Source organism: Occallatibacter riparius (genome assembly GCF_025264625.1).
GTDB classification, from domain to species: domain Bacteria; phylum Acidobacteriota; class Terriglobia; order Terriglobales; family Acidobacteriaceae; genus Telmatobacter; species Telmatobacter riparius.
In genome coordinates, this window is record NZ_CP093313.1 from 6735943 (window position 1) to 6792370 (window position 56428).

At 62.5% G+C, this 56428-nt stretch carries 55 protein-coding genes (2 of these 55 running past the window's edge); 24 read left to right on the top strand and 31 right to left on the bottom strand.

Going from position 1 to position 56428, the window contains the following annotated elements:
• Positions 1 to 610: the 5' portion of a VWA domain-containing protein gene (locus MOP44_RS27560; RefSeq protein ID WP_260793782.1), read on the bottom strand. 458 nt of this gene lie to the left of the window's left edge; 610 of the gene's 1068 nt are visible here — the first part of the coding sequence; it begins with the start codon at positions 608 to 610; its stop codon lies off the left edge, out of view.
• Between the two features lie 340 nt (positions 611 to 950).
• Between MOP44_RS27560 and MOP44_RS27565 the strand changes: the two genes are divergently transcribed.
• The gene (locus tag MOP44_RS27565) at positions 951 to 2282 is read left to right on the top strand and encodes a VWA domain-containing protein (protein WP_260793783.1); all 1332 of its coding nucleotides are present in this window, start codon (positions 951 to 953) and stop codon (positions 2280 to 2282) included.
• Positions 2283 to 2498: 216 nt separating this feature from the next.
• On the opposite strand, the gene tatA is transcribed toward MOP44_RS27565, so the two are convergent.
• Both tatA and MOP44_RS27575 read right to left on the bottom strand, forming a co-directional pair.
• Entirely contained in the window at positions 2499 to 2717 is a 219-nt protein-coding gene (gene tatA, locus MOP44_RS27570; RefSeq protein ID WP_260793784.1) for a twin-arginine translocase TatA/TatE family subunit, read from the bottom strand.
• Between the two features lie 254 nt (positions 2718 to 2971).
• Positions 2972 to 3412, bottom strand: coding sequence for a hypothetical protein (locus tag MOP44_RS27575; protein ID WP_260793785.1), 441 nt, complete (start codon positions 3410 to 3412; stop codon positions 2972 to 2974).
• A gap of 94 nt (positions 3413 to 3506) precedes the next feature.
• On the opposite strand from MOP44_RS27575, the gene MOP44_RS27580 reads away from it, so the two are divergent.
• Complete coding sequence (locus MOP44_RS27580) at positions 3507 to 4004, top strand: thioredoxin family protein (RefSeq protein WP_260793786.1); 498 nt, start codon at positions 3507 to 3509, stop codon at positions 4002 to 4004.
• A gap of 89 nt (positions 4005 to 4093) precedes the next feature.
• On the opposite strand, the gene MOP44_RS27585 is transcribed toward MOP44_RS27580, so the two are convergent.
• The 5 genes from MOP44_RS27585 to ruvX all read right to left on the bottom strand — a co-directional run bounded on the left by MOP44_RS27585 (position 4094) and on the right by ruvX (position 8170).
• A complete protein-coding gene (locus MOP44_RS27585; RefSeq protein ID WP_260793787.1) occupies positions 4094 to 4801 on the bottom strand; it encodes a CDP-alcohol phosphatidyltransferase family protein in 708 nt (235 codons plus the stop codon).
• 57 nt (positions 4802 to 4858) lie between these two features.
• Entirely contained in the window at positions 4859 to 5362 is a 504-nt protein-coding gene (locus MOP44_RS27590) for a GreA/GreB family elongation factor (protein WP_260793788.1), read from the bottom strand.
• A gap of 182 nt (positions 5363 to 5544) precedes the next feature.
• Positions 5545 to 6672, bottom strand: a complete 1128-nt coding sequence (gene buk / locus MOP44_RS27595; RefSeq protein WP_260793789.1) for a butyrate kinase — start codon at positions 6670 to 6672, stop codon at positions 5545 to 5547.
• Positions 6659 to 7606 carry a phosphate acyltransferase gene (locus MOP44_RS27600; protein WP_260793790.1) on the bottom strand — a complete coding sequence of 316 codons (948 nt, stop codon included), beginning with the start codon at positions 7604 to 7606 and terminating at the stop codon, positions 6659 to 6661. The genes buk and MOP44_RS27600 overlap by 14 nt, the downstream gene beginning before the upstream one ends.
• A gap of 78 nt (positions 7607 to 7684) precedes the next feature.
• Positions 7685 to 8170: a Holliday junction resolvase RuvX gene (gene ruvX, locus MOP44_RS27605; RefSeq protein ID WP_260793791.1), complete on the bottom strand. Its 486-nt coding sequence runs from the start codon at positions 8168 to 8170 to the stop codon at positions 7685 to 7687.
• Positions 8171 to 8330: 160 nt separating this feature from the next.
• Here ruvX and mltG point away from each other — a divergent pair, with 160 nt between their 5' ends.
• Positions 8331 to 9371, top strand: coding sequence for an endolytic transglycosylase MltG (gene mltG / locus MOP44_RS27610; RefSeq protein ID WP_260793792.1), 1041 nt, complete (start codon positions 8331 to 8333; stop codon positions 9369 to 9371).
• Positions 9368 to 10324 carry a LolA-like protein gene (locus MOP44_RS27615; RefSeq protein ID WP_260793793.1) on the top strand — a complete coding sequence of 319 codons (957 nt, stop codon included), beginning with the start codon at positions 9368 to 9370 and terminating at the stop codon, positions 10322 to 10324. The genes mltG and MOP44_RS27615 overlap by 4 nt, the downstream gene beginning before the upstream one ends.
• Before the next feature lie 193 nt (positions 10325 to 10517).
• Here MOP44_RS27615 and MOP44_RS27620 read toward each other — a convergent pair whose 3' ends face one another.
• Positions 10518 to 10973, bottom strand: coding sequence for a DUF5818 domain-containing protein (locus tag MOP44_RS27620; protein WP_260793794.1), 456 nt, complete (start codon positions 10971 to 10973; stop codon positions 10518 to 10520).
• A 273-nt stretch (positions 10974 to 11246) separates the two neighbouring features.
• Between MOP44_RS27620 and MOP44_RS27625 the strand changes: the two genes are divergently transcribed.
• From MOP44_RS27625 to MOP44_RS27665, 9 genes are all read left to right on the top strand, one after another.
• Positions 11247 to 12338, top strand: a complete 1092-nt coding sequence (locus MOP44_RS27625; RefSeq protein ID WP_260793795.1) for a glycerophosphoryl diester phosphodiesterase membrane domain-containing protein — start codon at positions 11247 to 11249, stop codon at positions 12336 to 12338.
• Positions 12331 to 13488, top strand: coding sequence for a procyclic acidic repetitive family protein (locus MOP44_RS27630; protein WP_260793796.1), 1158 nt, complete (start codon positions 12331 to 12333; stop codon positions 13486 to 13488). The genes MOP44_RS27625 and MOP44_RS27630 overlap by 8 nt, the downstream gene beginning before the upstream one ends.
• The gene (locus MOP44_RS27635) at positions 13485 to 14399 is read left to right on the top strand and encodes a hypothetical protein (RefSeq protein ID WP_260793797.1); all 915 of its coding nucleotides are present in this window, start codon (positions 13485 to 13487) and stop codon (positions 14397 to 14399) included. Before MOP44_RS27630 ends, MOP44_RS27635 begins: the two co-directional genes overlap by 4 nt.
• Positions 14396 to 14626, top strand: coding sequence for a hypothetical protein (locus MOP44_RS27640; protein WP_260793798.1), 231 nt, complete (start codon positions 14396 to 14398; stop codon positions 14624 to 14626). Before MOP44_RS27635 ends, MOP44_RS27640 begins: the two co-directional genes overlap by 4 nt.
• Positions 14626 to 15732: a DUF4129 domain-containing protein gene (locus tag MOP44_RS27645; protein WP_260793799.1), complete on the top strand. Its 1107-nt coding sequence runs from the start codon at positions 14626 to 14628 to the stop codon at positions 15730 to 15732. Before MOP44_RS27640 ends, MOP44_RS27645 begins: the two co-directional genes overlap by 1 nt.
• Complete coding sequence (locus MOP44_RS27650; protein ID WP_260793800.1) at positions 15729 to 15941, top strand: hypothetical protein; 213 nt, start codon at positions 15729 to 15731, stop codon at positions 15939 to 15941. The genes MOP44_RS27645 and MOP44_RS27650 overlap by 4 nt, the downstream gene beginning before the upstream one ends.
• Positions 15938 to 17173 (top strand): DUF4350 domain-containing protein, encoded by a 1236-nt coding sequence (locus MOP44_RS27655; RefSeq protein ID WP_260793801.1) that lies wholly within the window; start codon positions 15938 to 15940, stop codon positions 17171 to 17173. Before MOP44_RS27650 ends, MOP44_RS27655 begins: the two co-directional genes overlap by 4 nt.
• Before the next feature lie 135 nt (positions 17174 to 17308).
• Positions 17309 to 18286 carry an AAA family ATPase gene (locus MOP44_RS27660; protein ID WP_260793802.1) on the top strand — a complete coding sequence of 326 codons (978 nt, stop codon included), beginning with the start codon at positions 17309 to 17311 and terminating at the stop codon, positions 18284 to 18286.
• Positions 18283 to 19692, top strand: coding sequence for a DUF58 domain-containing protein (locus tag MOP44_RS27665; RefSeq protein ID WP_260793803.1), 1410 nt, complete (start codon positions 18283 to 18285; stop codon positions 19690 to 19692). Before MOP44_RS27660 ends, MOP44_RS27665 begins: the two co-directional genes overlap by 4 nt.
• Here MOP44_RS27665 and MOP44_RS27670 read toward each other — a convergent pair.
• The 4 genes from MOP44_RS27670 to MOP44_RS27685 form a co-directional block, all read right to left on the bottom strand.
• Positions 19637 to 20893 (bottom strand): GGDEF domain-containing protein, encoded by a 1257-nt coding sequence (locus MOP44_RS27670; RefSeq protein WP_260793804.1) that lies wholly within the window; start codon positions 20891 to 20893, stop codon positions 19637 to 19639. The genes MOP44_RS27665 and MOP44_RS27670 overlap by 56 nt on opposite strands.
• A gap of 342 nt (positions 20894 to 21235) precedes the next feature.
• Positions 21236 to 22576: an argininosuccinate synthase gene (gene argG / locus MOP44_RS27675; protein WP_260793805.1), complete on the bottom strand. Its 1341-nt coding sequence runs from the start codon at positions 22574 to 22576 to the stop codon at positions 21236 to 21238.
• 90 nt (positions 22577 to 22666) lie between these two features.
• On the bottom strand, positions 22667 to 23686 hold the full coding sequence (obgE, locus tag MOP44_RS27680) for a GTPase ObgE (protein WP_260793806.1): 1020 nt from the start codon (positions 23684 to 23686) through the stop codon (positions 22667 to 22669).
• Positions 23687 to 24087: 401 nt separating this feature from the next.
• Positions 24088 to 26541, bottom strand: coding sequence for an ADOP family duplicated permease (locus tag MOP44_RS27685; RefSeq protein WP_260793807.1), 2454 nt, complete (start codon positions 26539 to 26541; stop codon positions 24088 to 24090).
• Positions 26542 to 26963: 422 nt separating this feature from the next.
• On the opposite strand from MOP44_RS27685, the gene MOP44_RS27690 reads away from it, so the two are divergent.
• Positions 26964 to 27170: a hypothetical protein gene (locus tag MOP44_RS27690; RefSeq protein WP_260793808.1), complete on the top strand. Its 207-nt coding sequence runs from the start codon at positions 26964 to 26966 to the stop codon at positions 27168 to 27170.
• Positions 27171 to 27378: 208 nt separating this feature from the next.
• The gene (locus MOP44_RS27925; RefSeq protein WP_313901040.1) at positions 27379 to 31101 is read left to right on the top strand and encodes a carboxypeptidase-like regulatory domain-containing protein; all 3723 of its coding nucleotides are present in this window, start codon (positions 27379 to 27381) and stop codon (positions 31099 to 31101) included.
• Positions 31102 to 31261: 160 nt separating this feature from the next.
• On the opposite strand, the gene MOP44_RS28225 is transcribed toward MOP44_RS27925, so the two are convergent.
• The 3 genes from MOP44_RS28225 to MOP44_RS27705 all read right to left on the bottom strand — a co-directional run bounded on the left by MOP44_RS28225 (position 31262) and on the right by MOP44_RS27705 (position 32491).
• Entirely contained in the window at positions 31262 to 31618 is a 357-nt protein-coding gene (locus MOP44_RS28225; protein WP_449290005.1) for an immunity protein Imm33 domain-containing protein, read from the bottom strand.
• Positions 31618 to 32061, bottom strand: coding sequence for a DUF2203 domain-containing protein (locus MOP44_RS27700; RefSeq protein ID WP_260793809.1), 444 nt, complete (start codon positions 32059 to 32061; stop codon positions 31618 to 31620). The genes MOP44_RS28225 and MOP44_RS27700 overlap by 1 nt, the downstream gene beginning before the upstream one ends.
• Before the next feature lie 73 nt (positions 32062 to 32134).
• On the bottom strand, positions 32135 to 32491 hold the full coding sequence (locus MOP44_RS27705; protein WP_260793810.1) for a glyoxalase superfamily protein: 357 nt from the start codon (positions 32489 to 32491) through the stop codon (positions 32135 to 32137).
• A gap of 574 nt (positions 32492 to 33065) precedes the next feature.
• Here MOP44_RS27705 and MOP44_RS27710 point away from each other — a divergent pair.
• Positions 33066 to 33995 carry an ornithine cyclodeaminase family protein gene (locus tag MOP44_RS27710; protein WP_260793811.1) on the top strand — a complete coding sequence of 310 codons (930 nt, stop codon included), beginning with the start codon at positions 33066 to 33068 and terminating at the stop codon, positions 33993 to 33995.
• 108 nt (positions 33996 to 34103) lie between these two features.
• On the opposite strand, the gene MOP44_RS27715 is transcribed toward MOP44_RS27710, so the two are convergent.
• On the bottom strand, positions 34104 to 34484 hold the full coding sequence (locus MOP44_RS27715; protein WP_260793812.1) for a VOC family protein: 381 nt from the start codon (positions 34482 to 34484) through the stop codon (positions 34104 to 34106).
• A gap of 595 nt (positions 34485 to 35079) precedes the next feature.
• Here MOP44_RS27715 and MOP44_RS27720 point away from each other — a divergent pair.
• Both MOP44_RS27720 and MOP44_RS27725 read left to right on the top strand, forming a co-directional pair.
• Positions 35080 to 35622: a peroxiredoxin gene (locus MOP44_RS27720; protein WP_260793813.1), complete on the top strand. Its 543-nt coding sequence runs from the start codon at positions 35080 to 35082 to the stop codon at positions 35620 to 35622.
• Between the two features lie 146 nt (positions 35623 to 35768).
• The gene (locus MOP44_RS27725) at positions 35769 to 36332 is read left to right on the top strand and encodes a carboxymuconolactone decarboxylase family protein (RefSeq protein WP_260793814.1); all 564 of its coding nucleotides are present in this window, start codon (positions 35769 to 35771) and stop codon (positions 36330 to 36332) included.
• 226 nt (positions 36333 to 36558) lie between these two features.
• Here MOP44_RS27725 and MOP44_RS27730 read toward each other — a convergent pair whose 3' ends face one another.
• Genes MOP44_RS27730 through MOP44_RS27740 form a run of 3 tightly spaced genes read right to left on the bottom strand, consistent with a single transcriptional unit; the run spans position 36559 to position 39274 of the window.
• The gene (locus MOP44_RS27730; protein WP_260793815.1) at positions 36559 to 37143 is read right to left on the bottom strand and encodes a hypothetical protein; all 585 of its coding nucleotides are present in this window, start codon (positions 37141 to 37143) and stop codon (positions 36559 to 36561) included.
• A gap of 21 nt (positions 37144 to 37164) precedes the next feature.
• A complete protein-coding gene (locus MOP44_RS27735; protein WP_260793816.1) occupies positions 37165 to 38565 on the bottom strand; it encodes an excinuclease ABC subunit C in 1401 nt (466 codons plus the stop codon).
• Between the two features lie 52 nt (positions 38566 to 38617).
• A complete protein-coding gene (locus tag MOP44_RS27740; RefSeq protein WP_260793817.1) occupies positions 38618 to 39274 on the bottom strand; it encodes a hypothetical protein in 657 nt (218 codons plus the stop codon).
• Between the two features lie 179 nt (positions 39275 to 39453).
• On the opposite strand from MOP44_RS27740, the gene MOP44_RS27745 reads away from it, so the two are divergent.
• The 3 genes from MOP44_RS27745 (at position 39454) to MOP44_RS27755 (ending at position 42314) form a co-directional block, all read left to right on the top strand.
• Positions 39454 to 40335, top strand: a complete 882-nt coding sequence (locus tag MOP44_RS27745) for a tetratricopeptide repeat protein (RefSeq protein WP_260793818.1) — start codon at positions 39454 to 39456, stop codon at positions 40333 to 40335.
• A 211-nt stretch (positions 40336 to 40546) separates the two neighbouring features.
• Entirely contained in the window at positions 40547 to 41299 is a 753-nt protein-coding gene (locus MOP44_RS27750) for a glucose 1-dehydrogenase (RefSeq protein WP_260793819.1), read from the top strand.
• Between the two features lie 70 nt (positions 41300 to 41369).
• Entirely contained in the window at positions 41370 to 42314 is a 945-nt protein-coding gene (locus MOP44_RS27755) for a VWA domain-containing protein (RefSeq protein ID WP_260793820.1), read from the top strand.
• A 16-nt stretch (positions 42315 to 42330) separates the two neighbouring features.
• Here MOP44_RS27755 and MOP44_RS27760 read toward each other — a convergent pair whose 3' ends face one another.
• From MOP44_RS27760 to tldD, 5 genes are all read right to left on the bottom strand, one after another.
• Positions 42331 to 44187, bottom strand: coding sequence for a DUF3857 domain-containing protein (locus MOP44_RS27760; protein ID WP_260793821.1), 1857 nt, complete (start codon positions 44185 to 44187; stop codon positions 42331 to 42333).
• Positions 44188 to 44391: 204 nt separating this feature from the next.
• Positions 44392 to 45792: a TldD/PmbA family protein gene (locus MOP44_RS27765; RefSeq protein ID WP_260793822.1), complete on the bottom strand. Its 1401-nt coding sequence runs from the start codon at positions 45790 to 45792 to the stop codon at positions 44392 to 44394.
• A 32-nt stretch (positions 45793 to 45824) separates the two neighbouring features.
• On the bottom strand, positions 45825 to 46106 hold the full coding sequence (locus MOP44_RS27770) for a helix-turn-helix transcriptional regulator (RefSeq protein ID WP_260793823.1): 282 nt from the start codon (positions 46104 to 46106) through the stop codon (positions 45825 to 45827).
• Positions 46103 to 46426: a type II toxin-antitoxin system RelE/ParE family toxin gene (locus tag MOP44_RS27775; protein ID WP_260793824.1), complete on the bottom strand. Its 324-nt coding sequence runs from the start codon at positions 46424 to 46426 to the stop codon at positions 46103 to 46105. The genes MOP44_RS27770 and MOP44_RS27775 overlap by 4 nt, the downstream gene beginning before the upstream one ends.
• A 36-nt stretch (positions 46427 to 46462) precedes the next feature.
• Positions 46463 to 47917 carry a metalloprotease TldD gene (gene tldD, locus MOP44_RS27780; protein WP_260793825.1) on the bottom strand — a complete coding sequence of 485 codons (1455 nt, stop codon included), beginning with the start codon at positions 47915 to 47917 and terminating at the stop codon, positions 46463 to 46465.
• A 395-nt stretch (positions 47918 to 48312) separates the two neighbouring features.
• Here tldD and MOP44_RS27785 point away from each other — a divergent pair, with 395 nt between their 5' ends.
• Positions 48313 to 49689 carry a hypothetical protein gene (locus MOP44_RS27785; RefSeq protein ID WP_260793826.1) on the top strand — a complete coding sequence of 459 codons (1377 nt, stop codon included), beginning with the start codon at positions 48313 to 48315 and terminating at the stop codon, positions 49687 to 49689.
• Positions 49690 to 49940: 251 nt separating this feature from the next.
• On the opposite strand, the gene MOP44_RS27790 is transcribed toward MOP44_RS27785, so the two are convergent.
• Complete coding sequence (locus MOP44_RS27790; RefSeq protein WP_260793827.1) at positions 49941 to 50147, bottom strand: hypothetical protein; 207 nt, start codon at positions 50145 to 50147, stop codon at positions 49941 to 49943.
• Between the two features lie 35 nt (positions 50148 to 50182).
• On the opposite strand from MOP44_RS27790, the gene MOP44_RS27795 reads away from it, so the two are divergent.
• Positions 50183 to 50719, top strand: a complete 537-nt coding sequence (locus MOP44_RS27795) for a YfiT family bacillithiol transferase (RefSeq protein ID WP_260793828.1) — start codon at positions 50183 to 50185, stop codon at positions 50717 to 50719.
• A gap of 3 nt (positions 50720 to 50722) precedes the next feature.
• Positions 50723 to 52345 (top strand): hypothetical protein, encoded by a 1623-nt coding sequence (locus tag MOP44_RS27800; protein WP_260793829.1) that lies wholly within the window; start codon positions 50723 to 50725, stop codon positions 52343 to 52345.
• Positions 52346 to 52388: 43 nt separating this feature from the next.
• Here the strand turns inward: MOP44_RS27800 and MOP44_RS27805 are convergent, their stop codons facing one another.
• From MOP44_RS27805 to MOP44_RS27825, 5 genes are all read right to left on the bottom strand, one after another.
• On the bottom strand, positions 52389 to 53342 hold the full coding sequence (locus MOP44_RS27805; RefSeq protein WP_260793830.1) for a 3-keto-disaccharide hydrolase: 954 nt from the start codon (positions 53340 to 53342) through the stop codon (positions 52389 to 52391).
• A 59-nt stretch (positions 53343 to 53401) separates the two neighbouring features.
• The gene (locus MOP44_RS27810; RefSeq protein WP_260793831.1) at positions 53402 to 54217 is read right to left on the bottom strand and encodes a Gfo/Idh/MocA family oxidoreductase; all 816 of its coding nucleotides are present in this window, start codon (positions 54215 to 54217) and stop codon (positions 53402 to 53404) included.
• Positions 54214 to 54762 (bottom strand): Gfo/Idh/MocA family protein, encoded by a 549-nt coding sequence (locus MOP44_RS27815; protein WP_260793832.1) that lies wholly within the window; start codon positions 54760 to 54762, stop codon positions 54214 to 54216. Before MOP44_RS27815 ends, MOP44_RS27810 begins: the two co-directional genes overlap by 4 nt.
• A 207-nt stretch (positions 54763 to 54969) precedes the next feature.
• On the bottom strand, positions 54970 to 55977 hold the full coding sequence (locus MOP44_RS27820) for an alpha/beta fold hydrolase (protein ID WP_260793833.1): 1008 nt from the start codon (positions 55975 to 55977) through the stop codon (positions 54970 to 54972).
• Positions 55978 to 55995: 18 nt separating this feature from the next.
• Positions 55996 to 56428, bottom strand: partial view of an SDR family oxidoreductase gene (locus MOP44_RS27825; RefSeq protein ID WP_260793834.1) — the 3' portion only. 317 nt of this gene lie beyond the right edge of the window; only the last 433 of its 750 coding nucleotides appear in the window; its start codon lies beyond the right edge, outside the window — the gene reads right to left on this strand; its stop codon occupies positions 55996 to 55998.

The following is a 56428-nucleotide window of genomic DNA, read 5'->3' on the forward strand; positions in this document are numbered from 1 at the left end:
GATAGATGGCGTCGTAAAGCAGCGTGCCCTTGGGCTGGCCTACGGTCGGCACGGTGCCGCCTCCCAGCCCGGGAATGCCGCTCGACCCGTTCCCGCCCGCCGTATTGATCTGGGCCTTGCGCATCGCTCGGGCAAGCTGGTGGGCGTTGTTGGTGTAATCCTGCAACAAGTCCACGTCCACGTCGAACGAAAGCAGGAACGCTTCGTCCTTCTTGCGCAGCACCTCGCTCAGGAACTCCGCGCCGGCGTCCTCTTCGAGCGGCAGAACATACTCCTGGCTACCGGAGGTGTCCAGCATGATGCCCAGCGTCAGCGGCAGGTCGGTCTCTGCCGTGAAGTTACGCCACTTCTGCGGCGCCTTGTCTTCCTCCACGGTGCAGTTGTCCTTGTTAAGGTGCGGAACGAGCTGGCCCGACTTGTCCTTCACAGTAAAGAACAGGTCCACAAGGCTGCTCTCAAGCTTGAAAGTAGCGACAGGCTGGTCGTCTTCCGGCTGGGCGGGAGCATGGCTCACCGGGGGAGCATCGGGCGACGGAGCAAGCTGCGCCCACGCCCCGGCACCGGCAACAGGAAGGAACAACACGAAAGAGGCCAGACTGCGGAAATGCATGTCACACCATTAGACGCCGTTTCCAGTGTTGAAGAGAGCATAGTACGAAACAGTGTGAAGGGAATAGGGATTAGGGAGTAGGGAGTAGAAGGCAAGACAATCGATTTCCTTCGGCCGGGTTGTTCAAGTTCAGCCGCCGATCCCTCACGCGGCAGTCCTATTCCCTATTCCCTATTCCCTACTCCCTGCCTTTAAGGCAAACAAGTGCCCTCCCGGCGCGTCTGATAATCTGACGGATGAAACGCCCTTGACTTGACGACGTGATGAGCACAGAGTCGTGTAGTGTCGTCAGGGCTTTGCGCCAGCCTTTTTGTGGCGATTGACGGAGGAAAGACTACCGGTGAAGTTTGAGATCAAAGCAGCGGCGCTGAGTGCATTTCTGGGTGTAAGCCTGATTCCGGCGGGAGTGAGCCAGCAGCAACAGCAGCCTGCGCCGGCCTCTGTTCCCGATGCGCCCGCTCCCCAGGCCCCTGTACCGCTGACCGACGCCGCGGCCGGACCGATTCGCCCCGGCGGTGGAGCGGGAACCGAGTCGACCAGTATGACCTCGGGAACCGACAGCGAAGGCAACATCCAGCAGCAGCCCACCGCTCCCACTCAGCCAGCGGCCCAGCAGGAGCCGCAGGGTCCGCCCCCCAAGATCTCCGAGGGCGCCGACGCGGCCAAGGACTACGGCCAAATCATCCGGATTTACTCGAACTTCGTTCAGGTACCGGTCACCGTGAAGGACCCCAAGGGCAAGCTGGTCGCCGGCCTCACCTGGCGCGATTTCAAGGTTTACGAGAACAACAACTTTATGCCGCTGCGGTTCTTCTCCGTATCGGCGTTCCCCCTGTCCATTGCTTATGTCGTGGACCAGAGCCTGCCGCGCGACCAGATGGCGCAGGTCAATCAGTCCCTCGGCGCGGTGCAAGGCGGTCTGACGCCCTTCGATGAAATATCGGTATTCTCCTACGCGAACGGGCCCCACAATCTGTCGAACGGATTTACCGGCGCACAGAGCTCACGCACCCCGTTCGTCCTCGAAGCCGCCAAGGCTTCGGGAACCGAGCAGTTGAACGCGGTCGTCAGCGGACCTCTGGCGGGCTGCCCCATTCGCGTGAACGGCAATTGCGCCGACCCGAACATCCAACCGGGCCGCTCGACGGGCAACGATACTTTCATCACCCTGCCCAAGGAAATCCACACCCTCAATGACGCCATCCTGGCCGCCGCCAAGGAGCTCTCGACCCGGCCCAAGGAACGGCGCCGCGTGCTCTACGTGATCTCCGACGGAAAAGAGTACGGCAGCAAGGCCACCTACAAGGAAGTGCTCAAGTATCTCCAGACCAACAACATCGCGGTTTACGGCACGCTGGTGGGCGATGCGGCGCGCTTTGGCCTGGGCCGTCTGAGCCGGTTCCACCTGCCCTTCACCATGTATGACAACCTGCTGGTGAAGTACACGCTGGCGACGGGTGGCACGCTCGACTCCGAGAACGGCGTAAACAACATCGAATCCAGCTACGCAGCGCTGGCCTCGGAAGCCCGCAACCAGTACACGCTGGGCTACTACAGCCACGAGCCCCTCATCGACGGCAAGTACCGCAGGATCGATGTCCGCGTGAACCGGCCCGGCCTTGAGGTCTCCGCCAAGACCGGATACTGGCCCTCTGGTCAGGATCAGAAGTAAGAAATCAAAAACAGCAAAACAAAAGCCCCGCGATCAAGCGGGGCTTTTGTTTCAGGGCCGGCAGTCTTCAATGTTCTGGATGCCTCTGTCCCTTTGTCCCTGTCTCTCACCGTCCCTGTTTACGAGCAAAACAAAGGGCCTGCGCATCACGCAGGCCCTTCCCTGTGACTGAAACTATAGTTGGGAGCGCCCGCTCTGGACCGCTCCGCGAGCAGCTTACTTCTGCTCGGTCTGATTCGGAGCAGGCGGCGGGTTCACCGCGGCGCTCTGCTGAGTGGTCGAGGGCTGATCAGTGCCCGTCTTCAGGCCTTCCTTGAATCCCTTCAAGCCTTCGCCCAGGCCCTTGCCCAGTTCGGGGAGCCGCTTCGCGCCGAACAGCACGAGCAACACAACTGCAATGACTAACAAGTGAGTAGGCTGAAAGAGATCGCCCATGTTGATCCATCCTCCGCAAGCCGCAATTCAGCCGCTTGCCCTTTGTCATCTTTTATTGTCGCACAAGGACGGCTTCAGCGGGATGTGAGCTAGCTCACTCGTGAAGAGGACAGGGAGTAGGGAATAGGCAGTAGGGAGTAGGCTCCGAAAATTGATCGGCTCAAAGCAGGGCTCACGCTGCATCTCAGGACGCGAAATCCCGGTTGGAAGCGTCAGCCCGCTACTCCCTATTCCCTACTTCCTACTCCCTGCCTCTAGTTCACCTGCGCCGGGCGCCCCAACCGCTCCGTCACCATCGCATAAAAGCTGCGCAGGTCCTCTTCTTCCCCAATGGTGAGACGCCGATATACCTTCATCAGCGGAAACAGCCGCGACCCGCGCACGTCCACAGCCGGAACCGCCACCGTGCCGCCCGGATACTGCGTCATCTCCCACCCGCCCGCATAACGCTGCCGGATGATCTCGCCCAGGTAGCTGCCCCACAGGCGAACCTCGTAGTCGACGTCGTGGTCTGGCGTCTCGCTCACCAGCACCAGGATCTCGTCTAGCACGTCAATAGAAGCCGGGGTGAAATCGAGAGCAAGGCGATAATCATCGCGCGCCGCCTCGACAGCGCCCTTCGCATAGCCCTCCATCATGGCAGCCAGGTCGGGGAACGGGGTTGATTCCAGGCGTTTGCGCAGCTCGTCGCTCATGTGTACTCAGTGAGTATAGGGCCCCTGCCCGTTGTAACAAAGTCGGGCTGTAGTGAATCAAACAATACAATCGAGGTATTGGAGGCTTGTCGAAGTGAGGTTTCCCCGATGGATTTTCGCGGCCGTAATGTTGATGGCTGCAGCAACAGCGCGGCCTTCAACACGCACCATCTATCCAGACCCTGCGCAGGCGCACGCAGACATCGCCGCGGCGCTCAAGACCGCGGCCGCCACGCACAAGCACGTGCTGCTCGATTTCGGCGGCAACTGGTGCGGTGACTGCATTGTGCTCGACATGTACTTCCACAACCAGCAGAACCGTCCCCTGCTCGACGCCAACTACGTCGTGGTGCACATCAATGTCGGCCATCTCGATGAGAACCTCGACATCGCCCGGCGTTACCAGGTTCCTGTCGAACACGGCGTTCCCGAGGTCGCCGTGCTGAGCGAAACCGGCAAGCTGCTCTACAGCTCCAGAACCAAGGAACTCGAACTGGCCGTACAGCGATCCGACGAGTCCGCCGTCACCCGCTTCCTGATCCAGTGGAAGCCATCGAAGCAAGGCTGCTCCATGATGGCAACCAACTGCTGAAGAACAGGGTTTAGGGATTAGGTTATTAGGGATTAGAAAAGCAACGGCTCCAGTCCTCGACGGGCTGGAGCCGTTGCTTTAGAAAAAGACTAGCTCGGCAGTTCAGCTTTCTCGCGCGCCAGCACCGGCTCACACTCAGGCGCCGCAATCTCAGCCTGCACCTTCGGCACCTCGCTAGCCGGCACCAGGTGCTTCGTATTCCAGTAGGTGTACTGGATGCGGTGCACCACCGTGATCGTCGACAGAACCGCCAGCACCCACAGCACCGGAGCCATCACGCCCGCCCACTCGAACAGCGCGCCCAGAATGATCAGCACGATGCGTTCCGGCCGCTCCATGAAGCCTACCTTGCACGAACCGATCAGCGCCTCGGCGCGTGCACGCGTGTAGCTCACCATCAGCGACGTCACCATCACGAACGCCGTCAGCACCACGTAGCGCAGATGATTCGAGCGCGCGTAGTACACCAGGATCCCGAAGAACAGCACCACATCCGAGTAGCGATCGATCACCGAATCAAAGAACGCGCCGAAGACAGTCACCTGGTTGGTGCGGCGCGCCACGCGGCCGTCGACCATATCAAACAGGCCTGCTCCGATAATCACCAGCCCGCCATAGAAGAAGTAGCGGCCCGCATTCACGGCACTGGCGTGCCCAAAGAAGAACGCGGCAACAATGTTGATGACCAGTCCGATGAAGGTAAGAACATTAGGCGAGATGCGGGTGAGCGCCAGGCCGTGAACAATCTTGTTTAACAGCCAGCCACATGCGGCGCCAAACCCACCAGTCCAGGTCATTGCTTTTGCTTCCGTTCCTCTCTACTGCTTCAGCCGAATACAGCCCGGCCGAACGAGCTACTGCTGCGCGGCCTCAGCGCTTTGTTCTTCGCCGGCCTCGTCGTGAATGGTCGTGAGCTTCAGGATCTCAAGTTCGCGCTTGCCATTGGGCGTGACGATCGTCGCAACATCGCCCACACGCTTGCCCACAATGCCGCGTCCGATCGGAGACGTCGTCGAGATCAGTCCCTTCGACACATCCGATTCCTCGCTGGTCACCAAACGGTACTCGATCTCCTCGTCCTTCTGCGTATCGAAAACCACAACCGTGGATCCGAAGCCGGCGCGGTCGCGCGGAATGTTCGCCAGGTTCACGAGCGAGAGCTCAGCCATCCTGCGCTTGAGCTGGCCCAGGCGCGCGTTGACAAACTCCTGGCGCTGCTTGGCCATGTGGTACTCGGCGTTCTCTGACAGGTCGCCCATCGCGACGGCTTTCTTGATCTCGGCCGGCAGTTCGTGGGCGAGCTCATGCTCAAGCTCCGCGATTTGTTTCTGAAGCTGATTTTTGATGTGATCGGGCATTCGGTGTCCGTAAACGAGCGGATTCGCTCCGGCCGCGAGGGGTCCAAAGCTTGAAATTTCATTATACGCAGCGTGGCCTTTGCGCCGGCCAAAGCTTTGATGGTGCAAAAAGCCGCCGCGATGCCAACCCCTGCAGACACAAACAATTCACGGTCCAGTAGAAACTCGCAGAAAGCGGAATCTCAGTCCGCAGGAACAAGATGGACAGGCGTCCTGATCGCTTCCGACCCCAGCTCGCGAGCCTTCTCCTCGCCGCGCAAAACCCTCAGCGCTCCCTTGGCCAGAGCCTCAAGCTCGTCTTCTCCCGGATACACGACAAAGGGCGCAATCCATCCGGCCGCAATGCGAAGCTGGCTGATGAGCCGGCGCGAGTGCGCCATGCCGCCCGTGATGATCAGCGCATCCACGCGGCCCTCGAGAACCGTGGCCATCGCGCCGATCTCCTTGGCGATCTGATAAGCCATGGCATCGAAAATCAGCGCAGCCCTATCATCGCCCGCGACAATGCGGCTCTCCACCTCGCTCAAATCCTTCGTGCCGAGATAGGAGTAGATGCCGCCCTCGCGAATGAACGCGTCCCAGACTTCGCGCTGTGTATAAAGACCGCTGAAGCACAGCTCCACCACGCCCAGCAGTTGCAGCCCGCCGCTCCGCTCGGTAGAGAAAGGTCCTTCCTGCCCAGCAAGATTCACGTCGATCATCCGGCCGCCCTCATGGGCCGACACCGACACGCCGCTGCCCAGATGCGCTATCACCAGCCGAAGCTCTTCGTAGGGCCTGCCTCGCTCCCGCGCGTAACGGCGCGCCACAGCTTTGGTGTTGAGCGCGTGCGAGAGAGACCGGCGCGGCACCAGCGCCGACCCCGAGATGCGCGCCTTGTCGCAAAGCTCATCCACGCTGACCGGATCAACGACGAAGGCTTCGACGTTCGCTTCGTCCGCGATGGCCTTCGCCAGAAACGCGCCCAGATTCGATGCGTGCTCGCCGAACGGCGCCAACCGCAGCTCATCCAGCATCGTTTCCGTCACTGCGTAGACGCCGCTGGGTACTGGCCGCAGCAGGCCGCCCCGACCCACCACCGCATGCAAATGGGTGCGCCGCTTGAAACCTGCTCCGCGCAGTTCGTCTTCAATGGCTGCCTTGCGGAAAGGAATCTGGTCCAGAACGGGCCGTCCCTGAAATGGCGCCAGGTCGGCTTCGGAGTGGACGATGGTGCGCACCAGCGCGGGGATCTCATTGCTGTAAACAGCGATCTTTGTCGATGTGGATCCAGGGTTGATTACGAGAACCTTGAACTCACCGCGCGGCATACAGTACTCCCAAAGCGATTGAGTTCATTTTATCGTGCGCGCCCTCCACACGCGATGGGATGAGCAGGGGAACAGTGGCTCCGGCCACCACGTGCGCGAACCGCCAGCCCGCCAGGAAGATCACCGCCTTGGCCAGCGCATTGGCCGCTTCAATGTTCGGCATCAGCAGAAAATCGGCATGTCCGGCCACCGGGTGCGAGATCCCCTTGGCGCGCGCGGCCCATTCAAACAGCGCGTTATCCAGCGCCAGAGGACCGAACACATCCGCCTCGCCAAACGCTCCCGTCGCCGCCAATTGCGCCAGCGCCCGGGCTTCCTTCGTGGAGGGCATGGCGTCGATCACAACCTCCAGCGCGCTCAAAACCGCGATCTTCGGATGCGCAATGCCCAGGCAATGCAACACTCCGAGCGCCGCAAGAAGAATCTGACGCTTCTGATCGAACGTAGGCGCAACATTGACCCCGCCATCGCTCAGTCCCACCAGCCGCGGGCCGTTTACGCCCGGGAATTCGCAAACCGCGATATCGCACAGCAGATGTCCCGTCCGCAGCCCCTTCTGCTTGTCCAAAATCGGATGCAGCAGTTGATCCGTGCGCAGGTGGCCTTTCATCAGGATGTCGATCCCACCCTCGCGCGCGAGCCCCACAGCAACCCGCGCAGCCTCGCCCGCGTCGTGGTCCGAAGCGACATACTCGGCGTGCTCCGCAAGCTCCAGCAGCCCAAGCGATTCGGCATGAACGCGGATGCGCCTCTCATCGCCAATCAGCACCGGCTGCGCAATGCCTTCCAGCAGCGCGCCCGACGCAGCGGCGAGAGCCACATCATCGTCGGCCAGAACCACTCCAACGCGCTTCGGCCCAAGTTCGCGGGCCCGGCTGCGGATTTCGGCAAAACTAGTGAGGGCTGCGTTTGCTGCGGGAGCGGTTGTGGTCATGAATTCCCCCGGCCGAAAGTTAAAGCTACGGCCACCGAAACCCTGCCACAGCCGCGGAATCCCCGACAGTGCGCGGTATCACAGATCCGACAAGCGCACCCCCGCCCTCCCCCGCTCATCCAGAAACGACTGCAGAATCAACGTCGCAGCCACCTGATCCACCAGCTCCTTATGCTCCTGCCGAGCGTGCCCCGCCTCATACAGAATCTGGTGGGCCTCCCGGCTGGTCAGCCGCTCGTCCCAAAGATGAATTGGCAGCCCCGTCAGCTCCCCCAGTTCGGCGGCAAACGCCTGCACCTTGGCCGCCCGCGGGCTCGACTCACCCGAAATGTGCAGCGGATTCCCCACCACGATTCCCACAACCGAGTGCCGCCGCGCCAGCCGCGCAATCGAGCGCAGATCCTCGCGCGGATTGCGCCGCGTTTCCAGTGTCATCACCGGCTGCGCCGTCAGCCCCAACTCATCCGACACCGCAATGCCGATGCGCTTGGTCCCGACGTCCAGCCCGAGATAACGCGGCGGCGGCGTCCCTTCAGCGGGTTCAGGTTTGTGTGTGTCGCTCATTGCCGATTCTTTCGACTAAGTTTCAGATTTCAGCCGTCGGACCTATACCTTGGTGCCGAAACATGAAACCCAACCTGACTTTATACAATCTACTAAGGTTAGGAATCCCAAGAGGGATTTTTGCGTCTTATTCAAGAGTACGGAGGAGTACCGCAGAGGAATGGCGAGCCGCAGACGGTCGACAGCAAAGGGGCGCGGCTCTTGGGGCCGGGTTGTGTTCGCCGTGTTTCTCCTGGCTATCCTGGCCGCCGCAGGTTTTGCTGCCTTCGTCCTGTACACCCCTTACGGCCCTCAACAGGAAACATTTGTCGAAGTTCTGCCCGGCTCATCCACCATGCGCATCGCCCGGCAGCTTGAGGGAGCCGGAATCATCCGCAGCCAATACGCCTTTTACGTCGAGCGCTGGCTGCAGCACGGCAGCCTGAAGGCGGGCGACTATAGATTCGACCATCCCGCGCCGGTCAGCGAAATCTACGACCGCATCCGCCGCGGTGACACCTATGCCATCGCCGTCACCATCCCCGAGGGATCGACCATGTTCGATATCGGTGCGCGGCTCGAGCAGGCTGGCTTCGGCCCCGCGGCCTCATTCGTGAACGTAGCGCGGCAGGAATCCGGCCTGCTCTCCGACATCGATCCTCAGGCCAAAACCCTCGAGGGCTACCTCTTCCCCGACACCTACAAGATCGGCCCCAAGGAGCAGATGCCCCAAATCGCCGCACTCATGGTCAAGCGATTCCGCCAGGCAGCGCTGCAGCTCGGCCTCAATCACAACGTGCACCAGGTCGTGACATTGGCTTCTATCGTCGAGCGCGAGACGGCTATCGACGGCGAGCGCCCCCTGGTAGCCAGCGTCTTTGAAAACCGCCTCGACAAGCAGATGCCCCTCATGACCGACCCCGCCGTGATCTACGGCCTGCAGTTGCAGAACGCCTGGCGCGGCACCATCTACGCCAGCGACCTGCAACGCGATACGCCTTACAACACCTATATGCATCCCGGCCTCCCCCCTGGACCCATCGCCAATCCCGGAATCAAATCGCTGAAAGCGGCCATGCAGCCCGCCCAGACCGACTATCTTTATTTCGTGGCGGCCAGCAAGAATCCGCAAGGCAAGTCACTGTTCGCGGCCACTCTCGAAGAGCACAACCGCAACGTGGCCGGATATCGCGATGCCGTGAAGAAAGAGGGGAACCAGTGACACTGGCACCCCCTGCAAGGCTGGGGCAGGCGCGCAGGCTCACTCGGCGAATTGCCGTCGCGGCCCTTGGTCTGCCCATTCTGCTATCCGGCTGTCTGGTTACCCGGCGCAAGCTGCCCGTTCCCAAAGCGCCCGTCATTACTCTCTATGCCACTCCCGACGAGTTGGTGAAGCGGCTCAACGACCGCTGGAGCGCCCTGCAGACACTCAACGCCACCGTCGAGATGAAGGCCACGGTCACCCATCAGCAGAAGGGCGAGTCCAGCGAGTATCCCTCCATCCGGGGCATCATCCTGTTGAAGAAGCCCTCCATGCTGCGCGTCTATGGCCGCGTGCCGGTCGTGGGCACGCGCCTGCTCGACATGAGCTCGGACGGCAAGGACTTCACCCTCTGGATTCCCTCCAAGAATGAGGCCATCGAAGGACCTGCCACCGAATCGCAGACCAAATCCACCAACCAGTTCGAGAATCTGCGCCCCGGCTTCTTCTTCGACTCGCTGGTTGTGCGCGGCCTCGATCCTGGCGACGAGTACTACGTCACCGCCGACACCGACACCATTGAAGACGCCTCCAAGAAGCACCTCCTGCTCGTGCCCGAATACCTGCTGAACATCGTGCGTCGCAAGCCGGGCAGCGAGGGATTGTCGCCCGTCCGCGTCATCCATTTCCGCCGCGAAGACCTGCTCCCACACCAGCAGGACCTCTACGACGATCAGGGCAATCTGCGCACTCAGGTTTTCTACTCGGGCTATACGACGTACGGCGAAAACCGGTACCCCTCAACCATCACCATCAAGCGCCCGGTCGAGGAACTTCAGATCACTCTCACGCTCGAGAAGGTGACTGAGAACGCGCCGCTCAAGGATGAGGATTTTCAGTTCAAGGCGCAGATGCCCGCGGACACCAAGATCCACCACCTGAACGGCCAGACCGCCGAGAACGGATCACACTAGGCGACGCGCCCATAAGGCTATTCGGAACGGGCCTTCTATCAGGGTACCGCTTCACAGCTTGCTGGAAATGCCATTCGAAACAGGTCTTGTATCAGGGGCTGCCTTTAGGCAGCCCGCATGCGGTCCCCTCCATTGAACTGGGGCTTTAGCCCCCGAGGGATGCATCCGGGCCGTTCATGACCATCGGATCACACTAAGCAGCGGAGATCGGCAGGCTAGATCCACCAAGAATTCCGTCCACCGGTTCGATAGCGTCCACGTACAACAGCCGCGTATCCAGATCCAGCTTGCCGGTGACGCGCACGTCCTCACCCTCAAACGGCCATGCGCGTCCGGCCGAATCCAGCGGATAAAGAACGCCCGCGGTTTCCCGCAACGCAAAGCGCGGCCCGCTGCGCACAACCGTCCCGCTGAAGGTGACGGTGGGCGCCACCATTGCAGGCCGTCGAATCGCGATAGGCACCGGCTGATCCGCGAGAACGGGTCCAGTCACCGATGAGTGGTCGATCTTATCGTTACCGCCGGATCCGCCCGAGGGCCCATCGGGCCCCGCATTGATCTCCGAATCGCGGTTGTAGCGGCGGACAGTCAAGGCGACGAGCGCCATTGAGATGCCGACAAACAAGCTGCGCTTAATGCCCGACTTCATTGCGGCGGCACCTCCAGGGCCCCGCGGTCCGGAGTGTGATACCGCCTGGGGCATCTGTCTTCTCCGAACCGCTCTCTCGCTCTGCCGTGAGCCTGCAAGTCACGGGCCAAATCGGAAGCCGTTGCGCTACCTAGTACTTACCCGGAACTCCCTCACCGCAAGTAGAGTAAGAAATACCCAATTCCGGAAAAAACACCCTCTCTGAAACAGTCGGATACAAACACCCGCCCCTATGCTAGTATCCGGCAAACACACATTGGGAGAACGACCGGCATGGAAACGAACCTCCGTCCACTTACTCTGGGCGAGATACTCGACCGCACCGCGCAGTTATACCGCACTAACTTCCTGCTTTTCGCCGGAATGTTCTCCATCTATGCCGCCGTATCCCTTGTGCTCGCGCTGCTCCAGCTCGGCCTCATCACCCTCGTCAAAGGCAAAACCTGGGCCGCCATAGCGTCGCTCAGCGTCGGCGGACTCAGGCTGATTTTCATCTTCTTGCTGCTCGGCGCAGCCATCGCCGCCATCAGCCGCGCCGTCGCCGCCGTAAACCTCGGCGAACCCGTCACCATCCGCAGCGCATACGCGAGCACCCTCCCCAAACTCGGCCGCTACCTGTGGCTCATGACCATCACCTTCTTCCGTGCCTGGGGCCCCGTCCTTTCCGTCTATGGCGGGCTCATACTTGCGATGTTCCTCATCCCGGCCAAACACGCCTCCTCAGCAGGCACAGCCCCCACGGGTCCCGCCGCCACTCCTTCCCAGGATCCGGCTATCCTCGCCATCGTCGGCGTGGGGCTCCTTCTCTTCTTCCTGCCCTGTCTGGTCTACGCAGTCTGGATGAACATCCGTTACGCGCTCGCCATTCCCGCCTGCGTCGTTGAAAACCTCAAGGCGCGAGCAGCCATCAAGCGCAGCATCGAACTCAGCAAGGGCGCGCGCCCCCGCATCTTCGCCCTGCTTCTGCTGGTCCTCGTAATCAAGGTTGGCCTGGTCGGCCTGACGCAGTCCTTCGTTCTCGTCATGGCATTCAAGCATCCGGCCCACATCGCCCCGGGCGTCAGCGCTCTCTCCCAGGTCATCCAGTTCTTCACCAACACGTTCCTCGGCCCCATCGGCGCAACCGGCGTAACCCTCTTCTACTTCGACCAGCGCGTGCGCAAAGAAGGCTACGACATCGAGTGGATGATGCTCGCCGCCGGCATGACACCAGGACCAGCCATCACCGCGCCCGCCGTCAATACTGAATCCATCAGCACCGTCGAACCAACCCTCGCAGCCGAGCCCGTACTCGCATCCCAACCCGAACTGCCAACCGCCGACCTTGCCCCCGCCGCCGACACTCCGGGAACCCTGCATGAATGAGACCCTGCGGCCCTCCACACTCGGCGAGATCCTCGACAGGACGGTAACGCTCTACCGCTCCCGCTTTCTGGTCTTCTTCGGCCTGGCCGCAATCCCCGCGGGAATGATGATGGGCTTCAGCGGCGGCATGGTCCTGCTCCTGGCATCGACTGGCTTCCTCTCCGGCCCTGCAGCCACGCCGAAACCCGAAACATTCGCACTCGTCTTCCTCGGCATGATGGCGCTCGGACTCATCGCCCTGCCACTCCTCATTGCCTCCAACGCCCTTTGCGGAGCAGCCCTCTGCCAGGCCGCCAGCTCCGTTGTCCTCGGCGGCGGCCAGATCGCCATCGCCTCGTCACTCAAATCCGTCTGGAAGCGCGGCTGGCAATACATCGGCCTCTTCGTTCTCCAGGCTGTCATCATCTTCGGCGTCCCCTCCACCTTGTGGACCGCCGCTGTCATGGTGGCCGCCGTCGGCGCAGCCATCGCCGGCACTGCCGGAGGCGGCGGAGCCGCCACCGGCGTACTCACGGTCGTCCTGGTGCTCCTCACCATGATGGCCCTGGCCGTCTACGTCATCTGGATCATGATCCAGATCGGCCTCGCTTTCCCCATCGCCGTCATCGAAAAAGCCGGGCCCATCGACGCCCTCAAACGCGCCTGGAAGCTATGCCGAGGCACCCGCTGGCGCATGCTCGCGCTCTTCGCCATGGTGCTCGCCCTCAGCTGGATCGCGTCTCTGCTCGTCACCGTCCCCCTCATGCTGGCCATCTACCTCATCCCGGGGCTCAACTCCCCGCAGAACGCGCAACTCGCAGGCACCATCTCGCTCATGGGCATGTACGCCATGTCGTTCGTCTCGAACGCGCTCACCATGCCCGTCATCGCCATCGCCCTCGTGCTCTTCTATTACGACCAGCGCGTCCGCAAAGAGGCTTACGACATCGAGTGGCTCATGCAGCAAGCCGGCATGATCGCCGCCCCCTCCCCCCAGCCGCAACTCGCGCCCTGGCTGCCCTCAACGCGCTCGATCTCGGCAGACGGCGCACCGCCAAGTCCCGCACCCGAAGCTCTCACACCCCCGCCGCAGGTCCCCGAGCCGCAAGCCAAAACCGAACAGCAACCCGAACCCGAGCCTCACGAGCCCATCGCCGGAGCCTCCGCATGAACCAGCCGCTCCGCCCCATGCGCCTCGGCGAACTCCTCGACCGAGCAATCCAACTGCTCCGCACCAATCTCGGCCTCTTCTTCGGCATCGCTCTGCCGCCCGCTATCGCACAGTTCGCCATGTCAACAGCCGGCGACTTCTTTCGCGCCGACGGCAGGGGTATCGGTTATGCCATCTCCGGGCTGACCGTCATCGTCCTCTTGTTAGGGAATCTGATCATCACTCCAGTAGCAACGGCCGCGCAATGCTGGGCAACCTCGCAGCTTTCGCTGAGCAGGGCCGCTACGGTACGCAGCGCCTACGGATCATTCAGCAATCGCAAAGCAAGTCTTGTCGGCCTCGCGATCATGCAGGGCCTCATGTCGTTCTGGCCCGTCGTCATCCTCTACTTCGTGGCGACCGCCTTGCTATCGGCATTGCACAGCAAGGGCGGGGTTGCCTTTGCCGTCATAATCGTCGCGTTGTGCGCAATTCCGTGCGGGCTTGTCTGGGCGCGTTATCTCCTCGCGTTTCCGGCGACCGCCATTCTCAGGACCCCAGCCGGCCCCTCCATCGATCGCAGCGTAACGCTGGGCGACGGCTACCGCTGGAAAGTGATGTGGGCGGGCCTCCTGCCACTCGGAATCCTGTGGGCACTAAAAGGAAGCGGAGACTGGCTTATCGGCCTTCTCAACGCCTGGGGACCTTTCGCCCGGCATTCCGATTTCCTTGCCCCCTTCCTCGTGAACTTCTGGAATCTCCTGGTGGACTTGGTCTTCATGCCGCTGGAGTTCATCGCACTCACGCTCGTCTACTACGACCTGTGCGTACGCAAGGAAGGCCTCGACATCGCGCTCATGATGGAACAGGCCGGCATGGAGACAATCGCGGAACCCGCCGCTCTAACCAGCGCGGGCGAGGAACCCGCATGACCGAACCCCTCCGCCCCATGCGCCTCGGCGACTCCCGCAAATGCAATTTCCGGAACTCTTTCTACTATGATCAGCGCATACGCAAAGAAGGCTTCGACATCGAGTGGATGATGCACTCCGCAGGAATGACGGAACCAATCCCCATCGCGCCCGGCCCCGCCCAGAGTACGCCCGAGCCCGCCGCGCCCGCCCCCGCGTCTGTTCCGGTGGAGGAACCCACCGCGTGATGCCTCGTCCCAAACGCCTCCTGCCTGCAGCAATGCTGGCACTCCTCTGCGCGCTCGCATCCCCCACCGCCCGCGCCCAGCTAGTGCAGGAGCACCCCGAGCCCCCCGCCGCCAGCTGGCGCTCCGCTACCTTATCCGAATACCGCGCCCACCTCCAGGATCTCCAGAAGCTCACCGCCGCCTGCGCCGGCGCCCGCACCGCCGAAACCTGTGACCCCGCCAAAGTCGGACCCGACGACGAGGTCCCCTGGGGCGCCGCCGGCCAGAAGCGTGTAGTCCGCTTCAGTTGGCTCCGCGTCCTCCTGGAGCGCGCCCAGCACCCCGACGACGCCGTGAAAGCCAAAGGCGCCACCCCGCCTCCCCTCAATCCCGGCGAGCCGGACGACAAACCGGAGCCGGTCGCCACCACCTCCCAGCTCCTCGACGATGCCCAGGACCGCCTGGCCGACGACATCGACCAGGCTGCCGCAGCCGCATCCCCCCTCCCCCCTCATCCGCAGGAGCGCGCCGTCCTGAATCAGGTCCTCACCGGCCGCGAGTTCCGTAACCTCAAGCAGGCCGCGCAGGGCCCCACCCCGGCCGAGCGCATCAGCAACTGGATCTACCGCGCCTTCGACTGGCTAAGCCGCCAGCAGACCCACGCCGCCTGGGTCGGCCGCACCCTCGTCTGGGGATTCCTCACCCTCGTCGGCGTCGGCCTCATCTGGGGCCTGCTCCAAATGGAGCGCCGCTGGCGCATCCGCCTCGTCCCCGACGCCGACCGCCCCGCCCCCAGCGCAGCCTCCGCACGCGACTGGCAGTTGTGGCTCAACGACGCCCGCGATGCGGCAGCCCGCAGCCAGTGGCGCGAAGCCATCCACTTCCTCTACTGGGCCTCCATCTCCCGCCTCGAATCCAAAAAGCTCTGGCCCGCCGACCGCGCCCGGACGCCCCGCGAATACCTCGCCCTCGTTGCCCCCGACGACCCGCGCAAATCCGGCCTCGGCGCCCTCACCCGCGAGTTCGAGTGGACCTGGTACGGCGGCCGTCCCGCCGCCGAATCCGACTACCATCGCGCAGATGAACTCGCGTCTGCCCTCTTCGACAGCGGAGGACAGCCGCGATGAGTCAGGAGTATCGAAACAAGCCCCAACCAAAATGGCTAACGATCGCCCTGTCACTCAGCGCTTGCTATTGGCTTGCCTTCGGACTCGTGTTGCTTTATTCACATAACAAAACCACCATCTTGGTGTGCACCGGAATTGCAGGGCTTGATCTCATTCTCGGCATATGGCTGGGCGTGCGCAGCCGTCATCAACAAGAGGGTAATCAATGAAAGCCCCCTCCTGGTTCCTCCCTTCCCTAGACTCCAAAGATCGCAAGGTCCTCGTCCTAGCCGTCAGCGCCGCCCTCATTCTCGCCATCGCCACCGGCCTCCTGCTCCCCAACTCCGACAACGACGACAACCGCCTGCCCTCCACCTACCTCTCCGGCAAGCACGGCGCGCTCGCCGCCTATGAAATGCTTGAGCGCGCCGGCTACCCCATCGAGCGCTGGGAGCGCCCCCTCGGCGAACTAGCCGCCCAAGCCGGCCCCCAAACCGTCGTCATCTTCGCCGAGCCCTTCACCCGCGAGCAGGACGACATGAAAGCCGTCCGCCAGATCCTTGAGAAAGGCGGCCGCGTCCTCGCCACCGGCTTCTGGGGCGGATTCCTGCTGCCCGGCCAGTCCGCCGCCCCCGGCAGTTCGTTTTCCCCAACCGCTTGCCAGCTCACCCCCCAGGGCCTCGACCCGCTCGCCTCTTCCGGCGAGGTCTGGATGATCCCCAGCGCCACCTGGCAGCCCGGCAACCCCGCCGTCCGCGTGCAATACGACTGCGCCGGCCAGCCCGCCGTCCTCGAGTACGACTGGGGCGACGGCCACGTCATCTGGTGGGCCAGCTCCACCCCGCTTGAAAACGCCTCCCTCACCCGCGCCCAGAACCTCGATCTGTTCCTCAACTCGCTTGGGCCCCACGAAGGCAAACATTTCTACTGGGATGAATCTCTGCACGGCGAAATCCGGTCCTCCTGGAGCTACGCCACCGGACCCGCCCTTCGCCTGCTCGAAATCGGCATTCCCCTGCTCGTCCTCCTTATCCTGTTCAGTTTCAGCCGCCGCAGCGGACCGGTCCGCGAACTGCCGCCGCCCATCCGCGCCACCCCCATCGAGTTCCTTGAGGCACTCGGCTCGCTCTACAAGAACGCTGGCGCAGCCTCCACCGCCGTCGCCGTCGCGTGGGAACGCTTCCGCCGTCATGCCCTCTGGCTCTGCGGCATGCGCGTGCAGCGCATCGATGCTGCCGAAGTAGCCGCCGTGATCCGCCGCCGTTTCCCAAAAGCCGACCCCACGCTCGAGGGCGATCTGGACGCATGCGAACAAGCCGCCACCAACGACACCCTGAATCCCAAAGAAGCCCTACGCCTCGTGCAGTTGTTAGCCGCACACACTGAGAAGCTAGACGCCATAGCCAACCGCACCACCGCTTTCACCGAAATGAAAGTGAGTGAGTTAACAACCGCGCCGTAGGCGCAGAGTTTGTTAGCCCCGCGCTTCAGCGTGGGGAAAGCAGCGCAAGCGCTGCCAAGTCCCGAAGGGACTACGTTTGAAAAGCACGGATTTATCCGTGCCGCAATGCCGCAGAAAAACACGAACGGGGAATCGATGCAAATACAAGAAGGCACTCAATCACTCCATGCCACACGCCAGCTCATCGACCACGCGCGCCGTGAAATGGGCCGCGTCATCGCCGGCCAATCCGCCGTGATCGAAGAGGTCCTAATCGCCCTGCTCTGCCAGGGCCACGCCCTGCTTGAAGGCGTACCGGGCATCGCCAAAACGCTCATCGTCAAAACCACGGGCCGCCTGCTCGGCCTCGGCTTTCAGCGCGTACAGGCCACCCCCGACCTCATGCCCGCCGACATCCTCGGCACCACCATCCTCAAGCCCGGCACTGACTCCTTCGTCTTCCACTCCGGCCCCGTCTTCACCGATCTCCTGCTCGTCGACGAAATCAACCGCATGCCTCCGCGCACCCAGGCCGCGCTGCTCGAGTGCATGGAAGAGCGCCAGGTCACCGCCGACGGCAACCGCCACACGCTCCCCGCCTGGTTCACCGTATTCGCCACGCAGAACCCCGTCGAGTTCGAAGGCACCTACCCCCTCCCCGAAGCGCAGCTCGACCGCTTCCTGCTCAAGATCCGCGTCGCCTATCCCGACGAAGCAGAAGAGCTCAAGGTCCTCGAGATGCACCACGCCAGCACCGGCGCCGGCATCCTCAACGATGCACAGATCGAGCCCATCCCCGAAGGCCTCCTCGCCGCCGCGCGCGCCGAGGTCCGCCGCATCCGCATCGAGCCCGAGCTCTACCGCTACATCCTCGCCATCACCCGCCGTACGCGCGAGTGGCCCACGCTCCTGCTCGGCGCAAGCCCCCGCGCCGCCCTCAGCCTCATGTTCGTCGCCCAGGCCGCCGCTGCCTTCGATGGCCGGGACTACCTCGTCCCCGACGACGTCAAGCGCGCCGTCCAGCCCGTCCTGCGCCACCGCGTCATGCTTAAGCCCGAAGCCGAACTCGAAGGCTTCGACGCCGACCGCGTCCTCACCGACGTCATCGCCGCAGTCCCGGTGCCGCGCCAGTGATCACTCCCTCCCTCCATCCCGAGCCCGTCCGCGCCGCCTGCGAGCGCCGCCGCAAGCTCGCCTACGGCCTCACCCCGCGCGCCATCGCGCTGCTCACCGCTGGCTTCCTGCTGCTCATCCCCGGCTTCTACATGCCGCGTCTCAGCTACGCCATGCTCGTCTGGGCCGGACTCGTTCTCCTCGCCGCCTGGCTCGACGGTCTCCGCCTGCCTAGCCCAACGCTGCTCACCGCCGAGCGCAGCTGGAGCAACGCCCCCGCCCTCGATTCCGAAACCGAAATCGAGCTCGCCATCGAGAACCACGGCCGCATCATCGTCCAGTGCATCCTCACTGACGATCTGCCCGCCGCCATGGCTGCCGAACCCATCAAGCAGCGCGTAACGGCGTTCCCCCGCGTGTCTGCAAAAGTTCGTTACCGCGTCACGCCCCGTCAACGCGGCGACTGCGAAACCGGATCGCTCTACATCCGCTATCGCTCGCCCCTTGGCCTCGCCGAGCGCTGGGCCCTCGCGCCGCTTACGCAAACCGTCCGCGTTTATCCCGCGCTGCGCACCAGTGAAGATCAGCAGATCTTCCTCGCGCGCAGCCGCCAGATCGACCTCCAACTCCGCCAGGCCCGCCAGCGCGGTCTCGGCCGCGACTTCGAGAGCCTCCGCGAGTACCGCGAGGGTGACGACCTCCGCGACATCTGCTGGACCGCCACCGCCCGCCGCGGCAGCCTCATCACCCGCCAGTATCAAACCGAGCGCAGCCAGGCCGTCTGGATCGTGCTCGACTGCGGCCGCCTCATGCGGCACCAACGCTGGAGCGGCTCACTCCATCAACTCGACGTCGCAAACCCGCATACCAAGCTCGACTACGCCTGCTCCACCGCCGTCGCCCTCGCGCAGCTCGCCCTTTTCTCCGGCGATCGCGTCGGCCTGCTCGCCTACGGACAGAACGTGCAGCAGCGCCTGCTCCCCGGCCGCGGCGCAGCCCACCTCCGCCAGATGATCGAACTCCTCGCCCAGGCCCGCGCCGAAACCAGCGAAGCCGATCACCTGCGCGCCACCGCGGTGCTGAACCGCCTCCAGCCGCGCCGTTCCCTCATTTTGTGGATTACCGACCTCGCCGAGACCGCCATGCGCCCCGAGGTCATCGACGGAGCCACACAGCTCCTCAAGCGCCACGTCCTGCTCTTCGTCGCCATGGCGCAGCCTGAAGTCGATCGCATCGCCTCCGCCCGCCCCAAAACTGTCGATGAAATGTTTCGCGCCGCCGCCGCGCAGGAGATGGCCGGCCGCCGCGAGCTGCTCCTCGCCCGCCTTCGCGAGCAGGGCGCGCTCACCATGGACCTAGACCCCGAAAAACTCACCTCGGCCGTGCTGAATCAGTACCTGACGGTGAAAGAGCGCGCCATGGTATAAGCTCCTCGGGCTTTCCCCGCATTCCCGCGCTCAACATCCCGTCCACCGTAACCCGGTTGCGTCCCGCGCGTTTCGATCGATACAGCGCCTCGTCGCAGCGCTTCAAAAGCTCTTCCGGCAACTCACCCGCACGACTGGTCGCAACCCCCAGGCTCGCCGTCAGGCGCAGTCCGCCTGGCAAACGCGTCAGCAGCATAATCTCAGTCCGCAGGCGTCGCGCAATCTCATCCGCCTGGTCCAGCGTCGCGCCGTTCAGCAGCATCACAAACTCCTCGCCGCCAAAGCGGCACAGAACATCGCTTGGCCGCATGCAGTCACGCAATGCATCCGCAACGCGCTGAATAACCTGGTCACCCGCCTGGTGCCCCAGCGAATCGTTCACCGCCTTGAAGTGATCGATATCCAGCAGCAGCACTGGCAGGGTTCGCCCGTCGCGGTTCGCGCGCCGCAGATCCCGCGCCAGAATCTCCTCAAACGCCCGCCGATTCAGTAGCCCCGTCAATCCATCGGTCCCAGCAGCCTTCTGCAGCCCGCGCCGGTGCACGCTCAACGCAAGCCAGATCACCCCGCAGCTCGCCGCCACATTCAGCAGCATGTTCACGTACGTAAAGCCGGCTTGGATCACATCCATATGCACATAGCTGGCCGGCGGATACACTACTGACAGCACCAGCCTCGCCACGTGATCCAGCCCGTTCGCCACCTGCAGCCATGCCAGCGCCCGCGTCTGCGCGCGCAAGCTCCATCCGCTCTGCGCCCACTCCTCCACCGGCTCTTCATAGCGGAACAGCAGCGCCGCAGTGGCCCCGGCTACAATCGCCATCGCCGTGCTCGAAATCAGAACCCGCGCCAGCAGATTGTCGTGCGCATAGACATAGAACGCCTGCCCGCCGAGGGCCGCCAGAATCAGCCCTCCGCCCCAGGGCAGAAAACGCGCCCGCGCGTCCAGCGCCTCCGCCGTCGCCCAGTAGATCAGCAGAATGCACGCGTAGATCGCCGCGTTCGCGCAGAGAATCGAAATCCAGTTCGGCGCATGCGACCGCAGCGCCAGCAACAGCACGCCCACAACCGCGCTGATCATGGCCCAGCGCAGGATCCGCACGCCCCGCAGCCCCGGCACAGCCCGGCTGCACACTTCCACCCCGACAAGCAGCAGCAAAGCCGCGGCGGCGTATCCCAACATCAGATACGGCATCAACATCTGCCTCTCAGGGGCGCAGGATTAGGGCGGTACTCTCGCGACGGTGCGCTAGTTGGGGGAGTCCTCTCGTTACGCGCGTTTCGACTCTCATGGTCGCACATCGAGCGCGAACTCTAAGTACAACAAAATAGTCATCGACACACAAATGTCAGTGCTTCCCCTACCGCGCCGCAGGCGGAACAGGTTTTGTATCAGGGCACGATTTCACTGCTTGCTGCAAAAGCCACTCGGAAGGGGCTTCGTATCAGGGGCTGCCTTCAGGCAGCCCGCATGCCGCTCCCCTGATTGACTCTGGGCTTTAGCCCCCGGCGAATGCATAACCGCCGAAAAGACCGCCCCCAATCAATCGCCCTCGTTATCATCCTTCAGCCGCGGCATATTCGCCCCCGTGCTCAGCGTCAACAACCCCGCCTGCGCATACGTCAGCAGCTTATCGCGCGTATCGGTGATGTCGAGATTGCGCATCGTGAGCTGCCCGATCCGATCCCGCGGAGAGAACACGCTTTCCGTCTTCTCCATGCTCAGCCGCTCCGGCTTGAACGTCAGGTTCGGCGACTCGGTATTCAAGATTGAGTAGTCATTCCCGCGTCGAAGCTCCAGCGTCACTTCGCCCGTAATCGGACGCGCCACCCACCTCTGCGCACTCTCCCGCAGCATGATCGCCTGCGAGTCGAACCACCGCCCCTGGTACAGCAGCCGCCCCAGCTTCCGCCCGTTCTCGCGATACTGCTCGATCGTGTCCTCGTTGTGGATGCCCGTCACCAGCCGCTCATACGCGATGAACAGCAGCGCGAGGCCCGGCGCTTCGTAGATTCCGCGGCTCTTGGCCTCGATAATCCGATTCTCGATCTGATCGCTCATCCCCAGCCCGTGCCGCCCGCCAATGCGATTCGCCTCCAGCATCAGCTCCACCGAATTCGGAAACTCCTTGCCGTTCAGCGCCACCGGATGCCCCTCGTGGAAGCGAACCGTTACCTCTTCCGCCTTCACCGGAACATCCTCGCGCCAGGAGGCGACACCCATAATGGGTTCGACGATGCGGATGCTCGACGACAGACTTTCAAGATCCTTCGCCTCATGCGTCGCACCCAGCAAATTCGAGTCAGTCGAGTAAGCCTTCTCCGCGCTCATCTTGTACGCGAAGCCCGACTTCTGCATGAACGCCGACATCTCCGCGCGCCCCCCGAGCTCGTCGATGAACGCCGCATCCAGCCACGGCTTGTACACCCGCAGCTCGGGATTCACCAGCAGCCCATAGCGATAGAAGCGCTCGATATCGTTGCCCTTGAAGGTCGACCCGTCGCCCCAGATCGACACATCGTCTTCCTTCATCGCGGCCACCAGCATCGTGCCCGTCACCGCGCGCCCAATTGGCGTCGTATTGAAATACGTCACGCCGGCGGTAGTGATGTGGAACGCCCCCGACTGCAGCGCCGCCAATCCTTCGCGCACAAGCTGCGGTCGACAATCAATCAGCCGCGCCTTCTCCGCCCCATACTCCAGCGCCTTGCGCGGAATCTCGTCGTAGTCCTTCTCGTCGGGCTGGCCCAGGTTGGCCGTGTAGGCGTAGGGCAGCGCGCCCTTCTGCTTCATCCAGTGCAGCGCGGCGCTCGTATCCAGCCCGCCAGAGAACGCAATACCCACCTTCTCGCCAACCGGAAGATGTTCCAGAATGTTCGACATAACCGTGCAGCCCTTTCGGGGAAAGAGATCCGCCACACCTTCAAAAAGGAAGCGACTCTTCAATTCTAAGGTTGTTGATTGTGCTGTGTGTTAATCCGCAGCCGCAGCCACCCGCAGCCGCTTCGCCAGCGCCCACTTCAGCTCGTCGATCCCCTTGCCCGTCACCGCTGAAATCGCATGGAACTCCAGCTTCCGCCGCTTCGCATGCGCCGTCAGCTTCTTCAGCTTCTCAGGATTCGCAACATCAATCTTCGTCGCCACCACCATCATCGGCTTGTCTTCCAGCCCATTCCCAAAGCTCGCCAACTCGTTGTTGATGACCTTGAAGTCCTCCACCGGGTCCAGCCTTCCCGACGCATCCGACACATCCACCAGGTGCACCAGCACGCGCGTCCGCTCGATATGCCGCAAAAACTGCACGCCCAGCCCATGCCCCTCGTGCGCGCCCTCAATCAGCCCTGGCACGTCGGCCACCACAAACGACTCCTCATACGGAGCCTCTCCCACCGTCACCACGCCCAAATTCGGCTCCAGCGTCGTAAACGGATAATCCGCAATCTTCGGCTTCGCCGCCGAAATCCTCGAGATCAGCGTCGACTTGCCCGCATTGGGATAGCCCACCAAACCCACATCGGCCAGCAGCTTCAGCTCCAGCCGGAACGCCCGCTCCTCGCCCGGCCGCCCCAACTCGTGCTCCCGCGGCGCCTGGTGCGTCGACGTGGCAAAATGCTGATTCCCGCGCCCGCCGCGGCCACCCTTGGCCACAATCACGCGCTCATCCGGCTCCTGGAAGTCGTGCACCAGCTCGCCCGTCTCCGTGTCGTACACCGCCGTCCCCACCGGAACCTGCAGCACGATGTCGTGCCCGTCCGAGCCCGAGCAGTTCGACCCCATCCCGTGCTCGCCTCGCTGCGCCTTGTGCTCCGGGTTATACCGGAAATGGATCAGCGTGTTATGCCGCTGCGACGACACCATCACCACATCGCCGCCGCGGCCGCCGTCGCCGCCCGAAGGCCCCCCGCGCGGCACAAACTTCTCGCGCCGAAAGGCCATGCACCCGTTACCGCCGTCGCCGGCTTTCACGCGAATCTTTGCTTCATCAATAAACATTTGTTCCAATCCGGCATCCGGCAGAGATTGCGTAAACGCGCGCCCATCCACAGCGCGTCCCGGGCCGAAAGTGCCGTCTCCCCAGTTTACCGGATATATAAGTTACCGCGCCGTAGGCGCAAAGTTCGTTAGCCCCGCGCTTCAGCGTGGGGAAGAGCAGCATTGAGACGCTGCCGAGTCCCATCGGGACGGCGCTCTGTCAGGCACGACCTGACATCTTGCTGAAAAGCCTCATCGGGCGCGTCCTATCAGGGGCCGCCTTCAGACTTCTGCTGAGGCGCTTCGTATGAGCGGCTGCCTTCAGGCTCCTAGTGAGGGGCTTCGTATCAGGGGCTGCCTTCAGGCAGCCCGTACGCCGGCTCCCTTGGTTAAACTTGGGGCTTTAGCCCCGCTGAAAGGCTCTACTCCGTGCGCAGCGCCTTCATCGGATCCACTTGCGTGGCTCGCCGAGCAGGCAGATACATACCCGCCAGCGAAACGCAAACGAGTATGGCTGCCGCAATGCCGAACGCCGATCCGTCAAAGCTTCGAAAAGGGAATGGTGAGTTTTTGATCAGGTGTGCAAATGCCCACACAACGGGTTCGGCAAGCGCAAGACCGCACACCAGGCCGACTGCGATCTGCCTGCCTCCGCGCAGCAGGATGGATTCGAAAATCGCGGCACGATTCGCTCCCAGCACCATCCGAATCCCGAATTCGCGCGTGCGCTGGCTGATCGCAAACGACATCACTCCGTAAACTCCAGTAACCGCCAGCAGCACGGCGATCACCGCCATCACAACAATGATCCGGGCCAGCGAGCGCACACTTTCGGCATCCGATTCCATCTGTTCCCATATGGTTTGAGGTGTCATCACCTGCGTCCCGTCGATACTCTTCACCGCATCGAATACGGCCTTTTCCATCGTGGAGACGCTTCCCGTGAAGCGTACATACAGCCGTCCTTCCAGCGCCGACGGATCGCGCAAGGTGTAGACGCGCGGGCCATCAAGAACTCCAAAACGTGCCGAGCGAGTGTCGGCGGCGACTCCGACTACAGTAAGCCGCTTGTCATCAGGCGTGATGATGATCTTGCCGACAGGGTCCTCGCCGGGCCAGGCCTGCTTGACAAAGGCTTGCGTGACCACGGCGACCGGGTTGATTCGACTTGCGGATGAATCGGACGAAACAAAAGGCCGCCCCGCCAACATGCGGATGCCGAATGTGGAGAAGAAGTCCGTTGAGACGTTATCGATTACCGCTGGTTCGCCCTGTCCTTTCTGTTGCTGTGGAAGGCGAATCTCGCTTGGCGGCGTCTGGCGGAAGGGCTCCAGAGTCTCGTACGCCAGCCCCTGCACACCGGGAATGGATCGGATTTGCGCTTCCAGAGAGCCGTAGAAACTCAGCGCCTTTGTTCGATTTTGCGGTGAGTTGTCGATTGCCAGCGGAACCGAGAGGGTCTGGCGCGTTTCAAATCCCGGGTCTATGGCGGTGACCATCCCCGGCATGCGCGCGAAAAGAACAGCGGCGGCAAGAAGCACAAAGCTCATTGCGATTTGGGCGATGATCAGCCCCCCGATGAGCCGCGAACGCATGGTGGCGGTACTCTCGCGCCCCTTGAGCGCGGTTACCAGATCCAGTTTCCATGCGGCATGAACCGGAGCGAGCGACGAAGCGATTGCAGCCACGGCGACGAGGACTGCGAGATAGCCGAAGACGCGCCAGTCCGGACGCATGGCCGGGACCAGACCCGCCAGGGTCGGGTTGGCTACGTTCATGATCATCTGGGGCACGCGATACGCCATGGCGACGCTCACCCCTCCCCCGATCAACGCGGTCAGAAGACTCTCCAGAACCAGCATGCGCATGAGCCGTGCGCGTCCCACCCCCAGCGCCAGCCGCACCGCGATCTCCCCGCGCCGGACCACCGCCCTCGACAGAAACAGCATGGTCACATTGCTGCATGCCAACAGCAGCACCAGTGAGAGCGGACCCAGGATCAATGCCATCAGCGCGGCAAGTGTGTCGCGCAAGGCGGGAGTCTCAATGAACGATCCATTGGTCAGCTCGACAGTCGTCTTGCGATTGAAGCTGGTGACCTTCCTCTCGATATAAGCTCGGTCCTGTTGACGAAGGATCGTGGTCAACTCCGCCTGCGCATCGGCGCGCGAGTATCCTGGCCGAAGGCGGCCGGCGATTTCGAGCCAGGGCGCATCAGGATTCGCCATTTGGCTCGTGCCTGCGTGATCGTAGAGAGGCTCTGTCGTATAGGGGGCGAACACCCCGCCCGCGCGGGGATTCGTGTCGCTTGCCCGCACCACCCCCACCACCGTATAAGGCAAACCGTTGAGGTGGATCGTCTCGCCCACAATGTGCGGATTGGCGTCGAATCGGCTCCTCCACAACGGCTCGCTCAGCAACGCGACTTGTGCCGTCGTGCCTCGTTCGCATTCCTGCGGGGTCAGGAAGCGCCCCAGAAGCGGGCGATCGATCCCGAGTACTTGAAAGTAGTTGCAGGTCACCAGCAACGCGGGGATTGCTCTGTGTGCCTGCTCGAGAATCGCCCCCCTGTTTTGCCATGCGGCGATTTCCTCGAGCGTCTTCGACTGCGTCCGGACCGCGTCATAGTCTTCCGTAGTGAACGAAGAGTATTGGCCGGCGCCCGTAAACCAGCCTTCATATTTTGGATAGACCTGCACAAAACGGGAGGGGTCTTTCTGCGTCGGCGCACTCAGAAACAGTGCATTCAGCAGTGTGAATACGCCGGCGTTGAGGCCAATCCCAAGGGACAAGGCTGCAACCGCAATGATCGAAAGCAGTGGAGCCCGCCGCGCCGCACGGACCGCGAAGAGGAGATCTTGCCGGTCAATCCACATCGGTGCACCCCCGAAAAGACCGATAAAGAGAATTCCAAACCAGGACTTGCCAAGGTATTGCCAGGGACTTCGCCAGCTATGTAGTTTTCTACTAAGCGTCCGGGTTTGTCAAGGCGATACCAGGTGATCACCGCCGAGCCGCGACCCGGTGCCCGCTCGGACCATTGCTCAAGGGTCGAAATCATCTCAGCGGTCAAAGCCGCACTCTTCTAAGCAACTGCCCTTATCACCCGCCTCACTCCGAGCCATTTCGCCTATTTCTCCGAATTTTCCCCTAGGACCATCCCTAGGGCGTATGATCAATCCACAGTCATTGGCTGTCCGCCACCGGACGCCAGCCATAGAGGCACTCACTCCCGGCCTCTGCAAGCGCGCCCCTCTCTCGCCGCATTTGGCCGCGGCTTCCACTGATCGGAAACACTATGTACATCCCTCTGGTTCGCGAAAGCGTACGCGTACGCGGCCACAGCGGCACGTTCTACGTGCAGCAAGTCGACTACCACCGTGAAGTGGCTCATTTAGCCTCCTCAGCCGCTGAAAAGAAAGCTCCTCACATCGTGAATTTCGAGGAGCTCTTCGCCACCTGGGAAGACCCGGATAGGGAGCAATCCCACCAGATCGCTCGCTGAAACCTGTACCCGCATTCGCCCAGGCGTCAGCCCAAGCGTTAGCTCAATTGTGATGGCGCTCACACAACCTGTCCCAATATGGGCTCTCCGCCTGTTCAGCTTTCCCTTCTGGGAATAGAATCGCTTCAACTTCTCCTGGGGTCGCCGTAGCGGCGGATACCTGCCGCACACCTGGCCTTCCCGACGGCGGGCCAGGCGGAAGGGTTGCGTGGGCGAGTCCTGGGTGGGCCAACAATCTCATTGCCGCCGGCCGGCGTTCCTGGCGATTCTGCTCTTCGCCGCCTCGCTGGCCGCGCAATCCCTTGCCCTTGGCTCAGTCGACGGCAAGCTCACCGACTTCTACTCCCACCCCCTCGACGGAGCAACCGTCCTCCTCCGCAACCTAACCACGGGCCAGGAATTCCACGTCACCGCCGGCAAGAACGGCGCTTACCGTCTCGCCAGCCTCACCCCCGGCAGCTACGAGCTGGAGGCCCGCACCCCCTCCGGTGTCGGCCACGCCTCCGGCATCACCATAAGCCCCGGCCACGCCTCCCGCATCCTCACCGCCGTAGCCCTCGCCGACCAGTCCGCCCTCGCCGCCCGCGACCAGCACACCAGAACCTACGCCTCAACCCCCACCGCCACCCTCCCCCCTCCCCCACCCCCATCCATGCAGATGCCCCCGGCCCCCCTCCCCCCCTCCCCCCCTGACAACGCCGAGATCGACCGCTCCGGGATCACCCCCACCACCATCGCTGTCGCGAGCACCACCATCCCCCCCCTCCCCCCCCACCCCGCTCTCCTGACACTCCCAGCCACCGCCGCCGTCCGCCCCCTCAACCAAACCGGCCTCCTCCTCTCCTCAGCCGCCTCCGCCAGCATTCGCGCCGCACTCGCCAGCCCCCTCCAGGCCCCCCTCCGCCTCCAAGCCGAGGCCGCCCAGCCCGAACCCTCCGAAGCCGCACTCTCCACCACCCTCTCCGCGGCGGAGATCCAGTCCCTCCCCCTCCCCGGCCGCGACTTTGAGGCCGATTCCCTCATCGCCCCACCCGACGTCACGCCCACCAGCGACGATCAACCCCTTCCCGCCAGCCGAGTTCCCTCCTCCCGGCCCGCCGAGCGCGTCAGCACCCATCTCGCCTTCGGCTCCCAGAGCATCACCCGCCACGAGGACGCCGCCCTCCTCATTCCCAGCGTGAACGAAGCCACCATCAGCAGCATCCGCCTCGTCGACAGCCGCGGCAGCGCATTCCCGATGTCCGCCACCGCCCAAACTCGCAGCGGCTCCGATCAAACCGCCGGCCGTCTCCACGGCAACGCGTTCTTCTTCGGCCGCCAGGGACTCCTCGACGCCCGCAATCCTTTCACCCAGTGGGTCAAGGAGACCGCCCCCGCCACCGCAACCACCGTTCCCGTCTTCACGCCCTTCCTCTACTCGCCCGACGATCACCGCACCCGCTGGGGCCTCGGCCTCGGCGGCCCCCTCCGCCGCAACAAGCTCTTCTGGTTTGCCGAGTTCGACCGCGAGCAGCGCGACCACCCCGCCGTGGCCACTGTCCGGCACCCCGACAACTTCTTCGCCCAGCCATCGAACGACGAGCTTCAGGTCCTCAGTGCCCGCCTCGGTCTCACCGCAGCCGACCCCATTGCCGCCGGTCTCACCGCCTACTCCTCCATGCTCGAGACCCTCGCCGGCCTCCTCGGCCCCACCCCCCGCACCTCAACCGAAAACGCCGCCTTCGCCCGCATCGACTGGAACGCCGTCGAGCGCCATCGCTTCACCGTCCAGGCCGCCGGTACCCAATGGAACTCCCCCGGCGGCGGCCTCCAGCGGCTCTCCGAAAACTACGGCTCCCACAGCTTCGGCGCCAGCACCGGCAACTCCCTCTGGCTCCTCGCCACCTGGACCGCCTCCCTCAGCCCCAGCCTCATGCTTGAGACGCAGGGCTCCATTGGCCGCCATCTCCTCACCCACCCCCCCGGTACCCCCTCCCCCTTCGAGCAAACCCTCAACATTAATCCCTGGGGGCAACTCCCCCAGATGGTCGTCGATTCCAGCTACGGTTTCTCGATCGGCAACCCCGCCCGCTTCGGCGCCGGCAGCTATCCTGACGAGCACACCTACGCCGCTCGCGAGACCGTCCACTGGATGCACGCTGGATTCCTGTTCCGCGGCGGCTTCGCGCTCCGCCACGACGCCGACGCCACCAGCTTCGTCCGCAATCACACCGGCACCTACCACTACGCACGTCTCCAAAACTTCGTCTCCGACGCACTCGCCTTCGAAAAATACGGTCTGGCCGACGCCCTCAACCCCATGCACCAGCACAACTGCGACCAGCGCGGCAAAGCCTGGCGCGATGCCGACAACCAGCTACACGGCGTCGGCTATCTGCCCTGCTACTCCTGGTACTCGCAGACCCTCGGCCCCACTCAGTGGCATCTCGAAACCAACGACTGGACCGGCTTCACCGCCGCGCAGTGGAAGCCCGGCAAATCGCTGCTCGTCACAGCGGGCCTCTCCTGGAACCGCCAGCAGATGCCCCCACCGATTGCACTCGTCGCCAATCCCGACCTGCCTGCTGCCGGCCATCTTCCCAGCCTCGGTAACGAGTGGTCGCCTCGCGTCGGCCTCGCCTGGGGCACGCACGAGAGCCACATCCCGGTCGTCCGCCTCGGCTACGGCATGTACTACGGCCGCACCTCCAACTCCGTCCTCGAAAGCGCGCTCACCCAGACCGGCTCGCCCAAAGGCGACCTGAACCTGTTTGCCCGCCCCACCGACAATCTCCCCGACAAAACCGGCGGTGCACCCCCCTTCCCCTACGTGCTCGCCGCCAGCAATGGCCTCACCCAAAAACCCGGCGCAGTCGAAATCGCCCCCACCTACCGCAACGCCGAGGTGCACCAGGCCGTCGCCGCCGTCGAGGAAGAACTCCCCGGCCGCGTGCTCATCAGCGTCGGGGCTCTCGCCAGCCTCGGCCGCCGTCTCCCCGTCACTGCGGACACAAACTTCGACCCCGCCCTTAATCCCGGAACCATCACCTACACGGTCACCGATTCCACCGGCAAGGGCCCCCTCAAATCCCCGCAGATCACCGTGCCCTTCTTCGCCTCGTGGCCCGCCGGTGGCGCTGACGGTGGACGCCTCAATCCGAACTACCAGCAGATCACCCAGCTGACGAGCCGCGCCAACTCCACCTATGAGGCCGCCATGCTGCGCCTCTCGCGTTCCGGCCGCCGCGGTCTCAGCCTGAACCTGCGCTACACCTACGCCCACGCCATGGACTGGAACCCCGACGAGGGCGTCCTGCGCGGCCGCGCCAGCGTCCTCGATCCCCTCGATTTTCAGCAAGAATACGGCGTCAGCGACCTCGACATCCGTCACACCCTTGCCGCCTACGGCGTCTGGCACTCGCCCTGGAAACTCCACGGCCCCGCCGCCCACTTCGCCAACGGATGGATGCTCTCCGGCATCGGCCAGTACCACTCCGGCCTCCCCTACACCATGCGCACCTCGGGCACGCTCGCGCAGCAGTATGTCGACGGCGGCCTGGTAGAGGCCCTCGGCCCCGGCATGAACGGATACGGCGGCGCCAACCGCGTCTACGGCGTCGGCCGCAACACCTACCGCTACCCCGCCACTTGGAAAGCCGACATGCGCCTCGGTAAGCGCTTCTCACTGGGAGGCCAGCGCGAACTCGAGTTCCTCGCGCAAACCTTCAACCTCTTCAATCACCAGAACGTCACCGAACTCGAAACCACCGGCTATTACGTCGACTCGTCCACCGCCGCCGGTTCGCTGCCCAAGCTCAACTTCCTCACCGGCGCAAAGCCCGGCCAGACCGAGTTCGGACAGCCCCTCAACATCAACGCCACTGACAATTACCGTGAGCGCCAATTCGACTTCGGCATCCGCCTCCGCTTCCACCACGACTTCGTGGATTAGAGCAGTTTCTGCGTCTCAGGAGATGATCGACGCGCCCGCGCCGTTAGGCGCAGAGTTTATTAGCCCCGCGTTTCAACGTGGGGGAGTCGGAAGTTGATGTGAGTTCGGAGTCCCGTAGGGACGGCGGAAAAGTCCCCGATATACCAACCGTGGAAATGCTCTAGATGTGCAACAGCGCTGGGTCGAACCACACGTCGAGATACTCGCCAGCCAGGAGAAATCGAGATCCGGGTGGGAGTCCCAGCAACCGAACCAATTGCGGATACATTCGGTAAATATGGGTCGTGTGAATGGGAGCAAAAAAGTCCGGAGCTACAGAAAACTGCTCACCGCACCAGATGTACCAGCCAGTGGTGCCAGCTTCGGCCCGATGACGCAGCCCGTTGATCGGCACCAAGCCGTCAGTGGAGATGGCAAACCCGCTCTTGAGATCTCCAGGCGAAGCGACAAAATCGATCTGTCTCGCAGCACAGAACGCGGCCTGCCGACTGTCTGCGTCAGACTGAGGAATGGCCATCAATTCGGCCGCGCCGGCCCCGCATTCTTTCCGCGCCGAAACCGCTCATCCACCGGCTTGCGTCCCTTGAAGCCCGACTCCAGCGTGTGCCAGTGTTCGATCGAAGTCTCACCCATCCGCCAGCAGAGCAGCACCACCTCGTCATCAAGACGAAACGGAAAATCCAGCAGCCCCGACTCCAGATCCTTCACCTGCACGCCAATCGCGTCAATCTCGGCCAAGGTCTCGCGCACGCGTTCCAGGTGCCCATCCATCTCCGCGCGCAGCCGCACAACCGACGCAACGTCCACCTTCATCCCGCCTGACAGATAAATCCGCCGACTCAGCTCGCCGAGCTGGCTCTCGACACCTTCAGCCGCTTCCTTCCCCGCGATGGCGCGCTTAAGTAGAGACTCAAGCACGGGAAGGAGTGACTGCGCTTCGTCGAGAGTGAATGTCTTCATAATTGTCTGCAACTAGGATACGAGAAAAGCAGAGTACAGTGAACAGTGGTCAGTTGACACTCACCGTGACGAGCTACTCGTCATCCCCCAAAGGTTCCGTGAACTTCAGCTCATTCCCAAATGCATCCTTCACGCGAAAATCTCGATTGCCCCAAGGCTTGCGCTCGATCCCCTGAGAGAACTGGACACCGCGTCCGGCAAACTCCTCATACATCTCCGCCAGATCCGGCGTAAACAGGTGCACGCCCATCGCTGCCGAGCGGTGCAGCTTGTCCTCGAAAAGGTGCAGAGCAATGCCATCGCGCTCCAAGATGGCGTAACCCTCGGCGCTCTGGCTGGCAAGCGCGAAGCCAAGCCTTCCATAGAAAGCAATGGCTTCCCCCAGGTTGGAAACAGGCAGTTCCGGAGCAACACGCGTAATCCGGGCCATAGGAACCTCCTCGACAGCCGGGGACTCGGAGCCGGGGAACGCTCCGAAAAGTAGGACGGGCCGCCGCGCGTTTCCATTTCCTACCCCCGTGTACATTAACGCCGTTTACCTCAGCTCGCTACTCTCCGAACAGAGCTAACCTCCGCATGCTGGGCACCGCACGATCTTCATCTGCCACAGCCAAGGGCGATGCCCATCCAGCCAGTACCTCGCTCTCGGCGGCAGCGTCGCCATGACTCTCACCGTCGTCAGCTAAACAGTTTTGCTTGCAACAGCTTGAAAAGAATTACTCAACAGCTTAGTGAACACCGGCATTCGGCGGTGTTTAAAAATTGCACCGCTGCAGTTGTGCCGTTAGGCTATGCAAACTGAGCGCTGTTTAACCGCGGAGGAGTCGATTTCGATCCTTCACACGAAGGTCCTCACTTTCCACCAAGATGCGCAATATGCCTCGTCTCTTCCTTTGAAGAGCCACTTGAACTTCTGCCGCTAAGCTCCTCGTATCAATCTCCCGCTCTACACGTTCGTAGGTCTATCCCTCGTCTCTCTGTCCCTAAGGTACCCTTAAACCCACATGTACATCCCTGAAGAAGAAGTCCGCTCTCTCCTCACCTGGGAAGCCCTGTTCCCCGCCATCCGCCAGGCCCTCATCGACTTCTCCGCAGGCCCCCGGGCGAATCACATTGTCGATCAGCCCCCGCGCTCGATCCTCCGCTCCAACCACACCACCGGGCCCAACAACGGCTGGTTCGCCGCCATGCCCGTCATCTACCAGGACGTGATGGCCGTCAAGACCGTCACCTTCTTCCCCGGCAACGCCAACCTTGGCCTGCACACCCACATGGCCATCATCGAGCTGCTCAGCCGCACCACCGGCCAACCCCTCGCCATCATGGACGGCCGCCTCATCACCGAAATGCGTACCGCCGCTGTCTCCGCCGTAGCCCTCGATGCTCTGGTCCCCCGCGGAGCCCGCTCCCTCGGCATCCTCGGCTCCGGTGTCCAGGCCCGCTCCCATCTCGCCGCCTTCCGCCTCCTCCGCCCCGACATCGCCGACGTCCGCATCTGGTCCCGAACCCCCGCCCACGTCGAGGCCTTCGCCGCGGGGACCCAGATCCGCGCCACGACCATCGAAGAAGCCGCATCGGCCGACGTCGTCCTCGTCGCTACCGCCTCCCCCACCCCGGTACTCATGGGCCGCTGGCTCAAACCCGATGCTCTGGTAATCTCCGTCGGCGCGGTAGGACCCACCGTCCGCGAGCTCGACGACGAAACCCTCCACACCAGCTACATCGTGGCCGAATCCCGCCACGCGGCCGAGCGCGAATCCGGCGACATCGTCCTCTCCAACTCGAGCGTCCAGGCCGAAATCGGCGAGATCCTCTCCGATCCGGCCAGCCACCCCTTCCCCAAAAAGGGGCGTGTCCTCTTCAAATCCGTAGGCATGGCCATCGAAGACCTGGTCGCCGCAAAGCTAGTCTGGCAAGCCCGCCAATCCCGCTGACCGCATTCGCACGAAGTTCCCGTGCCCCATCCTGTCGACTTTGTGCTGTCGACAGGGTGGGAGAGCACGAACCCAATCACGGCGAGTGAGGGGGCGAAAGCCGCCCACCTACACATCCGCCCCGAACGCCAGCAGCCGGCCGTCGCAATCCTTAACCACGAATTCACGGCACTTCCACGGCATGTCCCCCAGCCCCCGCGCGAACTCCACTCCCTTGGCAGCGTACTCGGCATATAGCGCATCCGCATCCTGCACAAATAGATAGGCATCCAGCAGCTCATCGGCATACTTTTCGGGATTCGCCGTCGGCGGCTCCGCCCGCCGGAAGTGGATGGCCCGCCCATCCCGCGCCACGATGGCGTACTCCGGCGGTTCGTCCGGAGCCGGGGTCCACGTGCCCAGGCATGCGAAACCCAGCTTCTCCGCGTACCAGCTAACCGTCCGCGCAATCTCCAGTGTGAAAAAAACGGGCACAATCTTCACGATCATGCCCCGCAGTCTACCCCAGATTCACGTCCCACCGAAAAGCAACCACCCGCCCTTGGCCCCGGCATCCTATCTTGGAAAGATTCTGCGCCGCGTCGCAGCATATGGCCGGGAATATAGCTCGAATCCGCATCCGGCCGGCACCGGGCAGCGATATATAAAAAATCTCCGCTGCCCGGAATGCCAAACCGGAACGAATCGAAATAAACAACTCTGAATCAATCAGATAACACGAGCAACTTAAAGGGAGCCATAAATTATGCCCACCTGCTGGATCAAATAGCGCGTGCTCAGCGATACCTGCCTTGCGCGCCTCCCGGCTGCACGCCCCTCGCTCAGCCTGCGAGCCTGCCACTGGAATGAGGTCTGCCTCCGCTGAACGTCGGCGACGGCAGTCACACCGCGGCCTCGATCCCGTCAGCTACCCTGTTAACAAAGGCGTCCCGGCCGCAACTTCCGGCCCGCTGGCGCATCTCTTAAGGGACCCATGATTCACCAAACGGCATAAAAATCGGCTTCCTCTTTCGGAGACAGCCGGGGGCGGAATCACGCCCTCCCATAAACCAGGATCAAGCCTAACTTTCTCAAGGAGTTATTCATGCTTACAGTTGGAGAAAAGTTCCCTTCGTTCGAACTTCGCGCCGTAGTCAGCACTGAAAAAGACGAAAACAAGGCGTTCCAGACCATCACCGACAAGTCCTACGAAGGCAAGTGGAAGGTCTACTTCTTCTGGCCCAAGGACTTCACCTTCGTCTGCCCCACCGAAATCGCAGCCTTCGGCAAGCTCAACCAGGAGTTCCAGGACCGCGACGCCCAGCTCCTCGGCGCCTCCATCGACTCCGAGTACGTCCACCGCGCCTGGCGTGAGCACCACCCCGACCTCAACAATCTGCCCTACCCCATGCTCTCCGACATCAAGCGCGACCTGTCTGAGCAGCTCGGCATCCTCGACCTCAAGGCCGGCGTAGCCCAGCGCGCCACCTTCATCGTCGACCCCGACAACGTGATCCGCTTCGTCTACGTCACCGACCTCTCCGTGGGCCGCAACCCCCAGGAAGTCCTCCGCGTGCTCGACGCCCTGCAGACCGACGAGCTCTGCCCCTGCAATTGGCAGAAGGGCCAGGAAACCCTGAACGCGTAAGACTCGACGCGGGTGCCCCGTCCTAGCTCTGCTAGGGCGGGGGGACCTCATCTTGACGGGCTGTCCTGCAGATCTCGAGACAAAACTTCAGACCTGCACTAACCCAAAACTATGAACTGTGAACTAAGAACTGCGAACTTAAAGCCATGACCCTAGACGCCCTGATCGATACACTTCCTACGTACGCCAAGGACCTCAAGCTCAACTACTCGTCCCTGGTCCGCAACAATACCGAGCTCACGCCCCAGCAGCTCTGGGGAACCGTCGTCGCCTCGGCCATCGCCACCCGCAGCGCCGCCCTTACTGCGGCCGTGCTCCAGGCCGCTCCCGCCCAGCTCAGCCCGCAGGCGCTTGAGGCCGCCCAGGCCGCTGCTGCCATCATGGGCATGAACAACGTCTTCTACCGCTTCCACCATCTCGCGGCCAACGAGAAGTACTCCACCATGCCGGCCCGCCTGCGCATGAACGGCCTCCGCGGTCACGGAGTGGAAGAGGTCGACTTCGAGCTCTGGTCACTCGCCGTCTCGGCCATCAACGCCTGCGGCAAGTGCGTCGGCGCGCATGAAAAGGTCGTCCGCGAAAAGGGCGCAAGCGAAGAGCTGGTGCTCGCCACCGTCCGTGTGGCCTCGGTCATCCATGCCATCGGCGCCGTCCTTGACGCCGTCCACGCCCAGGCAGCGATCACCGCCCCTGAACCCGCCCTGGCCTGATCCAGCCGACTGTTCGGGCGCGGAAATGGGCGCCCCAGGTCTCTCGCTTTTGGTGACCTGGGAAAGCACACCACACACTCAGCCACTGCCCTCGTTTTGCTCGCGCCCCATCTTACGGCAGGCGCCCTCGCGACTTCTTCCTGTCGCGAGGACCGAAGGCCACCGCTCCAGCGCAGTCGAAGATGGCGCCGAAGGCGCGGTCAGCCCCACCGCAGGTGGCAAGTGGCTAGTCGAACATGTGCAGCGACCCGCGCTGTTGCCGCTTCCCCTCCGGCTTTTCCAGCGCCTTCAGCAGAATCCGGCTGCGCGCCCGCATTGCCGGCGTCCCTGACCGGCCGCTCACCCGCAGCAAATCCAGCACCTCCGGCAGGCACGCCGGATCCTGCCTCGTCAGATCCGCCATCGCATGCAGCGCCGTCGTCTTCACAATCGAAGATTTGTCCTCGCCCCACGTCGCGAGCACCGCGCGAATCCGCCGGCATTCGGCCACCGTGAGCGTCATCCGTGGCAAAATCAGCGCGAGATTCCAACGCACCTTGGCCACAGTCGCATCGGCCAGCAGCCCGATCAGTTCCGCCTTGTACTCTTCGACAACGCGCCGCAGCCCCGCCGAAGCCTCCCGCGTCACTCGTTCCAGGGCGTCGGCCGCGCGGCTCGCCACACCTGGATCATCGTCCCACAGCAGCTCAATCAGCCCGGGCAGCCGCCGCGGCGCCTCGGCAATCCACTCGACCACCTCAGGCACCCGGCCGCAATCCCACGCACATCGGCCCACCGCCAGTTCCGCCCGTAAATCCACTTTGGCAGCCATCAGGTTCTCAGCTCTATTCTGTTAAGAAGTCGCGGCGCCGGTCAGTGACTTCGCAGCGATCCGCCCCACGGCTCGAAGCATCGCCCGCACCGGCCACGCTCCCTCGTCGTCAGGGAAGCAGATCTCCCCCGGCCTCTTCACCTCCGGCCGGTAGTACCACCGCTTCAGCAGCGCCAGGTGCCCCTGCCGCACAACCGCATTGGGCGCCTCCATCGGCTTCTCCAACTCGGCAAGCACCGCCTCCATCCGCGCCTCCAGCATCGTGCGCGCCGCCCGCGCAGCAACTCTATCCCTTTGTCCCTCTGTCCCGGAGCCTGTCCTGAGCGAAGCCGAAGGGTCCTTATCTTCCTGTTCCCTGCCCTTCTTGTCCCCGGTCCCTGGTGCCTGGTCCCTGCTGTCTCGCCCTTCCGCCACCGCCTCTAGCGCCATCGGTTGCGCGAACAGCGAACTCGATCCCGACTGCTCGTTCTGAATCCGCATACCCAGCGTCGAAAACGCCACCGGCCCGCGCAGACGGCCGTTCAGATACATAAAAACTGCCACTTCAGGCGAAGGCGCCGAAGGCGCGGTTGGCCCCACCGCAGGTGGTTGCATCACCACCGCCCGCAACTGCCCCATCGGCCGCACCAACTCCGGAGCCAGCGCTCTCACCGCCTCCGCCTTCTGCACCTGCGCATGTAGAGCCGCCGCCGACTCAAACTCCAGGTTCCCTGAAGCCTCATCGCGCGCCGCTCGCAACTGCACCAGCTTGCTCTCTCCACGGGTCGCCAGGAACCGCTCCACTGCCGCAGCCTCCTCGGCATACCGCTCATCCGAGCAGCCTTTGTAGCACGGCGCCAGACACATCTTCATCTCCGAGTACACGCACCCCGGATGCGACGGATCGGGCTCCAGATCCTCCGTACACCGCCGCAGAAGAAACAGCTTCAGCGCCTCGTCCGCAAACCGCTCCGCTACCGCCCGCGAAGCGAACGGCCCATAGGCCCATTCGGCCTCCTTCTGGCTCGGTCGATTCGTAACCGTCACGCGCGGATAAGAATTGCCGCCCAGAAACCGCACAAACGCCGGCGCGCCCAGGTGCATGCGCTCCAACGCCTTCGCACCATACACCTTCTGCAGCAGATCGAACTGGAGCAGCAGCGACTCAAAATCCGACCCCGTCAGCCGCCACTCGATCCGCCGTACCCGTCCCGCCAGTTGCAGTCGCTTCGGATGCTTCGGCGAAGGAATCAGCAGCCGTTCCAGCCGCCCCCGCAGATTCGGCGTGCGCCCGATGTAGGGCTCAGCATTCGCCGCCTCTCCATATAGCGCGAATACCGCGCACCTCTCCGGCAGCGCCTTCAAAATCTCGCGCGCCGCTCCAGGATCAAACCCAACGGACTGAAACTCGGCAGACAGGCCCATCACCTCGGCTGAATTCATCCAACGTTAGGCCGGACGATTCAGGGACTACACCGAGCATAGCCGAGTGCCATCACTTGCAGTCTGCAGTGCTCGTCGAAGTATCTGCACCGCCTTGTTCGTAGGCTTTGAGCACCCGCTCCTGATCAGCCAGAGGTATTACGCACCACTCGTGCCTCAATGCATCGGAGATTGCGGTACGTGCGTACGGCTCCATCGTCCATTTGCCATTTTCCATTCTGGATTGAGTGCCGAATATCTGCGGCTGACCGATCGACAGCAGGTACCGATCCATCGTGGCAGCAGCCATCCATTTCGCGTGGAAGAATCCCTTGCTCGCCGCAGTCACCGCCAGGACATGCGCCAGCATCAATTCATTCGGATCCCCGGAATGCTGAAACAGCAGGGCCACAAAAAAGTACTCGCGACCTGTCTCAACCTTGCCTTCTGCAAGAAGCTCTCTGGCCTTGGAATGGCGGACGGCATCGTGTTCGAGCACCGCTGGTTGAATCCTGCAGGAAGGAACCTGTGGATCGGTTCCGAACATGTCGATACACCGGTCCCACTGATCCTGTAAGACGAGGTCAAGGATTTCACGCTTAACATCAGGCAGGTTTGGCACCGTTGGCGACTGCCTCAATTTGGCCTGTTCCTGAGTGACTGAACTGACGGCCCGCAATAAACAAAAGCCCAAAGTCAGTGCCTTGGCCAGACCCGAACGAGCAAACATATGGCCCCTCACCTCTCCATCCACGGTGGAAGATCCCGATCATATCGCGCGACACGAGTTTAGACGCGCTTGGCACTCCATCGTGGCCGGCCGCTCAGTTCATTGAACTGAGTCCCACATCACAGCGTTCCCTGCGCGTTCCCTGCTATGTTGTCGCTTCACAGACGAGGGACGAAACAATGCGCATCCGACAACTTCTTCTGGCCGCCGCTATCCTGTTGCTTCCGACGCTTGCCTCGGCTCAGTCCGCCAAGCTCGATCCTGCGCTGCTCAAGAAGGCCAACGGTGGAGATTCGCAATCACAATTCCTCGTTGCGCAGGCTTATGCCTCGGGCAAAGGCGTGGCGCACGACGACACCCTTGCCGCGCAGTGGTATCAAAAAGCCGCCGACCAAGGGCTGGCGAGCGCTCAGTTTGAGCTCGCCATCATGCTGCTTGCCGGGCGCGGGGTCGAGCCGGATGCGGTTCGCGCTGCCGTGCTCCTGAACCGCGCAGCAGGGCAAGGCCATGCACAGGCTCAAATGGCTCTCGCCGGACTGTATGACCATGGCGAAGGCGTAAAGCAGGATGACGTCCAAGCCGCGGGGTGGTACCACGAGGCAGCGTTGCAGGGCGTTCCCGAAGCACAGTTGAACCTCGGCATCATGTTCCAGAATGGCCGCGGTGTTCCCAAGGATTACGCCCAGGCTGCGGTCCTCTACCGCGCAGCCGCCGAGCAGGGCAACGCCTCCGCGCAGTTTAACCTCGGCATTCTCTACGACAACGGCCAGGGAGTGGAAAAGGACTTTACGCAGGCCGCGCAGTGGTACCTCAAGGCCGCGCAGCAGGGAGTCTCCCGTGCGCAGTTCAACATCGGCGCCATGTACGCGCAGGGCGATGGAGTTGCCCGCAATCTGCCGGAAGCCTATTTCTGGCTCGATCTGGCTGCGAACACGTGGAACGGCACGCATCAGCAGGAGGCCGCTGCTGCCCGCGACCAGGTCGGCGCTCGCCTGTCCCCGCAGGAGTTGAGTTCAGCCCAGCAACGCGCACAGGATTGGCTCAAAGCCCGGCAGAAGTAGGACTCCTTGCCCTCGGCCTGCGACCGATGTAGGGCTCGCCGTTCACCGCCTCTCATAAAATCAAACTCCGCATTTCCCGCCGGCGCCTTCAGCATCTCGCGCGTCTCCCTTTGAACCGCATTTCGAAATAAGTGAGGTGGCCGAGTGAATCTCCCGCGGTCTGGCCACATCTGAAACATACGACTTAGAAGAGCGGACAGGAGAAAGAAGAATGGCAGGCAAACTCGCAGGCAAGGTAGCGCTGGTGACCGGTGGCAGTTCGGGAATCGGGCTTGCAACAGCAAAACAGTTCGTTGAAGAAGGCGCCTTCGTCTACATCACAGGCCGGCGACAGGCAGAACTTGAGGCGGCCGCTGCAGAATTGGGCAATCAGGGAAAGGCCGTGCGTACGGACGCCTCCAATCTGGCCGATCTCGACACGCTCTACGCGCAGATCAAGCAGGAAAAGGGCCGGCTGGATGTGCTCTTCGTCAACGCCGGGGGCGGCTCGTTTGCGCCACTTGGTCAGATCACCGAAGAGCAGTTCGATCAGACCTTCAACACCAACGTGAAGGGCCTTCTTTTTACGGTGCAGAAAGCGCTCCCGCTCATTCCCGACGCCGGTGCAATCGTGCTCAACGCCTCTATCGTCTCCGTGCAAGGTGTCGCGAACTTCAGCGTCTACTCGGCAAGCAAGGCCGCAGTGCGCTCGTTCGCGCGCACCTGGACGAGCGACCTGAAAGATCGCAAAATCCGCGTGAACGTGGTGAGCCCAGGACCCATCGACACACCCGGATTGAGCGGCCTCGCCAAGACTGAGGAGGAGAAACGGGCGCTCTATGCGCAGTTCGCTGCCGATGTCCCCCTGGGACGGGTTGGCAAACCGGAAGAGATCGCCAAAGCAGTTGTCTTCCTCGCCTCAGACGACGCGAGCTACATCACCGGCATAGAGCTGTTCGTGGACGGGGGAACGGTTCAGGTGTAACGCGAGGCGGACGGACAGTGGAAGAGCTGCCCGCATCTCCTCGCCGTGAGTATACGATGAGCGATGCACCATGCTCTCGGCTCGCATAACTCGCTGGCTCGCAGTTACGGGTGCCGTGTCCTGCCTGTTGCCCGCCCTGGCGCAGACTGGCTCAACCTCTGATCGCGGCTACACCATGACGCTCCCCGTCGACGAGGTTGCGCTGACGTTTCATGCCTCCGCGGCACACGGCCAGCCAGTCAACGACATCCGAGCCGACGAAATCAAGGTCCTCGATAACGGAACCGCGCCCGGCAGAATCATCGCCTTTAATGCGCTTCTTGACCGCCCCCTCCGCGCTGCCATCCTCCTCGACACCAGCGAATCCATGGAGAGGGCTCTGCCTCGGACGCGAGACACTGCATCGCGCTTTGCCGGCGAGGTCTTCCGCCCGGGGACCGATCAGGGATATGTAACGCAGTTCGGATACTCCTCGGTAGTCGTCCGGCCGTGGACCGGCGACTCGGCAGCGATCGTCCGCAGCATTCAGGGAATCCATGTCGGGCAGGCAAACCCGCTGCCAGGAACGGCGCTGATCGATTCAATCTTCCGTACATGCCTCTACGGATTCGGCACCGCGGATCCCTCCGCCACGGGAAACGTCATCCTGCTGTTCTCCGACGGCGAAGACATCTCCAGCCACACCACAACTGACGAGGCCCTGCGCGCCTGCCAGCGCAGCAACACGGTCATCTACGCGTTTCGCACCGAATCTGCCTCAGGATCACCCGGCCCCAGTACCCTCGCCGAGCTGACAGCCAAGACAGGCGGACGCGTCTTCCCGGCGGACTCCACGGACGACACAATCGCAAACGACCTGCACATCATCGAGTCCGAGATGAGGAACCAGTACCGGCTCGTCTATCATCCCGCGCAGTTCAAGCATGACGGCGCATTTCACTCGATCGAACTGCAACTCCCCGATCGCGTCACCAGAGTCGAAGTCCGCACCGGCTACTTCGCCCCCGAGCACTGATCACAGGCGGTTCTCTTCAATTCGCCGCCGTCTCCGTCTGCCGCTCCAGCACAATCTGCTGCTGATCTGAGTTCGAAATTCTCTTGTAGATGTATTGGAGATTGCCATACATCCCAGCTTCGAACATCGCCGCGGCCCGCACAAACTTGCGCTTCACGTTCACTGCTCCGTCTGATTCCTTCACCGCTACCGTAAGCCCCAACTGCCCGGCCCATGCGATGTTGTCGTTCCGCGGCAGCGAACCCATCTTCATCCCCGCGGGGAGTTTGTAGGTCAGGTCGTCCTGCTCCAGTGTGGCGTAATGCAGATCAATCGGCACCCGCCGTGTTCCATCGTCGTCAACAAACGGATGCTTTCCCCGCGCCTCGAAAAAGAACGCCGGAACGATCATGCGCTTGGCAGTCGTGGCACCAAGGCTGCCCGAGAGCTTGATATAAGCCGTGAGCTCTCCTTCTACCTCGGAGAGTCCTTCAAACCGATCGAGATCTCCCTTCACGCCATCGGGCAGGCTCTCGTCCAAATAGTCGCTCAAGTCCCTGGACAGTTCCTCCTTCGGCTCAATCAGAGCCAGTTGCCGCCAGCGAAGGGCCTCCAGTCCGCCGAACACGAAACGTACGGTGCCCGTCACCGCTCCTTTCTCATCGATGTTGACATCGCCAAGCCTCTGGACGCTCGCAGCCTTGGCAGGTCCCGCAGGAGTGTCCTCAATCGATATTCCTTTCTCGCTCAGGCGGAACCCCTTGGTCATCTCGTGCTTCCAGTGCAGGATGCCGTACCCGCACATCTTCTGCCCCGGATCGAGATACACTTCCTTGCCCCCCAGTTCGACAATCGCGATGTAATCGTCGAACTGGTCAACCGAAAGGTTCGTCGGCTCAAAAGCTGCGCGGTCGCGGTTCACCACCTGCATGGGCCACGCCTTCAGCCCGGCTGCCCTCGCCAGCGCTACATAAAGCAGCGTAATTTCATCTGAGGTGCCGCGCTGCTGCTTCCACACTGAAGCCGCATCTTTGCTGCCCTTTCCCTTCGGTCCCGTTGCACCAGAGAAGTCGCTGTTGTCGATCTTCATGACCGCGGCGTAGAGCTTGCGCGCCTTCGCCTCATCCGAGTCTCCGACCGCAACCAGGTCGGCGACAGCCTTCTTGATCGCTCCCGACGTCGCCGCAAACCGCTCCGCGTTCTTCGCCCAATACTTCCCCTCGCTGCTCCAGAACTCCTCCCCGGAATGGGAGCTTGTGTAGAAGAAAATCACGCTGTCGCGCAAATTGTTGAGAGGCGGCAGATAATCGCCCGTCGGCATCGGCGGAACGTCCGTCACATCCAGCTTGTAGCGATGCAGCGAGTCCTGCACCACCTGCCCGCCGCCGCTGAGGCGCGTGGCCCACACCAGTCCGCCGGCAACTTGCCCGTGCTTGTCTACCACGTCCTGCCCAACGTTGTACACAGGATTGAAGAAGTAGTGAGCCTTGTGCACAAAGTACTGCTGCTGTACCCTCCACTCCGGCGAAGACACCGTGTCCTCGCTGTAGCGGAGCTGCAAGTAGTACTCGAGAATGCTGCCCACCTCTACCGCCGGCAACGTGAACACCATTTCGTTGTACTGGTGGCCGCCGCCCTTGTACGACAGCAGGTCTGAGGGCTTCGCCTGCAGCGGAATGATCGTGCCGTCCGCATGAATTGTGCGCCCGTGGATGGCCGCCACCGAAAACGCGCCCTTCTCATAAGGCACATGAACCGTGGCCAGTTTCGTGCCCTTGTCCGTAAGCACCTTGATGCGCGCGTAGTAGGAGTGGTAATGAACCGCGTCGTCTGTCTTCTCCTCGACGTAGAGATACACAGCCGCAGCCCCCGGCGCCTTCGGATCGGAGGTCATGTGGAGTTCTTCAGGCGTAGGATCCTGAAACTGGGCTTGAAGTGAATAGGACGAGGCAACGAGACAGGCAAAAACACAAAGCAGCCGCAAGCACTTGCGCATGGCAACAGGACCCTTTATTGGAGTATTGCGGCAGTGTACCGAAACTCCGCGCGTTTGTCTGCGGCCCCGCGCCTTGCCTGCTCCTGCCCCTATTCCCTGCCCTTAGGCTCCCGCCAGCGTCATCCCGTCAATCCGAATCGTCGGCGACACCACCGCACCGCGCCAGCGCAGATCATTCCCCACCGCCGTGATGTTGCGCAGCATGTCGGCCAGCTTACCGGCGATCGTGACCTCTTCCACAGCATGCGTAAGCTCGCCGTTTTCGATCCACAGCCCTGCCGCGCCGCGTGAATAATCACCCGTCACCATGTTCACACCAAACCCGATCAGGCTCGTCACATACAGCCCTCGCGGAACAGCCTTGATGATCTCCTCCGGCGTCTGCGTTCCCGGCTCCAGGTAGAGATTCCCCGCGGCAATCCCCGGCGTCCCCGCCAGCCCGCGCGACGCATTGTGCGTCGACTTCATCCCCAGCTTGCGCGCCGCATACGTGTTCAACATGTAAGTCTTCAGCACGCCGTCTTCCACCACAACATTGTGCCGCGAAGGCAGCCCCTCACCATCGAACGGAGACGTGCCATAGCCTCCGGTTCCGTTCGGCAGAATCATGGTGCTGTCGTCAATAATGTTCAGCCCCGGCGACAGAATCTGCTCGCCCAGCTTGCCCGCCAGAAACGAGGCATGCCGCCAGATCGCATCACCCGATGACGCGTCGAACACCAGCCCCACAAACGATCGCGCCGTCTCCGGAGCAAACACAATGGGAATCTGCTGCGTGGGCATGCGCCGCGCGCCCAGCTTACGCAGTGCTCGCCGCGCCGCCTCGCGGCCCACAGCCTCCGGCGTGTCGAGATCGGCCAGGCGTCGCGCGCTCGTGTCCCAGTAGTCGCGCTGCATAGCGCCGTTCTCGTCCTTGGCCAGCGGCACCACGCCGAAGCCCACATAGCTCGCCCGGTTCGCGCCCACAAAGCCGCGAGAATTTGCCAGCACCTTGCGCCCGTTCGACGTCTCAAAGCTCGCGCCGCGCGCGCTGCCGATCCGCGGATCGTAGGCCAGCGCCGCCGCCTCCGCACGCCGCGCCATCTCAATGCGCTCTTCGCCTGGCAGCGAGTTCACGTCGTCGAAGTAAAGGTGCAGATCGCCCGGATACCGCCCGAACTCGCCCGCCTCCGGAAGCCCGGCAAACTCGTCCTCCTCGGTGATCTTCACCAGCGCCATCGCGCTATCCACAAGCTGCCGGATGCCGTCCGCCGTCAGGTCACTCGTCGATGCCGTAGCCGAGCGCTTGCCCTGAAACACCCGCAGCCCCAGCGCCCGCGACCCCGACTCGACAAGCTTCTCAACCTCGCCCAGCCGCACCGTGACAGAGAACTCCTCGCCCTCGCGCACTGCCGCCTCCGCATCGGAAGCACCAGCCTTCACGGCCAGCTTCACAACATCGGCAGCAAGCGATTCAAGATCGAGTTCAGACGTGGAGGGGGAATTCACTGCTGTTTCAGTCATACTTCGAAGCTATCAAAGACACCAAGAATCGATCAGGCGGCCGACAGTCGCACTTCGACCTTCGAGCCCGTCGCCTGCGCGAACCGCAGCAACGTCTTCGTGCTCGGAAGCGTCTGCCCACTTTCGAGGCGCGCAATCGTTGACTGGCTCGTACCCATGCGTTGCGCAAGCTCAGCCTGCGATAACCCGGCGCGAACACGAGCGCGAATCAGCTCCGTCGCAATCTCAAATTCAGGAGCCAGACGATCGTACTCTGCCTTCACCTCGGGATCTTTCAGCCATTCTTTGGCTAAGTTCTCGAAAGGGATTGTCATCTGACCTCCTCTGCTCGCCTCAGTCCAAGATTGATCTCAGACTGTGGAGTTTGCTGTGTCTTCTTCACAAATGCACGCACAATCACCACGCGTCTGCCGAAAGCCGTCACGTAGAGAGCGCGTGCAATGCCGTCACGCCCTGCTAAACGGATCTCCCACAGCTTGCCCTCAAGATGCTTGACGTGAGGCTCTCGAATCGTCTCCAGCCCAACTTGGCTGATGAGCCGTGAAATCCAAACCAGTCGAGCTCGGATGTCTTTCGGGAGCTCATCGAGTTCCCGCTGGACGATCTCATTCAGGACTTCGACTCGCCATTCCACGCGTCAGTATATCTCAAATTTGAGATAGACGCTGACCTACCGCCCCGTTCCTCCCACCGTCATCCGATCCAGCTTGATCGTCGGCATACCCACGCCCACCGGCACGCTCTGCCCATCCTTGCCGCACGTCCCGATGCCCTCATCGAGCTTCAGATCATAGCCCACCATCGACACATGCTTCAGCGCCTCCGGCCCATTCCCGATCAACGTCGCATCCCGCACCGGCGCCGTAATCTTGCCGTCCTCAATCAGGTACGCTTCGCTGGCCGAGAAGACGAACTTGCCGTTGGTGATGTCCACCTGTCCGCCGCCAAAGTTCGGCGCATACAGCCCGCGTTTCACGCTGCGGATAATGTCCTCCGGATCATCCTCGCCGGCCAGCATATACGTGTTCGTCATGCGCGGCATGGGAACGCAGTGATAGCTCTCGCGCCGCCCCGAGCCTGTATTCGCCGTGCCCATCAGCCGCGCCGACAACTTGTCCGTCAGATAGCCCTTCAGGATTCCGTTCTCAATCAGCACCGTTTCCTGCGTCGGCGACCCCTCGTCGTCCACATTCAGCGATCCGCGCCGCCCCTCAATCGTGCCGTTATCCACCACCGTGACCTTCGGACTCGCCACAGGCCTCCCAATCAATCCGCTGAACGCCGACGTACCCTTGCGGTTGAAGTCGGCTTCGAGCCCATGGCCCACTGCCTCATGCAGCAGGATCCCCGGCCAGCCTGGCCCCAGCACCACTTCCATCTCGCCCGCCGGCGCTGGAACCGCCCCCAACTGCAGAATCGCGCCGCGCGCCGCCTCCTGTGCCAAATTCTCCGGGCTCTTCGATCCCACAAACTGCGCGAGTCCCGCACGTCCGCCTGCGCCCGCCTGGCCCTTGGTCGTGTTGTCGCCATCCTTCGCGATCACAAATGCATTCAACCGGCACAGCGGCTGCGTGTCGCTGGCGAAAGAGCCATCCGAACCCGCAATCAGAACCCGCCGCAGCTCTTCCGAATAGCTCGCCCGCACCTGCACAATCCGCGGATCAAACGCCCGCGCCGCACGGTCCGCCCGAAGAATCAGCTCCAGCCGCGCCGCCAGATCCAGGTCAAACCCGCCCAGCGGAACCGGATACAGATCCGGCGTCTGCGCCTCCGTGAACCCCTGCACCGGAGCCTTCGCCGGCCCCGACGCAATCAGCGCCGCTGTCTTGGCCGCATGCAGCAACCGATCGGCGTTCAGGTTATCCGTGTACGCATACCCCGTCCGCTCCCCGCTGATAACGCGAATGCCGCATCCGGCGCTCGTCCCAGTACTGGCGGACTTTACAATCTGCTCGTCCACCCCAAGCGACACCGCCGTCACCGACTCAAAATACAAATCGGCGTAGTCGCCGCCGGCAGAAAGCGCCTCTCCCAGGCAGCGTTCCAGCAGCCGTTCCGTGATTCCAAATTTTTCGAAGAAATAACGCTTATGGTTGTTCGCTGGAATATCCGCAGGGGAAGTCATCTCTATCAGTTTACGCCTCATTCATTTGACGCAAGTCCAGCCACCCGGTCGCAACCAGCTGGGTGCGTTGGCAAACCGCACGAGAAACGTGGCGACGTGCTAAGCCATCACTCAATCAGGTGACCAGAGTCACTGACGCGTGGCTCAAATAGGCCAAAATGAACGTCGACCGATTTCCGTGTAAACGGGGACGGGGAAATCTAAGAGGAGAAACCGCAGCTAAGTTCGATTGGCCCAGCGCCACAGAGCACGCGCCAGGTCACTTCTGACTTGACCGCTTTGCCCTCAAGTCACGCGGTGGGAGAAAGCTACGCCCCATAGTGGGATCGGGCAGACGGCCGATTTGCCTGACGAAGAGATTTCCCTCCACACCGCGCCACCTCTCGGAGGGAACAATGCACAAGATCTATAGAACCAGTCCTTTGTTCCTGCTCGTCGCCGCTGGCCTTTTGTTGATGATGGCGAATCCGCCGGAACTACGTGCGCAAGCTCAAAAATTCGTCATCAGCCCGAATGGGACCGACGATACACCCTCAATTCAAGCAGCGATGACGGCATGCCAGGGCGTAACCCCGCATTGCGTGATCCGGCTTATGGAAGGAGATTTCATCCTTACACCCGTAGAAGCGGATGATTTTCGAGGCTCCATCGTCGGGGCAGGGATGAACAAGACCAACATCACCCTCAAGCCTGGATTCCAGATTCAGACCGGATTTTTCTTCCAGCCGCCCAGCCCATCCAATCCTCATCCACAGATGTTTACGTTTCGAGGAGGGGACGTCACCATCATGGATCTCACGATGAAGGCCCACGGCCAGGACCCGTTCCCTCCTTACTGCTATTTCCCAGGAGTTTGCTTCACCCAACTGCAGTCGTTCATCTCCGTATTCGCTCTCCCAGGCAGCACAGATCGCACCAACTCCCGGATTGAACGCGTTCAGTTGCTCGCCGAACAGGGCCCCACGGGCGGAGTTACAAGCAATGCGAGGAACACCAACAATGCGATTGCCATCGGCGGCCAGTTCTTTCAGGCCAAGATGGAGTACGGCGGCACGCACGTCATCAAGGACTGCTTCGTTGACTGGTCGCATATATTCCTGCTGGGCGCCAATGAAGTGAAGTTCTCGCTCGATCACAATACATTTCGCCACAGCTCTAGCGCAGCCGACGTGGGCCAGGTAAGTGATAGCGACATCAGCCTGACGCACAATGACATCGAGGCGAGTTGGACCGGGATCGGCGTAACTCAATTCACGTTCTACGATCCGGACGGATGGGTCCCGCTGAAGCCCTCGAGGTACCAGATCGCGGGCAATCGCATCCGCATTGCCGGCAATACCCCCAATCCGGGAGAGGGCATTTTCGTATCGGACCAATTCCAGCTTCTTGCGGGGGACAGCCAAAAACGAATGGTCGATGTAACGATCACGAATAACTCCGTCGAGATGCAGGCCGGAGCCCTTGGTGGAATCGATCTCTGGAGTGTCGACAACGCGCGGGTAGCGGGCAACGTCGTAAAGGGAGCTGGCGACTGGGGCATTGGCGCTACAGGTGTGACCAACAGCCAGTTTCTCGGCAACTATGTCGACGCTTTCGATGCGACCGGCGGACAGATATTCCTCTCCGGACCCGGAGTAGCGACTGGCGGCGACAGCGGGTACGACACTCCCGTCACCAACACCTTCCCGGCGACTTCAAACGCCTTTGTCTTGGCGGGTGCGCATGACGTGGTGGTTGATCAGGGGACCAACAATACTGTGAAACGGAGATAAGTCCGCTAATCACATATCCCTTTGTGGGGCAGCCTGAGACTCCCCCTTCGGGCTGCCCTTTAAATCTGACACAGATACCACTATCCAGTCTGGATTTCGTGTTCCGGCCGAATGATCGCCGATCGGGCTATGCTGGCAGAACCTCGCTAATCGGAGCTTGCCCGAACTGCTTCACCCATCCATCTCGCCTCCTGTTTGCGTTCTTGATTCACACCCGCGCTTTCTCCACACAACCAATGCTTTCGCCGCAATCAGACCGATGCTACTCTCAAGCCATGAAGAAGATTGTCCTCGCAGCCTTCGTGCTGATGCTGGTTGCGCCTGCCGCCTTTGCCAGAACGCACCACCATCACGCTCACCACATGCACGGCCACGCTCACCATCACAGCCACCATCGTTCCGTGTAAACCGGCGTCCGGCCGCACGCCTTCGTTCGCAGCGAGCCGGCGCCACCCCATCTCTCCCGCTCTCCCCGGCGTGATAGGTTCATGTCATGCCAGACCCTACGCCCAATCTCGACGATCTCCGCTACCCCATCGGCCGCTTCAATGCCGCCGCTGCCGGCTCGCGCGCCGAGCAGATCGACACCCTCCGCAATCTTCCTTCTAATCTGCGCACCGCCGTAGCCGGCCTCAACGACACCCAGCTCGACACGCCCTACCGCGAAGGCGGCTGGACCGTTCGCCAGCTCGTCCATCACATTGCTGACAGCCACGCCAACGCCTACATTCGCTTCAAGCTGGCGCTCACTGAAGACAACCCCACCATCAAACCCTACGACGAAGCCGCCTGGGCCAATCTCCCCGACAGCCGACTCGCCATCGACCCCTCCCTCGCGCTCACCGACGCCGTTCATGTGCGCCTCGTCAGCCTGCTTGAATCCATGACAGACACGGACTACCAGAAGACCTTCCGCCACCCCGAGCGCGGCGGCCCGGTCTCACTGTCCAATAATCTCGCCGTCTACGACTGGCACTCGCGCCACCACCTCGCCCATATCACCCGCCTCCGCGAGCGGATGGGCTGGTAAGTCATGCTCAAGGGCCCGTCTACTGCTCGTACACCCGCGGCAGACGAGCCCTCTCCCGCACAACTCGCCAAAGACATCGAATCCTACGTCGCCGAGCACCCTGAAGCCGCGGTGCTTGAAGACGGCAGCGTCATCTTCGACATGCGCACCGCCAAGTACTCCGTGACCGAATCTCACGGCCGCTGCCTGCTCCAGCTCTGGAGCGAGGAGCGCAACCTCGTCCGCACCGTCGTCGGCGTCGACCATCGCGCCGCTTGCCTGCGCGTATCCACCAGGCGCCTCGGCGCACCCCGCCCTGAGTCGCTCGAGATCGTCCCCGGCCGCGACCGCCGCACACCCACCGCCCGCGACGGGCAGCGCCGCAACTATCAGCGCCTTCTCGAGCGCATCCTGCCCCGCGCCCTGCACGGCTGGAAGGTCGACGGCATGCGCTCGGCCATGGACCTCGAGCACAGCTTCCGCCCCGCCTACGTCCGCGGCCGCCTGCTGAAAGGCACCTCAGCCGAAGCCGTCGTCGGCGTAGGCTCATCCGAATCCGGCTCAACCATCGACGGCATCCTCACCATCGGCCTTCTCTGGCTCGACTACTGCCGCCAGCACACCGACGCCCGCCGCCACTTCGGCGGTCTTAAAGTGATCGTGCCGGCCGGCAGTTGGCGCGTCACTGCCGAGCGCTTGGCCTGGCTGAATCACGCCGCAGCCGACTTTCAGCTCTTCACGCTCGACGAGCGCACCGAGGAACTCGCTCCCGTCGACTTCCGCGACACTGGCAACTTCGAATCGCGCCTCGTGCACTCCTTCTCCGCACCGGACGCCATCGAGCGCTGCCGCGCCGGAATCGATCGCGTGCTCAACCTGCTCTCCCCCGGTCAGCGCGACCGCGTCGAGCTCTATCCGCGATCAGCCACTGAGGTCAGCCTGCTCCTCCACGGCCTCGACTTCGCCCGCGTCCGCCGCGGCGTGAGCGCAACCTCTTTCACGCAGACCGACGAGGTCACCTTCGGCGCCGGAGCCAACGAGACCCCGCTCAACGACGAGACTGAGCCGCTATGCCGCGACTTGCTCGCCCGTCTCTTCCAGAGCCGCCATCCGGGCGGATTGCACGCCGACCCGCTCTTCCGCCTCCAGCCCGAGCGCTGGCTTGAGTCACGGCTCCGCTCCAACATGGCCGACCTTCTGCCCGGCTTTCGCAACGATCTTGTTTACTCGCAGGTGCCCGCCCTCACCAGCGGCGACCGCGGCATGCTCGACCTGCTCACCCTCGACCAGGCCAGCCGCCTCGTCGTCATGGAACTGAAAGCCGACGAAGACCTCCACCTGCCTATGCAGGCCCTCGACTACTGGATCCGCGTGCGTGCCCTCAACGACGATCGCGCCCCCGGCGCAGGCGGTCGCAGTCTCTCAGCCTTCGAGCGCGCCGGCTACTTCGCCGGAACGGAAGTCTCGCCCCTCCCGCCGCGCCTGCTTCTCGTCGGCCCGGCCTTGCGCATCCATCCCGCCAACGAGCCGGTCCTGCGCTACCTCTCCCCGCAAATCGAGTGGGAACTTATCGCCGTCGCAGAGCAGTGGCGGCAGGAACTCAAGGTCGTCTTCCGCAAGCGCCGCGAGGGCAGCGGGTCCGTTTAAATTCGCACTACTCCACGCTGGACCCGGATCGGCGGGAAATGCGTTATTTCGCAGGGGTCACGGTGATCTTGCGGAACAGCACGTGGCCCTTTTCGCTGCCCTGCAGGTAGATGGGCCCGGGCTCGCCTTCATGGCTGTCGAGCGCTCCGCCTGTGAGCCCCGGAATCTCCTGATTGTCGATCACCGTCGCCCCGTTCTGAACCACGGTGACGCGCCGGCCAATGAGCGTAATGTCGAAGGTCTGCCAGGCATCGGGGCTGCGCGCCTGCTCCGGCTTCGGCTCTAGGAACCCATACACTCCGCCGGTGTGGTGGCTGGGCGGCTCTGCTTGCGAATCGGTCTCGATCTGCACCTCATATCGACCGCGCAGATAAATGCCGGAATTCGATTCCTTGCCGCAGTTGAATTCGACGTGGAGCTTGAAGTCGCCGAACTTCTTGTCGCTGATGATTTCCGGCCCGTTCCCGGGAGTGATCAGGCTGCCGTCCTTCACTGACCAGTCGGGCGGTCCGGCCTTGCTCTGGCGCCATCCTTTCAGATCTTTGCCGTCAAACAGCTCTATCGGCTTGCCCCATTTGGGTAATGCGGTTGATTTGAGCTCCGGCGCTTTCACGCCGGTCCACGACCAGGTGGTTCCATCCGGGCCGGTCACGGTTCCTGAAAGGCTCTCCCCGTTGCGCCCCCCTTGGAAGAGCATGTCAGCGGTGGCGCCTTCTTCCTCCTTGGGCGAAACGAAGGTGAGCTGCGTGCCTTCGATGGCGATGCGTGGCAGCGGCCGCGCGTTTCCCCAGCGCCCGGTAAACAGGGCTGTCAGCTTGCCATCGTTTTTGCCGATCTCGATCCACGATGGATACTCAGCCTTGGCATCTTTCAGAGTGAGGTCCCAACGACCGAGGAATGGGCCGTCGGGATCTGGGTTGGGGCCCTGCGCGAGCGATGCGAGGCCGGCGGCCCCGGCGATAACGAGAGTCATTGCAATGCGGGTTGCGATTCTCACAAGGACCTTTCCTCAGGGCTGATGCCCACACATCCTCCCCCGGTCAATGGGCACATGCCTCAGGCCATTGATTTGATCGACCCAGAAGCTTCATCCCACTGGACGGGCGTTCCGCGAAAGTACGATTCGTTGGCCATGTGGCAGGCCAGTGCCGCCCGATGGCCGAAGACGGCATCCTGCACCACTGGCTTGCGCGAGCGGACAGCTTCAAGAAAATTCCAAACATGTGGCCGCAGGTCGTCATAATCGTTGCCGTTGATAGTAATAGTCTGCGGAGCGGGCTCCTGGCCTGGCGGCGGATCGTGCTTCTCGTGCCACTCCTTCGTGTACTGTGCGCGCATGGCCGCCGGAAACCCGCCCGAGTAGTAGCTTGGCGCCGAGTCCTCGCCGGTCTGCGGTGCATAGGTCACCGAGAACTCCCGCAGCTCGATCAACCCCTTCGATCCCTGGAAGCGCGTTACCTCGCCCATCTCGCACCCCAGGCTCAAACGCATGTAGACCGGAATCCCCATGTACTCGAAGAGCACGGCATGCACGTCCGGCATGTTGCGGCCGTCCTTCCAGCGATAGATGCCGCCGAATGCCGAGGCCTTTTTGGGCACTTCGTTGATCCCGAGCGACACCTGCATGCCGCTGATAAGATGCACCAGCAGATCGCCGGCCACACCGGTTCCGTACTCTTTCCAGCAGCGCCAGCGCGCAAACGCGTAAGGATCGAACGGCTTTTTCGGCGCGGTGCCCAGCCAGGTGTCCCAGTCGAGATTCTGCGGCGAAAGATCGAGCGGCGGCGGATACTCCCACGCGCCTGTGGGATCGTTGCGGCCCATGGTGGCTTCAATCAGGTTGAGTTCGCCGATGGCGCCGGAAGCGATCAACTCGTGCGTCTTCCGGCACAGGACCGAACTGGTGCGCTGGGGCCAATCTGCACAATGCGGTCGGTCTTCTGGGCGGCGGCCACCATCGCAAGGCCGTCGGCGGACGTATGCGACATGGGCTTCTCGCAATACACGTCCTTCCCAGCGGCCAGCGCATCCACCACCACCTGCATGTGCCAGTGGTCGGGCACGGCGATCAGGATCGCGTCGATCGACTTGTCGTCGAGCAGTTCCTGGTAGCGGCGGGTGGTTTTGATGGGCTTGCCGACGATTTCGCGGGCCAGGGTGTGCCGGCCGTCGTAGAGATCGGCAGCGGCTACACACTCGGTGCCGGGAAGAGCGCAGGCGGTTGCCAGGACGCTGGAACCCTCCATGCCGATACCCACCATGCCGAAGCGGATACGGTCGCTGGGCGCCGAATAGCCGAACGCCGTGTAGTTGGGCTCCGCCTCAATTTCAATCGATTTGCCGGCCAGGGTGACTCCGGCAGCAGCCGCGGCCGTGGTGTGCAAAAACGCGCGGCGCGAGAGAAGTGATTTGGGCATGTCCTTTTGTTCCTTCAGGAAAGCACCAAAACCTTCTATCGCGGCGGAGGCTTCTGTCAAGAGCCGAACGGTTCCGGCGTGCACGCACCCCGGCCTGGTCAGAAATTGGAGTTCAGGACGTGGAAGAGGGCGTCGTACTTACCCGCCTCAACCGCGTATCTGAGCCCCTTGACGCGCTCCAGGAAACGAAGCCAGAACGCCTGACCGCTATTTCAATCCTGCGATAAACGACCGAATCGCCTGCAGCACTTCCGCCTCGTTGGTCATGAACACGTAGTGATTCGCTCCCGGAATGGTGATCAATGTATCCGCCGGAAACGCCTCCCGAACCGACGCAATCTGCTTTGCGTCCAGAGCTTCCAGGCTAGCCTCGAACTTGCGCGCGTCCGCCTGCACCGCGGGATCTGGATTCTTCTCAACCCACTGCCCCAGGCTGTGCGGACTCGCATAGATGAAGCACGCGGGCACCGGAATCTGCGTGTATTTCTTCCCTGCCGAGAGCACCGCCATCAGCATCGATCCACCCGGGTGATCAATGTAATCGCCCACCCGCCCGAACCACCGCGCCTTTCGCTGAAAATGAAACTCCGCCTCTGGAATCGCAAACCCATCGAGCCTGCCCACATAGGCCCGATAGGCCGCGAAGCTCGCCAAATCCGCCTTCTGCGGTCCCGGAGGCTGCGGCGCCTTCAGCTTAATCATGTCCATGACGTCCGCGCCCTTGCCGTTGTTGAACGCATACGAATACGCCGCATCGAGATACACCAGGCCCGCCACGCGCTCCGGATGCTGGTTGGCCACCGAGCTCATCTCCAGCCCGGCGAACGAGTGCCCAATCAGCACCGGCTTTTCCAGCTTCAGCGCGTCCAGAACTTCAAGCACGTCCCCACCCAGGCTGTCGGCCGTGTTGTCGTCCGAACGAAATCCAGACGCCCCGAAACCGCGCCGCGTAATCCCGACCACGTGGTACTGATTTGTCAGCTTCGGCGCGAAGTCATCGAAGACGTGCGCGGTGTTTCCTCCGCCCGCAAGCAGAACCAGGGCCCTGCCCGAACCGCCCCAGTCCAGCACCTCCAATGGGACCGTTTTGTCGACCGTGACAAAACGAACCGAGTGCGGCGAAGGATCATGCCATCCCCCGGAGCACTGGGTAATGAGCAGAACGGTCAACAGCGAAACCGGGAATACAGCGACGATCCGAAATCGACGCAGCATGGCTCTCCTTACACCCTCTCAGAAGTTCGAGTTCATCCCCTTGAAGATGCCATCATAGGTGCCTGTCTCTGCGGCAAACCGCAGCGGCTTCACGCGCTCAACAACAATCTCCGGAGGCGTCGGCTGGCTGGTCAGCAACGCAACCGTCTCCGCAATGTAGTCGTTCAGCGGCATGGCCCGCGGATCTTCGGCGCCATCCATCAAATCCGTCTGCACGTAAGGCGGAATGATCTCAACCACTTCGATATTGCTTGACCGGAGCTGCCACCGCAGCGACTGCGTATAGGAGTGGATCGCGGCCTTCGTCGCGCAGTAACTCGGCGTCAAGGCCAGCGGCACAAACGCCAGCCCCGACGACACGTTCATGATCGTCGCCTTCGGCTGCTGCTTCAGGTGCGGCAACAGCGCCGCCGTCAGCCGGATCGGGCCCAGCAGGTTGGTCGTGACAATC

Coding starts and splice junctions, on each gene's coding strand:
- MOP44_RS27705 (WP_260793810.1), bottom strand. CDS start 32,491: ATGGCCCGGATTACGCGTGTTGCTCCGGAACTGCCTGTTTCCAACCTG.
- tatA (WP_260793784.1), bottom strand. CDS start 2,717: ATGGGCGATCTCTTTCAGCCTACTCACTTGTTAGTCATTGCAGTTGTG.
- MOP44_RS27585 (WP_260793787.1), bottom strand. CDS start 4,801: ATGACCTGGACTGGTGGGTTTGGCGCCGCATGTGGCTGGCTGTTAAAC.
- MOP44_RS27745 (WP_260793818.1), top strand. CDS start 39,454: ATGCGCATCCGACAACTTCTTCTGGCCGCCGCTATCCTGTTGCTTCCG.
- MOP44_RS27575 (WP_260793785.1), bottom strand. CDS start 3,412: ATGAGCGACGAGCTGCGCAAACGCCTGGAATCAACCCCGTTCCCCGAC.
- mltG (WP_260793792.1), top strand. CDS start 8,331: ATGGCGAGCCGCAGACGGTCGACAGCAAAGGGGCGCGGCTCTTGGGGC.
- MOP44_RS27660 (WP_260793802.1), top strand. CDS start 17,309: ATGCAAATACAAGAAGGCACTCAATCACTCCATGCCACACGCCAGCTC.
- MOP44_RS27655 (WP_260793801.1), top strand. CDS start 15,938: ATGAAAGCCCCCTCCTGGTTCCTCCCTTCCCTAGACTCCAAAGATCGC.
- MOP44_RS27800 (WP_260793829.1), top strand. CDS start 50,723: ATGCTCAAGGGCCCGTCTACTGCTCGTACACCCGCGGCAGACGAGCCC.
- MOP44_RS27590 (WP_260793788.1), bottom strand. CDS start 5,362: ATGCCCGATCACATCAAAAATCAGCTTCAGAAACAAATCGCGGAGCTT.
- MOP44_RS27765 (WP_260793822.1), bottom strand. CDS start 45,792: ATGACTGAAACAGCAGTGAATTCCCCCTCCACGTCTGAACTCGATCTT.
- MOP44_RS27790 (WP_260793827.1), bottom strand. CDS start 50,147: ATGGGGTGGCGCCGGCTCGCTGCGAACGAAGGCGTGCGGCCGGACGCC.
- MOP44_RS27600 (WP_260793790.1), bottom strand. CDS start 7,606: ATGACCACAACCGCTCCCGCAGCAAACGCAGCCCTCACTAGTTTTGCC.
- MOP44_RS27740 (WP_260793817.1), bottom strand. CDS start 39,274: ATGTTTGCTCGTTCGGGTCTGGCCAAGGCACTGACTTTGGGCTTTTGT.
- obgE (WP_260793806.1), bottom strand. CDS start 23,686: ATGTTTATTGATGAAGCAAAGATTCGCGTGAAAGCCGGCGACGGCGGT.
- MOP44_RS27630 (WP_260793796.1), top strand. CDS start 12,331: ATGAATGAGACCCTGCGGCCCTCCACACTCGGCGAGATCCTCGACAGG.
- argG (WP_260793805.1), bottom strand. CDS start 22,576: ATGTCGAACATTCTGGAACATCTTCCGGTTGGCGAGAAGGTGGGTATT.
- MOP44_RS27640 (WP_260793798.1), top strand. CDS start 14,396: ATGACCGAACCCCTCCGCCCCATGCGCCTCGGCGACTCCCGCAAATGC.
- MOP44_RS27735 (WP_260793816.1), bottom strand. CDS start 38,565: ATGAATTCAGCCGAGGTGATGGGCCTGTCTGCCGAGTTTCAGTCCGTT.
- MOP44_RS27685 (WP_260793807.1), bottom strand. CDS start 26,541: ATGTGGATTGACCGGCAAGATCTCCTCTTCGCGGTCCGTGCGGCGCGG.
- MOP44_RS27710 (WP_260793811.1), top strand. CDS start 33,066: ATGTACATCCCTGAAGAAGAAGTCCGCTCTCTCCTCACCTGGGAAGCC.
- MOP44_RS27715 (WP_260793812.1), bottom strand. CDS start 34,484: ATGATCGTGAAGATTGTGCCCGTTTTTTTCACACTGGAGATTGCGCGG.
- MOP44_RS27720 (WP_260793813.1), top strand. CDS start 35,080: ATGCTTACAGTTGGAGAAAAGTTCCCTTCGTTCGAACTTCGCGCCGTA.
- MOP44_RS27625 (WP_260793795.1), top strand. CDS start 11,247: ATGGAAACGAACCTCCGTCCACTTACTCTGGGCGAGATACTCGACCGC.
- tldD (WP_260793825.1), bottom strand. CDS start 47,917: ATGACTTCCCCTGCGGATATTCCAGCGAACAACCATAAGCGTTATTTC.
- MOP44_RS27750 (WP_260793819.1), top strand. CDS start 40,547: ATGGCAGGCAAACTCGCAGGCAAGGTAGCGCTGGTGACCGGTGGCAGT.
- MOP44_RS27820 (WP_260793833.1), bottom strand. CDS start 55,977: ATGCTGCGTCGATTTCGGATCGTCGCTGTATTCCCGGTTTCGCTGTTG.
- MOP44_RS27670 (WP_260793804.1), bottom strand. CDS start 20,893: ATGTTGATGCCGTATCTGATGTTGGGATACGCCGCCGCGGCTTTGCTG.
- MOP44_RS27760 (WP_260793821.1), bottom strand. CDS start 44,187: ATGACCTCCGATCCGAAGGCGCCGGGGGCTGCGGCTGTGTATCTCTAC.
- MOP44_RS28225 (WP_449290005.1), bottom strand. CDS start 31,618: ATGGCCATTCCTCAGTCTGACGCAGACAGTCGGCAGGCCGCGTTCTGT.
- MOP44_RS27700 (WP_260793809.1), bottom strand. CDS start 32,061: ATGAAGACATTCACTCTCGACGAAGCGCAGTCACTCCTTCCCGTGCTT.
- MOP44_RS27650 (WP_260793800.1), top strand. CDS start 15,729: ATGAGTCAGGAGTATCGAAACAAGCCCCAACCAAAATGGCTAACGATC.
- MOP44_RS27755 (WP_260793820.1), top strand. CDS start 41,370: ATGCTCTCGGCTCGCATAACTCGCTGGCTCGCAGTTACGGGTGCCGTG.
- MOP44_RS27730 (WP_260793815.1), bottom strand. CDS start 37,143: ATGGCTGCCAAAGTGGATTTACGGGCGGAACTGGCGGTGGGCCGATGT.
- MOP44_RS27635 (WP_260793797.1), top strand. CDS start 13,485: ATGAACCAGCCGCTCCGCCCCATGCGCCTCGGCGAACTCCTCGACCGA.
- buk (WP_260793789.1), bottom strand. CDS start 6,672: ATGCCGCGCGGTGAGTTCAAGGTTCTCGTAATCAACCCTGGATCCACA.
- MOP44_RS27690 (WP_260793808.1), top strand. CDS start 26,964: ATGTACATCCCTCTGGTTCGCGAAAGCGTACGCGTACGCGGCCACAGC.
- MOP44_RS27620 (WP_260793794.1), bottom strand. CDS start 10,973: ATGAAGTCGGGCATTAAGCGCAGCTTGTTTGTCGGCATCTCAATGGCG.
- MOP44_RS27725 (WP_260793814.1), top strand. CDS start 35,769: ATGACCCTAGACGCCCTGATCGATACACTTCCTACGTACGCCAAGGAC.
- MOP44_RS27785 (WP_260793826.1), top strand. CDS start 48,313: ATGCACAAGATCTATAGAACCAGTCCTTTGTTCCTGCTCGTCGCCGCT.
- MOP44_RS27770 (WP_260793823.1), bottom strand. CDS start 46,106: ATGACAATCCCTTTCGAGAACTTAGCCAAAGAATGGCTGAAAGATCCC.
- ruvX (WP_260793791.1), bottom strand. CDS start 8,170: ATGAGCGACACACACAAACCTGAACCCGCTGAAGGGACGCCGCCGCCG.
- MOP44_RS27795 (WP_260793828.1), top strand. CDS start 50,183: ATGCCAGACCCTACGCCCAATCTCGACGATCTCCGCTACCCCATCGGC.
- MOP44_RS27815 (WP_260793832.1), bottom strand. CDS start 54,762: ATGCCCAAATCACTTCTCTCGCGCCGCGCGTTTTTGCACACCACGGCC.
- MOP44_RS27645 (WP_260793799.1), top strand. CDS start 14,626: ATGCCTCGTCCCAAACGCCTCCTGCCTGCAGCAATGCTGGCACTCCTC.